Origin of the sequence: Pseudomonas sp. IT-P253 (assembly GCF_949768125.1) — a bacterium.
Lineage (GTDB): Bacteria > Pseudomonadota > Gammaproteobacteria > Pseudomonadales > Pseudomonadaceae > Aquipseudomonas.
In genome coordinates this window covers 1-54,300 of sequence record NZ_CATKPT010000030.1, presented here as the reverse complement: position 1 = coordinate 54,300, position 54,300 = coordinate 1, and the positions used below count along the sequence as shown (strand labels likewise).

The 54,300-nt window shown below is 57.3% G+C and carries 38 protein-coding genes and 1 pseudogene; 14 read left to right on the top strand and 25 right to left on the bottom strand.

Annotation, left to right across the window (positions count from 1 at the left end; genetic code table 11):
• The 3 genes and pseudogenes from ACM6IR_RS16780 to ACM6IR_RS16770 form a co-directional block, all read left to right on the top strand.
• A pseudogene (locus ACM6IR_RS16780) lies at window positions 1-184 on the top strand (hypothetical protein); the annotation flags it as partial.
• An 84-nt stretch (window positions 185-268) separates the two neighbouring features.
• Entirely contained in the window at window positions 269-2,299 is a 2,031-nt protein-coding gene (locus tag ACM6IR_RS16775; RefSeq protein ID WP_414908733.1) for a methyl-accepting chemotaxis protein, read from the top strand.
• Window positions 2,300-2,532: 233 nt separating this feature from the next.
• On the top strand, window positions 2,533-2,922 hold the full coding sequence (locus ACM6IR_RS16770; protein WP_414908732.1) for a hypothetical protein: 390 nt from the start codon (window positions 2,533-2,535) through the stop codon (window positions 2,920-2,922).
• Here the strand turns inward: ACM6IR_RS16770 and ACM6IR_RS16765 are convergent, their stop codons facing one another.
• Together ACM6IR_RS16765 and cra are read right to left on the bottom strand one after the other, a co-directional pair.
• Entirely contained in the window at window positions 2,923-3,699 is a 777-nt protein-coding gene (locus ACM6IR_RS16765) for a TatD family hydrolase (RefSeq protein WP_414908731.1), read from the bottom strand.
• A gap of 3 nt (window positions 3,700-3,702) precedes the next feature.
• Window positions 3,703-4,698 (bottom strand): catabolite repressor/activator, encoded by a 996-nt coding sequence (gene cra, locus ACM6IR_RS16760; protein WP_414908730.1) that lies wholly within the window; start codon window positions 4,696-4,698, stop codon window positions 3,703-3,705.
• Between the two features lie 290 nt (window positions 4,699-4,988).
• Between cra and ptsP the strand changes: the two genes are divergently transcribed.
• The 4 genes from ptsP (at window position 4,989) to ACM6IR_RS16740 (ending at window position 12,245) form a co-directional block, all read left to right on the top strand.
• Entirely contained in the window at window positions 4,989-7,850 is a 2,862-nt protein-coding gene (ptsP, locus tag ACM6IR_RS16755) for a phosphoenolpyruvate--protein phosphotransferase (RefSeq protein ID WP_414908729.1), read from the top strand.
• On the top strand, window positions 7,850-8,791 hold the full coding sequence (pfkB, locus tag ACM6IR_RS16750; RefSeq protein WP_414908728.1) for a 1-phosphofructokinase: 942 nt from the start codon (window positions 7,850-7,852) through the stop codon (window positions 8,789-8,791). Before ptsP ends, pfkB begins: the two co-directional genes overlap by 1 nt.
• Window positions 8,792-8,802: 11 nt before the next feature.
• Window positions 8,803-10,542 carry a PTS fructose-like transporter subunit IIB gene (locus ACM6IR_RS16745; protein ID WP_414908727.1) on the top strand — a complete coding sequence of 580 codons (1,740 nt, stop codon included), beginning with the start codon at window positions 8,803-8,805 and terminating at the stop codon, window positions 10,540-10,542.
• A gap of 161 nt (window positions 10,543-10,703) precedes the next feature.
• Window positions 10,704-12,245 carry an alkaline phosphatase D family protein gene (locus tag ACM6IR_RS16740; protein WP_414908726.1) on the top strand — a complete coding sequence of 514 codons (1,542 nt, stop codon included), beginning with the start codon at window positions 10,704-10,706 and terminating at the stop codon, window positions 12,243-12,245.
• 35 nt (window positions 12,246-12,280) lie between these two features.
• Here ACM6IR_RS16740 and ACM6IR_RS16735 read toward each other — a convergent pair whose 3' ends face one another.
• Complete coding sequence (locus ACM6IR_RS16735) at window positions 12,281-14,809, bottom strand: PepSY domain-containing protein (RefSeq protein ID WP_414908725.1); 2,529 nt, start codon at window positions 14,807-14,809, stop codon at window positions 12,281-12,283.
• Between the two features lie 170 nt (window positions 14,810-14,979).
• On the bottom strand, window positions 14,980-17,238 hold the full coding sequence (locus ACM6IR_RS16730) for a TonB-dependent receptor (protein WP_414908724.1): 2,259 nt from the start codon (window positions 17,236-17,238) through the stop codon (window positions 14,980-14,982).
• 206 nt (window positions 17,239-17,444) lie between these two features.
• Here ACM6IR_RS16730 and ACM6IR_RS16725 point away from each other — a divergent pair, with 206 nt between their 5' ends.
• The 4 genes from ACM6IR_RS16725 to ACM6IR_RS16710 all read left to right on the top strand — a co-directional run bounded on the left by ACM6IR_RS16725 (window position 17,445) and on the right by ACM6IR_RS16710 (window position 22,328).
• On the top strand, window positions 17,445-18,125 hold the full coding sequence (locus tag ACM6IR_RS16725) for a Fe2+-dependent dioxygenase (RefSeq protein WP_414908723.1): 681 nt from the start codon (window positions 17,445-17,447) through the stop codon (window positions 18,123-18,125).
• A gap of 3 nt (window positions 18,126-18,128) precedes the next feature.
• A complete protein-coding gene (locus ACM6IR_RS16720; protein WP_414908722.1) occupies window positions 18,129-18,887 on the top strand; it encodes a tetratricopeptide repeat protein in 759 nt (252 codons plus the stop codon).
• A gap of 203 nt (window positions 18,888-19,090) precedes the next feature.
• A complete protein-coding gene (locus ACM6IR_RS16715) occupies window positions 19,091-21,349 on the top strand; it encodes an alpha-xenorhabdolysin family binary toxin subunit A (RefSeq protein WP_414908721.1) in 2,259 nt (752 codons plus the stop codon).
• A 79-nt stretch (window positions 21,350-21,428) separates the two neighbouring features.
• Window positions 21,429-22,328: a hypothetical protein gene (locus ACM6IR_RS16710; protein ID WP_414908720.1), complete on the top strand. Its 900-nt coding sequence runs from the start codon at window positions 21,429-21,431 to the stop codon at window positions 22,326-22,328.
• Window positions 22,329-22,377: 49 nt separating this feature from the next.
• Here the strand turns inward: ACM6IR_RS16710 and ACM6IR_RS16705 are convergent, their stop codons facing one another.
• The 5 genes from ACM6IR_RS16705 to ACM6IR_RS16685 all read right to left on the bottom strand — a co-directional run bounded on the left by ACM6IR_RS16705 (window position 22,378) and on the right by ACM6IR_RS16685 (window position 27,458).
• Window positions 22,378-23,541 carry a type III PLP-dependent enzyme gene (locus ACM6IR_RS16705; protein ID WP_414908719.1) on the bottom strand — a complete coding sequence of 388 codons (1,164 nt, stop codon included), beginning with the start codon at window positions 23,539-23,541 and terminating at the stop codon, window positions 22,378-22,380.
• A 453-nt stretch (window positions 23,542-23,994) separates the two neighbouring features.
• On the bottom strand, window positions 23,995-25,152 hold the full coding sequence (locus ACM6IR_RS16700) for a betaine/proline/choline family ABC transporter ATP-binding protein (protein WP_414908718.1): 1,158 nt from the start codon (window positions 25,150-25,152) through the stop codon (window positions 23,995-23,997).
• Window positions 25,149-25,802, bottom strand: a complete 654-nt coding sequence (locus ACM6IR_RS16695; protein WP_414908717.1) for an ABC transporter permease — start codon at window positions 25,800-25,802, stop codon at window positions 25,149-25,151. The genes ACM6IR_RS16700 and ACM6IR_RS16695 overlap by 4 nt, the downstream gene beginning before the upstream one ends.
• Before the next feature lie 12 nt (window positions 25,803-25,814).
• Window positions 25,815-26,723, bottom strand: a complete 909-nt coding sequence (locus ACM6IR_RS16690) for a glycine betaine ABC transporter substrate-binding protein (RefSeq protein ID WP_414908716.1) — start codon at window positions 26,721-26,723, stop codon at window positions 25,815-25,817.
• Window positions 26,724-26,741: 18 nt separating this feature from the next.
• A complete protein-coding gene (locus ACM6IR_RS16685) occupies window positions 26,742-27,458 on the bottom strand; it encodes an ABC transporter permease (RefSeq protein ID WP_414908715.1) in 717 nt (238 codons plus the stop codon).
• A gap of 604 nt (window positions 27,459-28,062) precedes the next feature.
• Between ACM6IR_RS16685 and ACM6IR_RS16680 the strand changes: the two genes are divergently transcribed.
• Together ACM6IR_RS16680 and ACM6IR_RS16675 are read left to right on the top strand one after the other, a co-directional pair.
• Window positions 28,063-29,646, top strand: coding sequence for a peptide chain release factor 3 (locus ACM6IR_RS16680; RefSeq protein WP_007900384.1), 1,584 nt, complete (start codon window positions 28,063-28,065; stop codon window positions 29,644-29,646).
• Window positions 29,647-30,228: 582 nt separating this feature from the next.
• Entirely contained in the window at window positions 30,229-30,474 is a 246-nt protein-coding gene (locus tag ACM6IR_RS16675; RefSeq protein WP_414908714.1) for a hypothetical protein, read from the top strand.
• A gap of 158 nt (window positions 30,475-30,632) precedes the next feature.
• Here the strand turns inward: ACM6IR_RS16675 and ACM6IR_RS16670 are convergent, their stop codons facing one another.
• From ACM6IR_RS16670 to ACM6IR_RS16595, 16 genes are all read right to left on the bottom strand, one after another.
• Window positions 30,633-31,613 (bottom strand): peptide ABC transporter ATP-binding protein, encoded by a 981-nt coding sequence (locus tag ACM6IR_RS16670; protein WP_414908713.1) that lies wholly within the window; start codon window positions 31,611-31,613, stop codon window positions 30,633-30,635.
• Window positions 31,613-32,581 carry an ABC transporter ATP-binding protein gene (locus ACM6IR_RS16665; protein WP_414908712.1) on the bottom strand — a complete coding sequence of 323 codons (969 nt, stop codon included), beginning with the start codon at window positions 32,579-32,581 and terminating at the stop codon, window positions 31,613-31,615. Before ACM6IR_RS16665 ends, ACM6IR_RS16670 begins: the two co-directional genes overlap by 1 nt.
• A gap of 10 nt (window positions 32,582-32,591) precedes the next feature.
• The gene (locus ACM6IR_RS16660) at window positions 32,592-33,503 is read right to left on the bottom strand and encodes an ABC transporter permease subunit (protein ID WP_414908711.1); all 912 of its coding nucleotides are present in this window, start codon (window positions 33,501-33,503) and stop codon (window positions 32,592-32,594) included.
• 11 nt (window positions 33,504-33,514) lie between these two features.
• A complete protein-coding gene (locus ACM6IR_RS16655; RefSeq protein ID WP_414908710.1) occupies window positions 33,515-34,525 on the bottom strand; it encodes an ABC transporter permease subunit in 1,011 nt (336 codons plus the stop codon).
• Between the two features lie 74 nt (window positions 34,526-34,599).
• Entirely contained in the window at window positions 34,600-36,195 is a 1,596-nt protein-coding gene (locus ACM6IR_RS16650; protein WP_414908709.1) for an ABC transporter substrate-binding protein, read from the bottom strand.
• Window positions 36,196-36,271: 76 nt separating this feature from the next.
• Window positions 36,272-37,687 carry an OprD family porin gene (locus ACM6IR_RS16645; protein ID WP_414908708.1) on the bottom strand — a complete coding sequence of 472 codons (1,416 nt, stop codon included), beginning with the start codon at window positions 37,685-37,687 and terminating at the stop codon, window positions 36,272-36,274.
• 172 nt (window positions 37,688-37,859) lie between these two features.
• A complete protein-coding gene (locus ACM6IR_RS16640; RefSeq protein WP_414908707.1) occupies window positions 37,860-39,461 on the bottom strand; it encodes an ABC transporter substrate-binding protein in 1,602 nt (533 codons plus the stop codon).
• A gap of 308 nt (window positions 39,462-39,769) precedes the next feature.
• On the bottom strand, window positions 39,770-41,395 hold the full coding sequence (locus tag ACM6IR_RS16635; RefSeq protein WP_414908706.1) for an ABC transporter substrate-binding protein: 1,626 nt from the start codon (window positions 41,393-41,395) through the stop codon (window positions 39,770-39,772).
• 258 nt (window positions 41,396-41,653) lie between these two features.
• Entirely contained in the window at window positions 41,654-43,255 is a 1,602-nt protein-coding gene (locus ACM6IR_RS16630) for an ABC transporter substrate-binding protein (protein WP_414908705.1), read from the bottom strand.
• Between the two features lie 168 nt (window positions 43,256-43,423).
• On the bottom strand, window positions 43,424-44,272 hold the full coding sequence (locus ACM6IR_RS16625; protein ID WP_414908704.1) for an aminotransferase class IV: 849 nt from the start codon (window positions 44,270-44,272) through the stop codon (window positions 43,424-43,426).
• A 51-nt stretch (window positions 44,273-44,323) separates the two neighbouring features.
• The gene (locus ACM6IR_RS16620) at window positions 44,324-45,211 is read right to left on the bottom strand and encodes a phytanoyl-CoA dioxygenase family protein (protein ID WP_414908703.1); all 888 of its coding nucleotides are present in this window, start codon (window positions 45,209-45,211) and stop codon (window positions 44,324-44,326) included.
• A gap of 12 nt (window positions 45,212-45,223) precedes the next feature.
• Window positions 45,224-46,159, bottom strand: a complete 936-nt coding sequence (locus ACM6IR_RS16615) for a hypothetical protein (RefSeq protein ID WP_414908702.1) — start codon at window positions 46,157-46,159, stop codon at window positions 45,224-45,226.
• Between the two features lie 48 nt (window positions 46,160-46,207).
• On the bottom strand, window positions 46,208-49,588 hold the full coding sequence (locus ACM6IR_RS16610) for an ATP-binding cassette domain-containing protein (RefSeq protein ID WP_414908701.1): 3,381 nt from the start codon (window positions 49,586-49,588) through the stop codon (window positions 46,208-46,210).
• Between the two features lie 3 nt (window positions 49,589-49,591).
• Entirely contained in the window at window positions 49,592-50,677 is a 1,086-nt protein-coding gene (locus ACM6IR_RS16605; RefSeq protein WP_414908700.1) for a cupin domain-containing protein, read from the bottom strand.
• Window positions 50,678-50,701: 24 nt separating this feature from the next.
• A complete protein-coding gene (locus ACM6IR_RS16600) occupies window positions 50,702-51,868 on the bottom strand; it encodes an ATP-grasp domain-containing protein (protein WP_414908699.1) in 1,167 nt (388 codons plus the stop codon).
• A 514-nt stretch (window positions 51,869-52,382) separates the two neighbouring features.
• Window positions 52,383-53,099 carry an SIMPL domain-containing protein gene (locus tag ACM6IR_RS16595; protein ID WP_414908698.1) on the bottom strand — a complete coding sequence of 239 codons (717 nt, stop codon included), beginning with the start codon at window positions 53,097-53,099 and terminating at the stop codon, window positions 52,383-52,385.
• A 202-nt stretch (window positions 53,100-53,301) separates the two neighbouring features.
• Between ACM6IR_RS16595 and ACM6IR_RS16590 the strand changes: the two genes are divergently transcribed.
• Window positions 53,302-54,300: IS110 family transposase (locus ACM6IR_RS16590; RefSeq protein ID WP_414908734.1), on the top strand; the 999-nt coding region annotated here is incomplete at its 3' end.

The window sequence follows — 54,300 nt, the reverse complement described above, 5'->3', positions numbered from 1 at the left end:
TAGCCTGCGTTCGGCTGCGTTCGGCTGCGCAGCAGTCGCCAATTCAGTCACCGCGGATTTTCAGGTTCATTGCGTTATCAGGATTTACGACTGCTGCGCAGCCGAACGCAGGCTACGCCAGCTGCTACAAGGCCGCGTTCGCTCTGCCGTTTACCTTAAGTTACAAAACCTCCCGCCGATTTAAGTTATACAGAGATAGCGCCGAATAGTGGCTTTCTGCTGTCGAACTGCGCCTGCCAATAAAAATAAGAATAGAAGGGGACCTCCAGTGAAGAGCTTGCTCTATCCCGCCGTTGCGCTAATGAATCGCCTGAGCTTTGGTATGAAGTTCAGCCTGATCAGCGTGCTGTTCCTTGTGCCGATGCTGGTGACCAATTTCTATCTGGTACGCGATTCCTATCGCGAATTCCAGGGCAGCCAAATCGAATTGCAGAGCCTCGATCTCCTGGGGAGCAGCCTGACGTTACGGCGCGATCTGGAAACCTTGAATAACCTGGTGCAGATCAACGTCACTCTCGGTCAGTCTGGCAAGGCTGGCAATGTCGAGTCGCAAATCAGTACCTTGGGGCAAAGCGTGCTGAACCGTTTGCAAGGGCTGACAGCGATGACCACGGATCCGGAGCAGATCGCTGTTTTCGATGCCAAGCGTGATGAGATGATCGCCGCGTTCAAGGCCGAGCAAGCGGAAAGCTCCCTGCAAAGCAAAAGCGGGATGATTGGCAAGTTGCTCGGTAGCGCGCAGATTCTCAACCAGATCATCGTCAGCCAGGCTGGCCTGAGTCGTGATACTCAGAGCGACATGCGTCAGCTGAGCGAACTCATGACCAATATCACCCCACGGGTTACCCAAATACTGGGCGAAGGCCGGGCGATGGGTTCTTTTTCGTTGGGGCAGGGCTTTCTCAACTCGGCATCGAGTACCCGCTTCGACGAATTGTTGGCACAGATCGAAAAGCTGCAGGGCGAATACGGGCTGAAACTGCAGGATGCACTGGATTCAAGCAAAGCGGCACGGGAAGCCCTTGCCGTTCAAGCCGATAACAGCAAGGCTTCGATGAAGAAGGCCAGCGAACTGTTCGAAGAACAGGTGGTGATGGCTGACACGCTCGATACGCCGTGGCAGGGTTTTTACGATCAGGTCACAGGGCTGATGGACCGGACCTACCAACTCAATGACGCCACGCTGAAGTTTCTCGGCACCCAGTTGCAGCAGAGGCTGGAACAGAATCGCACGCACATGATTTTGCAGGCCGTGGCGCTCTCGGTGGTGTTTGTGTTGATCTTTTACCTTTATGGCGGTTTCTACGCCTCGACCCGCACCACCCTGAAGCGTCTCGGCGCAATGATGAACAAGGTGGCCGCCGGCGACATGACGGTGACCTTCAACGCCAATAGCCGCGATGAACTGGGCGAGCTCGGCGAAGTGTTCAATGGCACCGTGAAAAAAATCCATGACCTGATCGAGCGAGTAGGGCAGACCGTCAGCGAGGTCGAACGCCAGGCCGGTCAGGTGGAAAACGTTTCCGCGCAGAGCAACCAGGCCGTGGCGGGGCAGCGTTCCCAGATCGAGCAGGTGGCGACGGCCATGAACCAGATGTCGGCCACTTCCCTTGAGGTGGCGCGCAGTGCCGCGGCAGCGGTCAACAGTGCCCACAGCGTTAACGACGAGACCATTAACGGTCGCGGGCTGGTGGAGTCGCAGCAGGGCAGCATTGCCAAACTTGCCAGTGAAATCGATCAGTCGGTGTTGGTGATCAATCAGCTGGCCAGCGACAGCCAGTCCATCAGTCGTGTATTGGAGGTGATCAAGAGCATCGCCGAACAGACCAACCTGCTGGCCCTCAACGCGGCCATCGAAGCGGCGCGAGCGGGCGAGCAAGGGCGTGGTTTTGCCGTAGTGGCGGACGAGGTCCGGACCCTGGCCAAGCGGACCCAGCAATCCACCGAAGAAATCGAGCAGATGATCGCCAAGCTCCATGGCGGTGTCGGTGCAGCGGTGAAGGCGATGGGTATCAGCCATCAGGTGGCCAGCGGCACTGTCGGCCAGTCGGAGAAGGTCCAGCAGGCACTGGAAAACATCCTCGGTGCCGTCGGCATGATTGTCGATCAGAATCAGCAGATCGCTGCTGCGGTGGAGCAGCAGACCGCTGTGGCTCATGACATCGATCAGAATATTGTCGAGATCAACCGCGCAGGCGAGCGCACCGCCGAAGGCGCGTATCAGACCGAGCATGCCAGCCGTGCGTTGTCGTCTCAGGTGGTGGAACTCAGGCAGCTGATCAGCGCGTTCCGCGTGTAAATAACCTGTAGGAGCGAGCTTGCTCGCGATGGACGTGAACGATGACGCGTACTGCCCGGAAAAATACGCCGCCTTCGAATCCATCGCGAGCAAGCTCGCTCCTACATGATTTGTAGTATTTATTTCTTTCCCATATAGGCATTATCCTATTTGTGAGTGTTTCTGTTTTTTAGTCTTCTTTGGTCTTCAATGATTGAGAGATCGGTCTCTCTGACCCGCCAGGAGGCTCGGTTATGTCTGCTGCAACGAATGGAATTCAGGGCCGCTGCGCCCACTGCCGCCACACATTGCTGCTCAAACCCTGGCAACTCAACGCCATTGCCATCAATGAAGCGTTCACCTGTTCCCACTGCCAGAAATCCTTGCATCTGAGTGATCCGAAACAGATCAAGCGCTTCAAGTCCAACGACTCGCTGGCATTGCTGCGGACGAGCGCGCAGATCATGGTCTGCACCGCGTTGCTGGTGGCGTTGGTGATGGAGTGGATGAGGTTGCTCAGCGTTCTGGAGCAGGTGAATTTTTCGCTGTTGGCGATCTTCGTCTACTTCATCGTGATTCGATTTGCCCGGCATCGGCAGCACATCACACTGACACTTGAAGCCGCCAAGACCCACATCAATTAATTACCAGTTGAACAGCTCACAGGCATTGGCGGTGCTGGCCGCGGCCAATTGCTCAGCGGTGATCGACATGATCCCCGCCAGCGCCGAGCAGATCGCCGGCAAGTGGGCCGGGCTGTTGCGTTGACCGGGGAACATGACGGGTGCCATGTCCGGAGCGTCGGTTTCCAATACCACCGATTCAAGCGGCAGTTCAGCGAGAACGCGGTGCATGCGCAGGGCCTGAGGCCAGGTCGCGGCGCCGCCGAGGCCGAGTTTGAAACCAAGCTTGATGTACTCGCGGGCCTCTTCTTTACTGCCGGCGAAGGCGTGGATGATCCCTGCGCGTTTCAACCGAAACCGTTTCAGCGTGGCTATCACGGCCGCATGGCTGCGTCGCACATGAATCAGCGCCGGCAGATTGAAGTCCGCCGCCAGTTGTAGCTGCGCCTCGAACAGTGTCTGCTGGCGTTCGCGGTCCAGGGTTTCGATGAAGTAATCCAGGCCGATCTCGCCCACTGCACACACCTGCCGATGGCCGGCGAGCCGAGCCAGCCAATCGCCGAGTTCGGGTAAATCTTCAGGCTGATGTACATCCAGATACATCGGGTGTAAACCGAATGCTGCATGCAGGTCGGGATCGCTTTGCACCAGATCCCAGACCCGCTGCCAATTGGCCTGATAAACCCCCAACACCACCATCCGCTTCACACCGAGGGCGCGGCTCTCGGCGAGCAGCGCCTGACGATCCTCGTCGAAGTCCGGAAAATCCAGATGAGTGTGGCTGTCGATCAGCTCCACGGTTCAGTCCTGGCGAATGCGCTGCTTGAAGGTCCGCGGGATGGCCTGCACGCCGGGTTGGTAATCGGACTGCTCGATGGCGGCGAGCGCCAGGGCCAGCGCTTTGTCGGCGATCAGCTGATGCTGCTGGGCCATGGCGTTGACCGGCAACGGCAGGAAGTCCAGCAATTGCGTGTCACCGAAGGTGCCGAGGCGCAGCGGGCGGGTTTTGAGCGGGAAATCGTGCAAGGCATCGAACACGCCCTGAAGCAGCACGTAGGACGTGGTCACCAGCGCATCCGGCAAATGACCCAGACGCTGCAGCAGTTCTTCCATCAACTGTTTACCGCACTCACGGCTGAACGACTCGCCGTGTTCGATCAGCACCTCGCCTTTGAACGCGGTTAGCGCTTCCTTGAAGCCGGCCGCCCGTTCCTGGCTGATGCTCAGTTCGGGGCGCGCACCGATCAGCGCGATCTGTTTGGGCTGTGGGTCCAGTAGACTGTGGGTCAGTTGCAGACTGGCTTCGCGGTCGTCGCTGATGACGGAGCAAAAATGCTCGGGGTCCATGACCCGGTCGATGGCGATGATCGGAATGCCCTTGGCCTGCAACAGACGATAGCTTTCATCGCCCGCGGGCAAGCAACTGGCAACAATCAATGCGTCGCAGCGCCGAGCGCGGAACAGTTGCAGCAATTGCCGTTCGCTGTCCGGCGCATCATCGGAACTGGCAATCAACAATTGATAACCGCGAGCCCGGGCGCCTTGCTCCAGCAATTTGGCGATCCGTGCGTAACTGGGGTTTTCCAGGTCCGGCAGAATGAAACCCAAGGTGCGGGTGTGCCGACTACGCAGCCCGGCTGCTTGCGGATTGGGCGTAAAGCCATGTTGTTCGACGACGGCACGCACGCGTTCGACGGTGGCGCTGCTGATGCGTTGCTGTTCGGCCTTGCCATTAATGACATAACTGGCGGTGGTAACGGACACACCGGCCAACTGTGCGATATCACTGAGTTTCAACTCGGGATTTCCTTGTTTTTTCGAGCTTGCCCCGACATTTTTGCCAATCGTACCCGATTCAGGCAGGCGACCATTGTTGCAGCTCATCCGACAAGTTGGACTTCAAGGATGAGACATTATCGAGTAACGTGCCAAACAATCTAGATTAAACGTTTCAGCAGGCGTATTTTCTACGTTTTACACGCCTTTGGCCGGTTCTGCCGAGATACCGCCAAAAGTGATGACGATGGGCCTAAGCTTCAATCATTCAAACAATACCTGGCGCCCCACGGCGCCAAAAAGGAGAAAGCATGCTCGAGCTCACTATAGAGCAGATATCCATGGGCCAGTCGGCTGTGGATAAGTCCGCAGCGTTGCACTTGCTCGCCCAGCATCTGGTCGCCGACGGTCTGGTCGCCGATGGCTATCTCGCCGGGTTGCAGGCGCGTGAAGCACAGGGCTCGACCTTTCTCGGTCAAGGTATTGCCATCCCCCACGGAACCCCGGAAACCCGCGATCTGGTGTTTTCCACCGGCGTGCGGCTGATGCAATTCCCTGAGGGCGTGGACTGGGGCGACGGGCAGATCGTTTACCTGGCGATTGGTATCGCGGCCAAATCCGATGAGCACTTGCGTCTGTTGCAACTGCTGACCCGCGCGCTCGGCGAGACCGATCTGGGCCAGGCCCTGCGTCGCGCCAGCTCCGCCGAAGCCTTGTTGAAATTGCTGCAAGGTGCACCGCAGGAGCTGGCGCTGGATGCGCAGATGATTGGCCTCGGCGTTTCTGCCGATGACTTCGAAGAGTTGGTCTGGCGCGGCGCCCGTTTGCTGCGTCAGGCCGATTGTGTGAGCAATGGTTTCTCCGCCGTGCTGCAACAGGTGGAAGCACTACCCCTGGGCGATGGGCTGTGGTGGCTGCACAGCGAGCAAACCGTGAAGCGCCCGGGACTGGCGTTCGTCACCCCGGACAAGCCGATACGTTACCTCGGTCAGCCGTTGAGCGGGCTGTTCTGTCTGGCCAGCCTCGGCGAGGCGCACCAGGCGTTGCTCGAACGCCTTTGCGCGTTGCTGATTGAAGGACGCGGCCATGAACTGGGTCGCGCCACCAGCAGTCGTAAAGTGCTCGAAGTGCTCGGTGGTGAGTTGCCGGTCGATTGGCCGAATGCCCGAATTGCCCTGGCCAACGCCCACGGTTTGCATGCGCGCCCGGCGAACATCCTCGCGCAACTGGCGAAAAGTTTTGAAGGTGAGATTCGCGTCCGCATTGTCGATGGTCAGGACAACGCGGTGTCGGTCAAGAGTTTGAGCAAACTGCTGAGCCTCGGCGCCCGTCGCGGTCAGGTGCTGGAATTCATCGCCGAACCGAGCATCGCCGCCGATGCGTTGCCGGCCTTGTTGGCCGCCGTCGAAGAAGGCCTGGGTGAAGAGGTCGAGCCATTACCGGCCGTGAGTCAACAGCGCGAAGTCTTTGCCGATGTGGCCGAAGTACTGCTCGCGCCTGTGTCCGGCAGTCTGGTTCAGGCCATCGCCGCTGCACCTGGCATCGCCATCGGTCCGGCGCATATTCACGTGCTGCAAACCATCGATTACCCACTGCGCGGTGAGTCCGCCGCCGTCGAGCGCGAACGTCTCAAACAGGCTTTATCCGAGGTGCGTCGCGACATCGAAGGCCTGATCGAGCGCAGCAAAGCCAAGGCCATTCGCGAGATTTTCATCACCCATCTGGAAATGCTCGACGACCCGGAACTGACCGATGAAGTCGACACCCGTCTCAAGCAAGGCGAAAGCGCCGAAGCGGCATGGATGGCAGTGATCGAGGCGGCGGCCAAGCAACAGGAATCGCTGCAGGACGCCTTGCTCGCCGAGCGTGCCGCCGACCTGCGCGACGTCGGTCGACGAGTGTTGGCGCAACTCAGTGGCGTCGAAACGCCGAGCGAGCCCGATCAACCGTACATTCTGGTGATGGAGGAAGTCGGCCCTTCCGACGTGGCGCGTCTGGACCCGACTCGCGTCGCCGGCATTCTCACCGCCCGGGGCGGTGCCACGGCCCACAGCGCCATCGTTGCCCGTGCCCTCGGAATTCCAGCGCTGGTTGGTGCGGGGGCGGCAGTATTGCTGCTGGCGCCAGGCACGCCGTTGCTGCTCGACGGTCAGCGCGGTCGCCTTCACGTGGACGCTGACGCTGCGACCTTGCAGCGCGCCATCGAAGAGCGCGACACCCGCGAGCAACGTCTGAAAGCGGCGGCTGAACAGCGCCATCTACCGGCGCTGACCACTGACGGCCATGCGGTCGAAGTGTTCGCCAACATCGGCGAAAGCGCCGGCGTGACCAGTGCCGTGGAGCAGGGCGCCGAGGGCATTGGCCTGCTGCGCACCGAACTGATTTTCATGGCCCATTCGCAAGCGCCGGACGAGGCCACGCAAGAAGTTGAATATCGCCGCGTGCTCGATGGCCTGGCGGGGCGGCCGCTGGTGGTACGTACACTCGACGTCGGCGGCGACAAACCGCTGCCGTATTGGCCGATCGCCAAAGAGGAAAACCCGTTCCTGGGCGTGCGCGGTATTCGCTTGACCCTGCAGCGGCCGCAGATCATGGAAGCGCAGTTGCGCGCCTTGCTCCGCGCCGCCGACAACCGTCCGCTGCGGATCATGTTCCCCATGGTCGGCAGCGTCGACGAATGGCGGCAGGCGCGGGACATGACCGAACGCCTGCGTCTGGAAATCCCGGTCGCAGACCTGCAATTGGGCATCATGATCGAAGTGCCGTCGGCGGCCTTGCTGGCGCCGGTGCTGGCCAAGGAAGTCGACTTCTTCAGCGTCGGCACCAACGATCTGACGCAATACACCCTGGCCATCGACCGTGGTCATCCCACCTTGTCGGCCCAGGCTGACGGCTTGCACCCGGCGGTTCTGCAATTGATCGACATCACCGTACGCGCGGCCCATGCCAACGGCAAATGGGTCGGCGTGTGCGGCGAACTGGCCGCCGACCCTCTGGCGGTGCCGGTGCTGGTCGGGCTGGGCGTGGATGAGCTCAGTGTGTCGGGCCGCAGCATTGCCGAGGTCAAGGCGCGCATTCGCGAACTCAGCCTGACTCAGGCCCAAACCTTGGCCCAGCAGGCGCTGGCCGTTGGCAGCGCGAATGAAGTACGCGCATTAGTGGAGGCCCTGTAATGGCCAAGATCCTGACCCTGACCCTCAACCCGGCGCTTGACCTGACGGTGCAGCTGCCGCGCCTAGAAGCCGGACAGGTCAACCGCAGCGACGAGATGCACACCCACGCCGCCGGTAAAGGCGTGAACGTGGCGCAGGTGCTGGTGGACCTGGGGCATCAGCTGACCGTCAGCGGATTCCTTGGGGAGGATAATCTTCAAGCATTCGAAACCTTGTTTACCAAGCGTGGTTTTGTCGACGCATTTATCCGCGTCCCCGGCGAAACCCGCAGCAACATCAAACTGGCGGAAAGCGATGGACGCATCACCGATATCAACGGCCCGGGGCCGAGGGTCAGTGAGGCGGCGCAACAGGCATTGCTTGATCGGCTCGACCGGATTGCACCGGGGCATGACGCGGTTGTCGTGGCTGGCAGCCTGCCTCAAGGCATCAGTCCTCAGTGGTTGCAGGCGTTGATTCTGCGTTTGAAAAACCTCGGGTTGAACGTTGCGCTGGACACCAGTGGCGAAGCGTTACGCGTAGCGCTCAAGGCCGGCCCGTGGCTGATAAAGCCCAATACTGAAGAACTGGCCGATGCGCTCGGCTGCGAAGTGATTTCGGTCGCGGCACAGGCTGAGGCCGCGAGCCGCTTGCACGCTCAAGGCATCGAGCATGTGGTGATTTCTCACGGAGCCGAGGGCGTGAACTGGTTCAGTGTCGGCTCGGCGCTGCATGCCATACCGCCCAAGGTCAGCGTTGTCAGCACGGTGGGCGCGGGCGACTCGTTGTTGGCCGGCATGCTCCACGGATTACTCAGTGCCGATACGCCTGAACAGACTTTGCGCACCGCCACGGCGATTGCCGCGATGGCGGTCACCCAGATTGGTTTCGGCATGGGCGACGCCGCTCAGTTGGCTCGGTTAGAACAGGGTGTGCGCGTGCGCCCCCTGACAGAACAATAAGAGGGTACGTCATGAAATTAGCCATTGTTACGGCGTGCCCGAACGGCATGGTCACCAGTGTGCTGTGCGCCCGTTTGCTCGATGCGGCGGCCCAGCGTCAGGGCTGGAGCACCAGCGTCGAAGTCACCGATGCAACGCACCCGGAACGTCAATTGTCGGCGGCCACGATCGAGGCGGCCGAGTGGGTGTTGCTGGTGACCAGCGTGCCTGTGGATATGTCGCGATTTGTCGGTAAACGGGTTTTTCGCAGCACGCCTGCGCAGGCTTTGCAGGATGTTGAGGCGGTGCTGCGTCGGGGGGCTGAAGAGGCTCAGGTTTACAGCGCGCCAGATGCCGTCGCCGAGTCGGTTGCGCCCGTTCAAAACGCGCCACGCCTGGTTGCGATTACGGCGTGTCCGACCGGCGTTGCCCACACCTTTATGGCCGCCGAAGCCTTGCAGCAAGCGGCCAAGCGTTTGGGCTACGACCTGCAAGTGGAAACCCAGGGTTCTGTCGGTGCGCGCAATCCATTGAGCGCGGCAGCGATTGCCGACGCGGACGTGGTGCTGCTGGCCTGCGACATTGAAGTCGCCACTGAGCGTTTTGCCGGCAAGAAAATCTATCGTTGCGGCACCGGCATCGCATTGAAACAAGCCGAAGCGACGCTGAACAAAGCGTTGGCAGAAGGTCGGCAGGAAAGTGCTTCGACGGGCGCCAAAGGCCCAGCCAGGCAAGAGAAGACCGGCGTCTACAAACACTTGCTGACTGGCGTATCGTTCATGCTGCCGATGGTGGTGGCGGGCGGTTTGATGATCGCGTTGTCGTTCGTGTTCGGCATCACCGCGTTCAAGGAACCGGGCACGTTGGCGGCAGCGCTGATGCAGATCGGTGGCGAGACCGCATTCAAATTGATGGTGCCGCTGCTGGCGGGCTACATCGCCTACTCAATCGCCGATCGTCCGGGCCTGGCGCCGGGGATGATCGGTGGATTGCTGGCGAGCACCCTGGGTGCCGGTTTTATCGGCGGGATCATCGCCGGTTTCATCGCCGGTTATGCCGCACAGGCGATCAATCGTTATGCGCGGTTACCGCAAAGCCTCGAGGCGCTGAAACCGATTTTGATCATCCCGTTGCTGGCGAGTCTGTTCACCGGTCTGGTGATGATCTACGTGGTCGGCAAACCCGTGGCCGGGATGCTCGAAGGGCTCACACACTTCCTCGACAGCATGGGCACTACCAACGCGATTCTGCTCGGTGTGTTGTTGGGCGGCATGATGTGTGTCGACCTGGGCGGGCCGATCAACAAAGCGGCGTATGCGTTCTCGGTAGGGCTGTTGGCTTCACAAAGTTATGCACCGATGGCCGCGACGATGGCCGCCGGCATGGTGCCGCCGATTGGCCTGGGCATCGCCACGTTCATTGCCCGGCGCAAGTTCGCCCAGGCCGAACGCGAGGCCGGTAAAGCAGCGTTGGTGCTGGGCTTGTGCTTCATCTCCGAAGGCGCGATTCCGTTCGCCGCCAAGGACCCGTTGCGGGTGATTCCGGCGAGCATTGCCGGTGGCGCGCTGACCGGCGCGTTGTCGATGTATTTCGGTTGCAAGCTGATGGCACCGCACGGCGGATTGTTTGTATTGGCGATCCCGAATGCGATCAACCATGCGCTGCTATACCTGCTGGCTATTGTCGCGGGGAGTCTGCTGACGGCGGTGGCGTATGCCGTGCTCAAGCGATCTGAGGTCGTTGAGTTGGCCATAGAGCCCGTCAACGCCTGACACCTGCCCCTGTGTAGGAGCGAGCTTGCTCGCGAAGGTGGGTCAGACACCCTTGTGTCGACTGATACACCATCGCGAGCAAGCTCGCTCCTACATTAAGGGGGAGTGTCATGCCGGGGTCATGCGGGCATGCTTTAGTTTTCCTTTTCAGGGAGAGCACCATGAGCGAATTCGACCTCGGTCGCCGTCGTGTCTTGCAAGTCGTCGGCGCGGGGCTGTTGTTGCCCGGTCTGGCGCCGGCGGTAATTGCTTCGGTCAAGGATCGGCCGCAACTTACCGATGGCGTGCAGTCCGGCGACTTGCTGGGTGACCGGGCGATGGTCTGGAGCCGCTGCGACCGTCCGGCGCGGATGGTGGTGGAATGGGACACCCGCAGTCTGTTCAGCAACCCTCGTCGTTTTGTCTCGCCATTGGCCGACGCCACTACGGATTTTACCGCCCGGGTTGAACTCACCGGCCTGCCCGTCGATCAGGCGATTTTCTATCGCGTACATTTCGAAGACGCTCAAAGCGGTACCACCAGCGAGCCCTGGTTTGGCCACTTGCGCAGTGTGCCGCAGACTCGTCGCGACATCCGTTTTGTCTGGAGCGGCGACACCGTCGGCCAGGGCTACGGCATCAACCCGGACATCGGTGGCATGCGCATCTATGAAGCGATGCGCTTGCGCCTGCCGGACTTCTTTATCCACAGCGGCGACACCATCTACGCCGATAGCCCGGTGCCCGCGCAACTGACCACCGAAAGCGGTCGGGTGTGGCGCAACATCACCACCGAAGCCAAGAGTAAAGTCGCCGAAAGCGTTGACGAGTTTCGCGGCAATTATCGCTACAATCTGATGGACGAAAACATCCGTCGCTTCAACGCCGAAGTGCCGCAGATCTGGCAGTGGGACGACCACGAAGTGGTGAACAACTGGTCGCCGGGCAAGCAGCTGGATGGGCGCTACCAGAGTAAAGATATCCACAGCCTGGCGGCGCGCGCGCGTCAGGCCTGGCTCGAATATGCACCGATGCGTTTGCAAAGCGGCGACGGGGGCGGGCGGATTTATCGCAAGCTCGGTTATGGGCCGCTGCTCGATGTATTTGTTCTCGATATGCGCAGTTATCGCGGCGCCAATGATGACAATCTAGGCGATGTAAAACCCTTTCTCGGTCGTGAACAACTGGACTGGCTGAAGGCTTCGTTGCAAGCCTCCAACGCTCAGTGGAAAGTCATCGCCGCCGACATGCCCATCGGCCTCGGCGTACCGGATGGCGAGGTCAGCCCTGGTGTGGCGCGGTGGGAAGCCGTGGCCAACGGCGACCCGGGACCGGCGCAAGGGCGTGAGCTGGAAATCGCTGAATTGTTGGGATTCCTGCGGGCGCAGCAGGTGCGCAATTTCGTGTTCCTGACCGCAGATGTGCATTACTGCGCGGCGCATCATTACCATCCGGACCGGGCTGCGTTTCAGGACTTCGAACCGTTCTGGGAGTTTGTTGCCGGGCCGTTGAATGCGGGGAGCTTTGGGCCTAACCCGCTGGATAAAACCTTTGGGCCCGAGGTGGTGTTCGAGAAAGTACCCCCGGCGCAGAACACCTCGCCGTTTGCCGGGTTTCAGTTTTTTGGCGAGGTGAATATCGACGGGCAGACGGGGGAGATGAGTGTGGTGTTGCGGGATCTGGATGGGGTCGGGGTGTTTGAGCAGAAGTTGTCGCCGGTTTGAGAAGATGTAGCAAACCGAAACCCGATCCCTGTGGGTCAGTAGACGTCGCGGCGATAGCGGCCCTGTTCGATCAGCCGGTCAACCTCTTCAATCCCGAGCACTTCGTTGAGCACGTGATCCACGCCTGAGGCCATGCCCTGCAAGCTGCCGCAGATGTAAATCACGGCGCCGTCGGCCAGCCATTTCTTCAACTCGGCGGCGGATTCGCGCAGGCGGTCCTGGACGTAGATCTTCTCGGCCTGATCCCGCGAGAACGCCAGGTCCAGTCGCTCCAGATCCCCCGAAATCAACCATTCCTCAAGTTCATCGCGGCACAGGTAGTCGTGCTCGCGATTTCGCTCGCCGAACAGCAGCCAATGCCGTTGCTGGCCGTCGGCAATCCGCGCCTTGAGCAGGCTGCGCAGACCTGCCAGCCCGGTGCCGTTGCCCAGCAGGATTATCGGTACGGGCTCGGCCGGCAGATGGAAACCGCTGTTGCGCCGCACGCGCAGGCGCAGGGTGCCGCCGACCGGCGCATGTTCGGTCAGCCAACCGGAACCGACGCCCAGGCGGCCATCGGGGTGCAGTTCCTGGCGCACGATCAGTTCGAGAATACCGTCGGCGGCAATCGAGGCGATGGAGTATTCGCGCGCGGCCAAAGGCACCAACGCATCCACCAGCGCTTGCGCGTGCAAGCCGACCAGATGAGCGCGAATTTCGGGCAATTGCCGACTGGCGAGGGCTTGCTCGAGCGGTTGCGACAGGCCCTCGACAACCACAGTGGCCCGACCGTCAATGCCCAGGCCATTGAGGAAATGCTCCATCGTCCAAGCGCCATTGCGCGGCAATACTTCCACCAGATCACCCGCCAGCCAGCTGCTGGTGGTAGGCGCTGTGAGGCCGAGCAAGTACACCGGCGAACCGCAGCTGTCCGGGTTGAGCAGTTCGCGACGGGCCAGCGTCCAGTTGTCGTAGCTGGGGGCTTGCCAGGTGTCCACAGGCGCCTGTCCGGTCAGTAGCCCCAGTTGCTGCTGCCAGTGACGCAAGGCGTAAGGGTCGCCGCTGTCGACCTCCACCGGGGCAAACAAGGTCTTGCCACCGTGTTCGCCCAACCAGGTGTGCAAACGTCGGGCGAAACCACAGAAGTGTTGATACTGGCGATCACCGAGGCCAAGCACCGCATAGTTCAGGCCGTTCAGGCTCAACGGCCGGTCCAGCACCTTGCGTTCGAACTTGCGGGCACTGTCCGGCGCTTCGCCGTCACCGAACGTGCTGACCACGAACAGCGCGTTGCTGGAGGCACGCAGATCCTGCTCGCTGACCATCGCCAGCGGCTGAACCTTCACCGGCCATCCCGCCGCCTGCAATTGCCCGGCCGTCTGCCATGCCAGTTGTTCGGCAAACCCGCTCTGGCTGGCGAAACCGATCAGCCACGCCGGTGCATCGCTGCCCGGTTGCGTGAGACCTTTGCGGGCACCCTTGATGTGTTTTTTCTTGCGACGACGATCGAGGTACAGCAGCCATCCGGTGACGAAAAACAGCGGCATTGTCAGCGCGCTGATCGTCAAGATGATCCGTCCGACGAGGCCGAAGTAGCTGCCCACATGCAGTGCATAGAGGCTGGTCAGCAGTTGTGCCTTGAGGCTTTTGTCGCTGTAACGGTCATGCCGTTTGACGATGCCCGTAACCGGGTCGAGGGTGATCTGGTTCAGCGCACGGTTGTGAGGCGAAGCGTTCAACAGATAGAACACCGTGGCGGGCTGGCCGGCCACGGGCGGCATACGGATGTTGTAGGCGCTGAGTGCCGGACCGGCAGTGCTGTAGATGCTGCTCCACATCGCCGCGTAATCGGCGGTCGGTGCGGGGCCGCTTGGCGCCGGACCGCGACCGCTGCGAACGCGCTCGTTTTGTGGTGCGTCGGAGAGCAAATGGGTCAGGCCCTTGTTGAACCATTCATAGGACCAGGACAACCCGGTCACCGCCGCCAGGAGGTAAAACACCAGGCACCAGGTGCCGGCCACGGCGTGCAAATCCCAGTTAAAGCTGCGGCCCTTTTTCTTCCAGTCCAGGGTCAGCCAGGCGCGCCAGCTGTTCCACTGACGCGGCCAGCGCAGGTACAGGCCGGACAGGCAGAAGAACAGCAGAATCAGCGTGCAGGCACCGGTGATCTGCCGACCGGTATCACCCATGGCGAGGAAGCGGTGCAATCGCAGCATCAGGCCGAAAAAGTCCTGGCCGGTAGCCTCGCCCATGAACTCGGCAGTGTACGGGTTGAAGTAGCGCATCTGCCCACGGCGCTCGCCTGGCGGCGGCGTGAAGAACACCTTGGCCGCAGCGCCGCTGTCGGTCTCGACACTCAGCATCGAGACTTTTTTGCCGGATGCCGCTTCGATGCGTTCGACCAGTTCGGCGGGCGGCAGGACGCCAGCCACCTGCTTCTCGACCTGCAATACCGAAGGGTTCAGAACGTTCAGGATTTCATCCTGAAACGATACCGTCGCCCCGGTGATGCCCATCAAGGCCAGGACTAGCCCGGCGCTGATGCCAAAAAACCAGTGCAACTGGAACAGGGTTTTCTTCAACACGTTGCTCGCCTTGTTCGTTCGAAAATAGTCATCACGGCGCGCATTATGCCGTGGGTTGTCGAGAAACATTCCTTTTTACGCACAAAAGCCCCGTTCACCTGGATGAACGGGGCTTTGGCCCTGATTTCAGTCTTCATCCTCTCCCACAGGGATTGCGGTGTGCCTGGCAATCAGAAGTGGAAGTTGGCGCTCAGCAGGGCGGTACGACCCGGCGCCACATGGGCGTAATGCGTCTGGAACACTTGGTCGAAGTAACGCTTGTCGGTCAGGTTCTGCACGTTGAGTTGCAGGTCGACGTTCTTGGTCAGGGCGTAGCTGGCCATTGCGTCGTAGCGCCAGTAGGACGGGATCTCCACCGAGTTGGCGACGTTGCCGAATTGCGAATCGACGAACGTGGCTCCCGCGCCGACGGTGAACTTGTCCGGCACCAGGTCATAAGTCGACCAGAAGGTGAAGTTATTCCGCGGGGTGCTCGGCATGTGGTTGCCTTCATCAGCGGCGAGGGTCGTTTTGACTACTTCGCTTTCCATATAGGTGTAGCCGCCGAAGACCTTCCAGTTACGGGTCAGCTTGCCCGCGTAGGACAGTTCCAGACCGTTCACCCGCTGCTCGCCATCGAGCACTTGAGTGGTGGCGCCATCCGGATCGTTGATACGAGCGTTGGTTTTCTCGGTGCGAAACAGTGCGGCGGTCAGCGACAGTTCGTCACCGAAGAAGTCCCACTTGGTACCGATCTCGTAGTTGCGGTTCTTTTCCGGGTCCAGATCGCTGTTGTTCGCCGCCAGGTCCAGGCCGCCGTTGCCGCTGGTTTCACCGGACGGGTTGCTGGAGGTGGAGTAGGCCGCGTAGATACTGCCGTTGGGCAACGGGTTGTAGACCACGCCGATCTGGTAGTTGACCAGGTCGCTGGTGTTCTCACGGGAGAAGTCGTTCGCCGGTGCTGTGCTGCTGGCGATGGCGTGACCGCTGGATGTGACCTGGTAGTTGTCGTAACGCAGGCCCAGGTTCAGGGACCATTGCTGGTTGAACTTCAGCGTGTCGAACACGTAGGCCGCAGCGGTGTTGGTGTCGGTGTCGGTGAACGCGGCGCTGTCGGTGATCGTGCCTTTCCAGTTATCCCCAGGCGTCGGGTTTTGCAGGCTGGTGCAGTCGCCGGAGGTGAACAGCGCGCTGTTGCAGCGGGTGCCGCTGGCGGTCGAGGTCAGGATGTACGGGCGGTTGTGGGTGTCTTGATAGGAAAACTCAAGGCCGGTGACCAGGCTGTGCGCGATGGCGCCGGTGTTGAACCTGGCGCTCAGGTCGGTCTGGTTGACCCAGCCGCTGGACGTTGAGTTTCGGCTTTTCGCGCCGCGATACACGCTGCCAAGGGCGACGTTACCCTTGCTGTCGTCCGGGTTGGTGACAATGTAGTCGAGGGTCGAACGGGACATGCGGAAACTGTTGGAAACGGTCAGGTCGTCATTCAGATCGTGTTCGATCTTGAGGGTGCCGCTGTCGTTTGTGGTCTGGCGAAAGTCGCGACCGGTCAAACCGTAGAAGTTGTCCCGGTCGACATCCACAGGTTTATCGACGTTGTACTTGCTGCGGGCGGGGTTCAGGGTCAGCGGGATGCCATAGTCCGGCATGTCATCGGTTTCGACGTGGTAGTAGCCGACGGTCAAGCGGGTGTCGGTGCCCAGGCCGAAAGCGAAGGAGGGCGCCACGCCCCAACGGCTGACGTCCACGGCATCTCGGCCCGCGACGTTAGCTTCGTGCTTCATCAGGTTCAGACGCAAAGCCGAAGTGTCGGTCATCTGCTGGTTCAGATCGAGGGTGGTGCGCTTGGTCTGATCCGAGCCCCATGTGAAGCCGCCGTTGTAGAAATTACCCAGTTTGGCAGTCTTGCTCACCAGGTTCAGGCTGCCACCGGTAGACCCTGCGCCGGTGTAGGCCGACCCCGGGCCTTTACTGACTTCAATCGATTCGACGTCGAAGATCTCGCGGCTTTGCGATGCTGGGTCACGCATGCCGTCGACGAACACATCACTTTCAGCGCTGAAGCCGCGAATGATCGGACGATCGCCCGCCGGGTTGCCGCCTTCGCCAGCCCCGAAGGTGATACCCGGGGTGGTGCGCAATGCATCAACCAGACTCGTGGCGCCGGTGTCGCGGATCACTTGTTGCGGGATCACGGTGACGGTTCTTGGCGTTTCGCGCAGCGGTGCGGTGTACTTGATGGAAGCCGAGGTGTCGATCTTGTAGGAGGTATCGACTTGCTCGCCAACAACGCTGGTAGCGTCCAGAGAAATGGCATTGCCCGGTGCTTTTTCGTCGGTCTTTTCGGCCGCGAAAACCATTTGGCCTGCCGAGCCGGCGGTGATCGCCATGCCAATCGCAGAGGCCAGCAAGCGCGGCGAGCTGACAGGTAATGGTGGTTGTTGGCGTGACATTTGAATTCCCCTCCCCAAGGATTTGAGGCCGCGGAATATAGGGTAAATAAGTATTTGTATCAATTGCGAAATGTTGCTATTTGCACTGAATTTACATTCTTTACAATTTATCCTTACGGTTTCGCGGATTCGTTCGGCAGTGGGGTTTTACATGGGCAATAAGAATCAATACCATTAGCGCCCCTTTGCTTTCAGGTGTCCTTCCCATGCTGTTGCACATTCCCTGCGTGTTCGCGAAAGAAGAAGTGCAGCGCATTCGGGAGGCCCTGGAGCAGGCCGATTGGGCGGATGGCAAAATCACCGCCGGCTTTCAATCGGCCAAAGCCAAGCACAATTTGCAACTGCCTGAAGGTCATCCACTGGCCAAGGAAGTGGGCGCGGCGATGCTTGAGCGGTTGTGGAAAAATCCGCTGTTCATGTCAGCAGCGCTACCGCATAAGGTTTTTCCACCGCTGCTCAACTGTTACACGGCGGGTGGCAGCTTTGATTTCCACATCGATAATGCCGTGCGTCAGCCCAGGGGCAGCATCGAGCGCGTGCGCACTGACCTGTCGGCAACGCTGTTCTTCAGCGAGCCTGAGGACTACGACGGCGGCGAACTGGAAATCCAGGACACCTTTGGCACCCAACGGGTCAAGTTGCCCGCTGGCGACATGGTCCTGTACCCCGGCACCAGCCTGCACAAGGTCAATGCCGTGACCCGCGGCACTCGCTATGCCTCATTCTTCTGGACCCAAAGCCTGGTCCGCGAAGACAGCCAGCGTGCGCTGCTGTTCGAGATGGATGGGGCGATCCAGCAGTTGACGCAGGACCTGCCCGACCATCCTTCGCTGATTCGACTGACTGGCACGTATCACAACCTGTTGCGACGCTGGGTCGAGGTGTAAGGCATGAGTTTTCAATTGCGCCGTGAAGAAGTGCTCGATGGCGATCGTCTCAAAGCCATGCTCGACGAAAGCCCCGCGCGAGCTGCCCAGGCGATTCTGGTGGCTGCCCGCGAAGGTGTTCTCGATGCTCAGGCCTTGCTTGGGCAAATCCTGCTGGACGGGCAAGGCATCGAGCAGGACCAGCCACTGGCCCTGCGCTGGTTCGAGATCGCCGCGCAACGGGGCCATCTGATGGCGCGCAACATGCTTGGCCGTTGCCATGAGCGCGGTTGGGGTTGCACCGCCGACGCTGCCGTTGCCGTTGTTCATTACCGCCAGGCAGCCGAAGCGGGGCTGGATTGGGCGATGTACAACTACGCCAATTTGCTCGCCACCGGGCGTGGCGTGATCGAGGATCAGTCACAAGCGCTGAATCTTTATCGCCGCGCCGCTGAACTCGGCCATGCAAAGTCGATGAACCTGCTGGGGCGTTATCTGGAAGAGGGGCGGTTTTGCCCGGTGGACCCGCCCGCCGCCCGCGATTGGTATCGACGCTCGGCCGAAGCCGGCGATTTTCGTGGCCAGTTCAGCCATGGCGCTGTTCTGGTGGAACAGGGGTGCCTCGCAGAAGGGATGGTGTGGTTACGTCAGGCAATGCTTAACGGAAATCAGCATTTCCTTGAGGTCAGTGCCCAACGCTTGCGGGAAACGTCCGAACCGTTGCTGAAGTTATTGGCTGAGGATTATGCAAATCATGCGCGAGCGCTTTTCGGCCAGGTTTGAACGTGCGCCTTGTGTAAATCAAGTTGATTGTTTTCTGCTGTGTATTCTTTTCTTATATATGGCTGTCAGGGTTTCTTTGACATCGCTTTTATAAGTGATCTAGTCTTTTTGTCAGCGCAACTGAGTGGGTTTTATCTGTTGCGTAATAGCGATCGATCTCATGTCGTTCGAATAAGGTCATGCATATAATTAATGGAATAATTATGAGCAATAATACATTGTGGGAGCGTTCGTTACAGGGCGCGAACTACGAAAAAATTACCGAGTTTGCGACGCAGGTTCCAAAAATTCTGTCCGATGCCTCCAAAGGAGAAGCGGACGAAGTGACGCGCGAAACCGGTTTGTTACTGACAAAAAAACAAATCATCGATCTGAGACGGTACGAGGCGGCGGGTCTGGCGCTTCCTCACACACTTAAGGATGTCACCGACTATTTGCGCTTTGGTGCCGGCCAGGATGGCGGTATCGGTCTCAGGGCCGCCGATTTCCTGAAGACGTTTACCGATACTCGCGACCATGCCAGGCGCTGGTCACCGTTGCGTGAACGCATCATGATCACCGGCACCGAGTTGAAATTGTTTGGCGCCAGCATGCAGCGCTATGGCAAAGACATGGAGGACGTCTACCTTGATCTCAAGTCCGGGCCACTGCTTGAAAAATATAATGTCAAAACACTGGAGCAACTGAAGCAATTACAACTTGAGATGGGCGACAGGTTTCCCGGGATAGAACTGGAGTCGGACACAATTCCGGACATGAAGTTTTATCTGGGTAAAATATTCGAACGGGTGACATCCAATCTGGAAAACGTCCGTGGCATAAAAACTGACCTGGACAAGTTTGGTTATGATCTGCGAGAAAAAGTGCTTCCAGGCATCAAACTGAGAGTGGCACTGATTCAAACCAATGCCTATCCAGTCGAAGTGAAAAAACTTGATGAAGTGATCGCCCGTCGAGCCGCAGAGATTCTGGAAAAGAACACCCAATATCAGGCATTGGTCGACAAGGCTTTAAGTTCGGCGGCCGGGTTGAATATTTTTGGTTTGGGGATGGCCATTTACTACGGCGTAGAGGCTGAGGCAGTACGAAACGCGCGCAAAGCGCTCAACGCGTTGCAGGACAAGGATATTGAAGTCCTGAGTAACATGAATCAGACCCTAGGTTCGTTGAAACGTGTAGAGCAGGACCTGCAAAACCTGACGGTGATTGCCATCGATGCTGATCTGGCAACTCAGAATCTTATGCATGTCTGGAATGTGATGCATCGTTATGTCGATGAGTCTTCGACAGCCATGGCGGGGATCACCGATGCGCTGACGCTGAGACGATTCATGTCGGCATTCCGGGAGGTCGTTGGCCCTTGGGTGCAAATCCACAACGATGCAGACCTGTTGATTGAAGTGTTCAAGGAGGCCGATCGGGATGACGGCCAAAACCAGGGAATGGTGGTGCCAAAAATGAAGTCTTTTTCCAGTAAACGTGATTACCCGGCATTGAACCTTCAGGTAATGAAGGACAGTCATTACGCAATGCGCAACGATGCCGTCGCCGCCGAAGCGCTTTTTATCCGGCTCAATTACCTGCCGGGTGTATTCGATCGCTTCAAAAGGTTGCTCGGCGATGTCAGTGCCGCGGCCCGCGATCTGCGAGAGGCCAGCCTCAACAGCAAGATGGGCCTGGAATCCGTGGTTCGTAAGCTGGTTGCTCATGAAAAGGAGCTGACGGGGGCCGTGGAGGGCACTGAGGAATTTGACGAGATTGAGGAAGATCTCGTAGCGGACTTGAAGGAGATGTTCGCCATTACTCGCAACGAGGCGGGCAAAGTGAGTACTCGCTTGGCCAACATCAGTGACGGGTATGACCAGCGCATCACGCTGGGCTACATCGCAGGTCTGGAAAAGGACCAGCTCGATGCCAGGGAGGCCAGGCAAGCGTTAGGCGAGGTCCGGACCAAGCTTCAGGGCGAACTCAAGGTTCTATCGGATGCAATCAGCGCTATTGAACAAGCCGGCATCGAAAAAATCGGTAAAGACATTGCGTTGACCATTGAAAAGCTCAAAGAGCTGGGCATGGCACCACCGCAAGCTCAGATCGTGATGTTTGCGATCGAAGAGCTGAAAAAAGCCATGACCAATATCGGCAGCGGTATTACGTTCATCGCCATGATCAATGAAAGTAACAAGCTTCAGGAAAAGATTAATGAGCTTGGCCGGAAGATTGCGCAGAAAGACAAGGATATTGATCAGTTGCTCGGCAAGGTCGAGTTTATTCACTTGATCCATGCGCTGGATGAGCAACGCAATCGTTATGTTGGCGAGTACAAGCAGGCTGACGCCGCGTTCAAGCAATTCCTGGCCATTGTGGAGGGAAACAAGGTGGGTGATGTCGCGATGCGCAGCGCCAGTGCGATAAGAGAAGCAGGCCTGTTCATCGGTTTTCTGACGCCTTTATCACGGCCGTAACGATAGCGTTCACTGATGGCAGGGGGCTCGTCCCACGAGGATGATGACGCCCTGCCTGATACCCATCAGGTTATTTCCCATGTATGAATTCCTGCTCGCGGAGCGGCATTTTGGCGCTTTGAGAAAATACTTTAATTTTCTCCGCGCACTTCCCTCCACGTTGGATCAGTTAAAAAGCTATTCAGATTACTTGCAACGTCAGGGGCATGTGCTGACCACTCCCCCCGATGCCGAGCGCCTTAAGGTATTGGCTTCATTCAGTACCGGTTACCTGGAGCGGCTAGAGGCTGATATTGGCGCGCTGGGTAAAGTGTGTAATGAGAGTTTGAGCCATATCGCTGAATTTGCCGACGAATGCCGAAAAGTAGCAAAAGAAATGCCTCGCAACGGTAGGCGTGTCCGTATCCGCGCCTTGGATTTCAAGCGTTTCAGCCTCTCCGGTTCCCAGTGGTGGATCTGGTTTCCTCCTACGGATGTGAAAGGCCTGACTTTCGAACTGTTCCACCGTTTGGGTCGAACCACTTCCGCGCTGTTGGATTTCAAGGCTGTGCCAAAGGAATTGGCTCTTGATATCCACAACGTGTTTGAGCGTTTTTTCAGGTCGTTGACCTTGCAACCGTGTGAGTGCCATTCGCACTATTCCCGGATTGAAGCCTGGTACGTGGGCAGTGGATCAAGTCTCCCGGGCACGAAGGATACCTCCAGTCCAGGCAGTTCTGCGCAGGCGCGTCAGGCCCGGGCGAATGAGCATCTGCGCGAACTGTTCGCGATCAAAACGGATGCCTGTTCTGCCATTCACAATCTGAACGACTTCCTCTTTGCAATGTGCAGCTTTCTGATAACTGCAGAGCGTGAGTTACGGGACGTCAAACCGACCATGAAACTCTCGCAATTGAATTGCGTCCTGGCGCAGGTCGAGCACGTGCTGAAAGAGGTCAAGTCGATGGCTGACCGAATGCAACAATGGTCCCGGCCATAAAAAAAGGTCCATGACATGTCATGGACCTTTTGTTTTCAGCTAGCGGTAGTTACACGTAAAACGACTTCAGCGGCGGGAAGCCATTGAATTCAACCGCGCTGTAACTGGTGGTGTAAGCGCCGGTCGACAACCAGTACAAACGATCACCAATTGCCAGGTTCAGCGGCAGACCGTACTTGTAGTTTTCGTACATGATGTCGGCGCTGTCGCAGGTGGGGCCGGCGATGACGACTTCTTCCATCTCGCCTTTCTTCTCGGTCCAGATCGGGAACTTGATGGCTTCGTCCATGGTTTCGATCAGGCCGGAGAATTTGCCCACATCCGTGTACACCCATCGCTCGACGGCGGTACGGGATTTACGCGCGACCAATACCACTTCGCTGACCAGGATGCCGGCGTTGGCGATCAACGAACGGCCTGGCTCCAGGATGATTTCCGGCAGGTCATCACCGAAGTCTTCCTTGAGGAAACGGATGATTTCTTCGGCGTAGGTTTCCAGGCTGTTGGTGCGGGTGATGTAGTTGGCCGGGAAGCCGCCGCCCATGTTGATCAACTTCAGGTGGATGCCGTCTTCTTCTTTCAGGCGTTCGAAGATCACTTTGACCTTGGCGATCGCCGCGTCCCAAACGCTGATGTCGCGCTGTTGCGAGCCGACGTGGAACGAGATGCCGTAAGGCACCAGGCCCAGGTCGCGGGCGAGGATCAGCAGGTCCATGGCCATGTCGGTCTGGCAGCCGAATTTGCGCGACAAAGGCCAGTCAGCGGTGGTCGAGCCTTCGGTGAGGATGCGCACGTAAACTTTCGAACCCGGTGCGGCCTTGGCGATGTTGCGCAAGTCGGCTTCGGAGTCGGTGGCATACAGACGCACGCCCTTCTCGTAGAAGTAGCGAATGTCCTTGGATTTCTTGATGGTGTTGCCGTAGCTGATGCGATCCGGGCCGACGCCCTGGTTCATGACCTTGTCGAGCTCGTAGATCGACGCGATGTCGAAGTTCGAGCCTTTCTCGTTGAGCAGGTCGATGATTTCGACGGCCGGGTTGGCCTTGACCGCGTAGTAAACCTTGGCGAATTCGAAACCGGCGCGCAGGTCGTCATAGGCCTGGCTGATCATCGCGGTGTCGATCACCACGAACGGGGTCTCTTGTTTGTCGGCGAACGCTTTCATTTTCTGAAAGGTTTCACGTGCGAAATAGTCTTCGACGTTGATCGACATGCTGGGAACTCCTACTGGCAAACTGAAATTAACAATGGGTGCAAATGAACGTCCTCCGTATCCCCACTTTGGTTCGCCTACTTCCCAAGGCATGTCGCCGAAAGCAAAAAGGCCATGGGAGGCGGTGCTTCCCTTGGCCTTGCTGTCTCGTCGTCAGTACTTGAGCCGGATGGATCGTTTCCAGCATGGACGTTCGGCGCGAACTTTAGGGCGTGAGGGGCTTGAGATCAACAAAAAATGTCGCGTTTTTGCACGCATCCGTCGTGCGGTCCCGGACAGCTACTGATGTAACCGACCTGCGTGACAGTGTGATGTTCCCTGTGGAGGGGTATTTGAGGGGATTCAGCGGGTATTTGTGGTGCCCCATTCGCGGGCAAGCCTCGCTCCTACAGGTTTGATGCATGCCGTAACACTGCACCTGTAGGAGCGAGGCTTGCCCGCGAAGGCGTCAGCTCAGGCGACCGCCGTCTCGGCCGGCGAAACAATGCTGGTCTTGCCCCCACGGGACTTGCCGGAACTCAAATATTCTGCAATCGATTCCTGCGTCACTTCACCCAGGAACACCCGCTCGGCATCCATCACCGGCAACCACGAGCGATTGAACTCGTACATGCGCGACAACAGGATGCGCAAATGCTCGTCAAACGCCGCGGTAGCGTTGAACTCGCGCAGGTATTGCGCGCAAGTGCCGGTCTGACGGTGCAGGTCGCGACGACGCACGTATCCCAGGGCTTTGTTTTCAGCGCAAGTGACCACCACGTAGCGGCGGTCCAGTTCGTCCATCAATTCCAGGGCTTCGACCACAGGCGTCTGCGGGTTCACCGACGGCGCGTTGTCCGCCGCGTCCTCGGCTTTGACCAGCAACAGACGCTTGAGCGTGCTGTCCTGACCGACGAAGTTGCTGACAAAGTCATCCACCGGGTGCGCGAGCAGGGTGTCCGGATGGTCGATCTGCAGCAGTTTGCCCGCACGGAAGATCGCGATCTTGTCCCCCAGTTTGATCGCCTCGTCGATATCGTGGCTGACCATGATCACGGTCTTGTTCAGCGCACGCTGCATCTCGAAAAACTCGTTCTGGATCATTTCGCGGTTGATCGGGTCGACCGCGCCGAACGGTTCGTCCATCAACAGCAGAGGCGCATCCGCTGCCAACGCACGAATCACACCGATCCGCTGCTGCTGACCGCCCGATAGCTCATGTGGATAGCGATTCAGGTACTGCTTGGGCTCGAGCTTGATCATGCTCATCAACTCGCGGGCACGATCGTGGCATTTCTGTTTGCCCCAGCCCAGCAGGCGCGGAACGATGGTGATGTTTTCCTCGATGGTCATGTTCGGGAACAGACCGATCTGCTGGATCACATAACCGATGTTACGACGCAGGGTGACAGCGTCGAGGTCAGTGGTGTCCTCGCCGTTGATCAGGATCTTGCCCGAGGTCGGCTTGATCAAACGGTTGATCATCTTCAGCGTGGTGCTTTTGCCGCAACCCGATGGTCCGAGGAACACACAGATCTCGCCTTCATTGACGGTCAGGCTTACCGAGTCCACGGCTTTCACCTCTTTGCCGTTGCTTTGGAAGGTCTTGCTGAGGTGTTGAAGTTCGATCATTTCAGGAGTCCTTTTGGAGTCAGCGAGCGTTGCAGCCATTGCAGAAGCAGGTCGGCGAAGATGGCCAGGAGACTGACCAGCACGGCACCAACGATCAGCATCGACATGTCGCTGCGGCTGATGGAAGCGAGAATGAGTACACCGAGGCCACCGGCGCCGATGGTCGCAGCAATGGTCATGACACCAATGTTCATGACCACGGCGGTGCGCACGCCAGCGAGGATCACGGGCACCGCGATCGGCAGTTCAACCATGCGCAGGCGCTGGCCGAAGGTCATGCCGATGCCGCGTGCGGCTTCGCGAATGCCCGGGTCGACGCCGGTCAGCGCCAGGTAGGTGTTGCGCATGATCGGCAGCAGCGAATACAAAAACACCGCCGTAATTGCAGGCATCGGGCCCAGGCCCTGGCCGAATTTGGAATAGAACGGCAGCAGCAGGCCGAACAGCGCAATCGACGGCACGGTCAGCAGCACCGTGGCGCTGGCCTGCAAAGGGCCGGCGAGCGTCGGGAAACGCGTCATCAGGATGCCCAGTGGCACGCCAACGATGATTGCCAGGGTTACGGCGATGCCGACCAGGGTGATGTGCTGCCCTGTCAGGTGCAGCACCAGCGGCCAGTCGAGATGGGAAAAGGCGCTCAGAAATTCCATGACTTTTCCTCCTTAGTTCAACGGATGCTGGCGCAGAAAGTCTGCGGCAACCGATGAAGGGCTTTCGTGATCGACATCGACCCGTGCGTTGAGCTGGCGCATGTTGGCGTCGTCGAACAGTTCGGCCAGCGGCTTGAGTTCTTCGGCGAGTTTCGGATGGGCGTCGAGGTAAACCTGACGCACCACCGGCGCGGCGGTGTAGTCCGGGAAGTAGTGCTTGTCGTCTTCAAGCAACTTGAGTTTGAAAGCGTTCAATCGGCCATCGGTGGTGTACACCAGGCCGGCAAACACCTGGCCGTTACGCAGGGCGGTGTAGACCAGCCCGGCATCCATCTGGCGGATGTTTTTGCGAGTCAGGTTCATGCCGTACAGGTCGACCATGCCAGCCAAACCATCGGAGCGGTTGGCGAACTCGGTATCCAGCGCCACCAGATGATTGGTTTTCGCCTCAGCCTGCAACACCGTGTTCAGCTCGCTGATGGTGTTGATCTGCGGGTAGGCCTTCGCGGTGTTTTCCGGCAGGGCCAGGGCGTAGGTGTTGCTGAATTTCGACGGGGTGAGCCAGATCAGGCCTTTTTTCGCGTCGAGTTCTTTCACCTTGGCGTAGGACTGAGCGCTATCGAGTTTTTCCGTGATGTGGTTGTAAGCCACCAGCGACACGCCGGTGTATTCCCACATCAGGTCCAGTTGGCCACTTTCGTGGGCGCTGCGGGCCAGGTTGCTACCCAGGCCGCCAGTCACCTGGGTGTCGTAACCCTTGGTGCGCAGGTATTGGGCGGTGATTTCCGCCAGCAGGGTTTGTTCGGTGAACACCCGGGCGCCGATGCGGATCACCGGTTTTTCAGCGGCTTGGGCAAATCCTGCGAACAGCAGGGCGCAGCCTAAAAATAAGCTACCGCCTTTTAGAAAAAGAGCTTTCATGTTGATTCCTTTGCGGGCTTAAGACGGGCGCAGGCCGCGTTCGAGCCAAAGGCGGCTGGCGAGTGTCACCAGGCCGTCGAGCAGCAAGGCCAGCAGGGCGGTGCAGGCCGCGCCGAGCAGCAGTTGCGGCTGATTGTTCAGGGCGATGCCGGGGAAAATCAGGCTGCCCAGGCTGTTGGCACCAATCAGGAACGCCAGCGGTGCGGTGCCGACGTTGATCGCCAGGGCGATGCGTACACCGCCGATGATGATCGGCACCGCGTTCGGTAATTCGACTCGCCACAACACTTGAGTGGGCGTCATGCCGATGCCGACGGCCGCTTCCTTGAGCGAACCTTGAACGTTTTTCAGGCCTTCATAGGTGTTGCGCACGATCGGCAACAGCGAGGCGAGGAACAGGGCGAAGATCGCAGGGCCACTGCCGATGCCGAGGATTCCCAGGGCGATGGCGAGTACGGCAAGAGGCGGCACGGTGTTGCCGATGTTGAAGATCTGCATGAAGCGCTCAGCACGGTCCACCATGGTCGGGCGGCTGAGGAAGATGCCGGCGGGGATGCCCACAACAAGGGCGGCCAGCATGGAAACGAGGACGAGAAGCAGATGAGCTTGCAGGTAAAACAACAAATCGTCGCGGTAATGTTCGATCGTGTTGATGCCAATCCAGTGGACCAGCAGGGCCAGGAGGGCGACGACAACCGCACCTCCTATCAGCCCTTTGCCATAGCGAATAGCCACAGGCGGACTCCTTTTTTCTTTGTCGGCGAACGCAGTCCCGTGTGGCAGGCCATTGCTGGCTGCCGGGTAAAAAAACGTTCGCGAGAAGCAGCTCTTCATGCCGAGCGCGTTCCTTGTAGGAGCGAGCTTGCTCGCGAAAAACATGCAGGCAACGCGTATATCCAGACAACACGCGTTATCGTTGACGTCCATCGCGAGCGAGCTCGCTCCTACAGGGGGAAGGCGTACGGCGTATCGAGCCATAAGCGCAGCCTCGTCAGGCTAACTTGCTGATTTTTCAGCCCCTGATACGAGTGCCATAACAGGGGAGTGGACGTCTGCACCTTTTAAAAGGTTCCATATTTAGCAGCATTTAGCCACCCCGGATCTCGTTTGCCGGTGTAGCAGCTGCCGAGCCTGCGAGGCTGCGTCCGGCGGCGCAGCCGTCGTAGAGTCGACACACTGGGTCTGCCGGATACACCGCAGCGTCTGGTTTTACGACGGCTGCGCCGCCGAACGCAGCCTCGCAGGCTCGGCAGCTGCTACAGGGCGAACGGTGGTCTGTAGATGTCTGTTTGCGCTATACTCGCCGCCCTTTTTTGAATCACCTGCCAGGCGATTTCCCATGACCAAACAGGCCGCCGAAGTCGCGAAACGCCGCACTTTCGCCATTATTTCCCACCCCGATGCCGGTAAAACCACCATCACCGAGAAGCTCTTGCTGATGGGCAAGGCGATTGCGATTGCTGGCACGGTGAAATCTCGCAAGTCTGACCGCCATGCCACCTCCGACTGGATGGAAATGGAAAAACAACGGGGTATTTCCATTACCACGTCGGTCATGCAGTTCCCGTATCGCGATCACATGATCAACCTGCTCGACACCCCTGGCCACGAAGACTTCTCCGAAGATACTTACCGCACCCTGACGGCGGTGGACTCGGCCTTGATGGTCCTCGACGGCGGTAAGGGTGTAGAGCCACGTACCATCGCGCTGATGGACGTCTGCCGTCTGCGCGACACGCCGATCGTCAGCTTCATCAACAAACTCGACCGTGATATCCGCGACCCGATCGAACTGCTCGACGAAATCGAAGCGGTCCTGAAGATCAAGGCTGCGCCGATCACCTGGCCGATCGGTTGCTACCGCGACTTCAAGGGCGTTTATCACCTCGCCGACGACTACATCATCGTGTACACCGCTGGCCATGGCCACGAGCGTACCGATGTGAAAATCATCGAGAAACTCGACTCCGATGAAGCCCGCGCGCACTTGGGCGACGAGTACGATCGCTTTGTCGATCAGCTGGAACTGGTGCAGGGCGCCTGTCACGAATTCAACCAGCAGGAATTCCTCGACGGCCAACTGACCCCGGTATTCTTCGGTACTGCGCTGGGCAACTTTGGTGTCGATCACGTGCTCGACGCCGTGGTCAACTGGGCGCCGAAACCGCTGGCCCGTGTCGCCAACGAGCGCACCGTGGAGCCGGTTGAAGAGAAATTCGCCGGTTTCGTGTTCAAGATCCAGGCGAACATGGACCCGAAACACCGCGACCGCATCGCCTTCATGCGGATCTGCTCCGGCAAGTACGAAAAAGGCATGAAAATGCGCCACGTGCGCACCGGCAAAGACGTGCGGATCGGCGATGCGCTGACCTTCTTCTCCTCCGAGCGTGAGCAACTGGAAGAAGCGTTTGCCGGCGACATCATCGGCCTGCACAACCACGGCACGATCCAGATTGGCGACACCTTCACCGAAGGCGAAGTCCTGGGCTTCACCGGCATCCCGCACTTCGCCCCGGAACTGTTCCGTCGCGTGCGCCTGCGTGACCCGCTGAAATCCAAGCAACTGCGCCAGGGCCTGCAACAACTCGCGGAAGAGGGCGCGACCCAGGTGTTCTTCCCCGAGCGCAGCAACGACATCATCCTGGGCGCCGTCGGTGTGCTGCAGTTCGATGTGGTCGCCAGCCGCTTGAAAGAGGAATACAAGGTCGAGTGCTCGTACGAGCCGATCACCGTGTATTCCGCGCGCTGGATCGATTGCGATGATAAGAAGAAGTTCGAGGAGTTCCGGGTCAAGGCCGTGGAAAACCTCGCGGTCGACGGTGGCGGTCATCTGACCTACCTGGCGCCGACCCGGGTCAACCTGGCGTTGATGGAAGAACGCTGGCCGGACGTGAAATTCCGTGCGACGCGTGAGCATCACTAAGCGCCAGGCCGGAACACCCCAAAGCCCCGTTGCGAAAGCTGCGGGGCTTTTTTTGTGCCCTGTAGGAGCGAGCTCGCTCGCGAAAAACACCAACGATAGTGCTCACTCCCTGACGAACCGCGTTGCCCTGACATCCATCGTCGGAACGCCGCCCGGAGCAAGCTCGCTCCTACAAAGGACAACATTCGCTTAAGTGAACACTACTTGCTCGCGATGGTGAGCTGACAGTCACCAGCTAATGCCGATAGTTTGGTCTGGAAATGATCAATGCAAAAGCGTGTGTCGTCGTAGTCGCTGGATGAGGTCTCTGATACGGCTGCGGGTTCATGCGTACCTTATCGATACAAGCCTTTCCTCTGTTTGGCGAGCTTCTCAATGCCGCTGATTTACCTGGCGTCTCGCTGAGCGCCCCGTTTCAATTAGCTAAACTGGTTATAGGCGTTATTCCAAACCAATCTGCTGTTCCATGGCATTTCCGTCCATACATTAGCGTCCTATCTGGAGAACAATGCTGATCGGAACTAAATTTCATTCAGCGCCAGACAGACACCCACGCTTCACTTTTGAAGGATGGAATCGGTTATGAGCATTTTTCAACGCGTTGTGCTGTTGCTTAAGGTTTTGGTGATGCTGTCCGTTGGCATGTCGGCGGCGTGGGCGCAGTGCCCGGATCAGGGGGAGCACGCTTCGAGCGGGCAAGTGACGCACACGGACCTGATGATCGCCAAATCTGAATCCGAGGGCGGGGACAAAGGGCAGGGCGGTAGCGAAGGCGATGATGACTCGACTACAGACGAGCCGAACAGCGACGAAGATGAAGGGGCTTAAACGATAGACAAAAAACCTCCTGCCGGACTAATGCGCAGTCCTGCAGAAGGGTGGGATAGAAACCGTGTGGGAGTGAGCCTGCTCGCGAAGGCGTCATTTCAGTCAACATCACTGCCGACTGAAAGACCGCCTTCGCGAGCCGGCTCGCTCCCACATTTTTATGCTGCGCCGTCGAGGAATTGCTCGGCGTAGTGGCATGCCACCTGGCGGCTGTCGAGCAGGCGCAGGGCCGGCTCTTCGGTGCTGCAGCGTTCGGTGGCGTACGGGCAACGCTTGTGGAAAGCGCAGCCGGACGGCGGGTTCAGCGGGTTGGGCAGTTCGCCGACGATCTTGATTTTCGGCTTGTTCGGGTCCGGGTGAATGGTCGGGGTCGCCGACAACAACGCTTGGGTGTAGGGGTGCAGCGGGCGTTTGTAGATGTCGTTTTTCGGACCCATTTCCACCGGACGACCGAGGTACATCACCATCACGTCATCGGCAACGTGTTGCACCACCGCCAGGTTGTGGGAGATGAACACGTAAGCCGTGTTGAACTCTTGTTGCAGGTCCATGAACAGGTTCAGCACCTGCGCCTGAATCGATACGTCCAGCGCCGAGGTCGGTTCGTCCGCGACCAACACTTTGGGCTGCAGCATCATTGCGCGAGCGAGAGCGATCCGCTGGCGTTGACCACCGGAGAACATGTGCGGATAACGCTGGTAGTGCTCAGGACGCAAACCCACCTGCTTCATCATCGCCTGAACTTTCTCGCGACGTTCCGAGGCGCTCAGGTTGGTGTTGATCAACAGCGGCTCGGCCAGTTGATCACCGACCTTCTGCCGTGGGTTCAACGAGGCGTAAGGGCTCTGGAACACCATCTGTACGTCTTTGCGCAGTTGCTTGCGCTCGGACTTGTTGGCACCGGCGACTTCCTGCCCGGCGATTTTCAAGGAGCCGGAGGACGGTTCTTCGATCAGTGTCAGGGCACGGGCCAGGGTGGATTTGCCGCAGCCCGATTCGCCGACGACCGCGAGGGTCTTGCCGGCTTCCAGTTCAAACGACACACCGTTCAGGGCACGCACGGTCGCGTGGCCTTTGAACAGGCCGCGGGACACTTCGTAGTGACGGGTCAGGTTGCGGGCGGTAAGTACGACGGCCATTACGCCACCTCCTGATTAAGCGGGTAGAAGCAGCGGGCGAGGCTGTTGCTTTTCGGGTCAAGGGCCGGACGTTGCGCGCGGCAGTTGTCCTGCACATACGGGCAGCGTGGCGACAGCAGGCAGCCTTGCGGACGGTCATAACGACCGGGAACGATGCCAGGCAGCGTAGCCAGGCGCGTGGCACCGAGGCTGTGTTCCGGAATCGCCTTGAGCAGCGCTTCGCTGTACGGGTGCGCCGGAATGTCGAACAGCTGTGGCACTTGACCGACTTCGACCGCTTGGCCGGCGTACATCACGCACACGCGCTGGGCGGTTTCGGCCACCACCGCGAGGTCGTGAGTGATCAGCACCAGGCCCATGTTCTGCTCTTTCTGCAACGCCAACAGCAGGTCCATGATCTGCGCCTGAATCGTCACGTCGAGCGCGGTGGTCGGTTCGTCGGCGATCAGCAGTTTCGGTTCACCGGCAATCGCCATGGCAATCGCCACACGCTGGCTCATACCACCGGACAGTTGGTGCGGGTAGGCGTCCATACGGCTGGCAGCGCCCGGGATTTCTACTTTTTCCAGCAGTTCGATGGCGCGCTTGCGGGCTTGCTTGCCGGACATTTTCAGGTGCAGACGCAGCACTTCTTCGATCTGGAAACCGACGGTGTAGCTCGGGTTCAGCGCGGTCATCGGGTCCTGGAAGACCATGGCCAGGTCTTTACCGACGATTTTCCGGCGCTGACGGTTGCTGAGCTTGAGCATGTTCTTGCCGTCGAAATTCAGCGCGTCGGCGGTAACGATTCCCGGATGATCGATCAGGCCCATCAGCGCCATCATGGTCACGGACTTGCCGGAACCCGATTCGCCGACGATGGCCAGGACTTCGCCCTTGTCCACGGTAATGTCGAGACCGTCGACCACCGGAACAGCATTGGCGTCGCCGAAGCGAACGCTGAGATTCTTGATTTCTAACAGTGACATTTGAATCTCCTCAGGCGGCGTTCTTGAGTTTCGGATCCAGCGCATCGCGCAGACCGTCGCCCATCAGGTTGATTGCCAGCACGCTGAGCAAAATGGTCAAACCAGGCAGGCTGACTACCCACCAGGCGCGTTCGATGTAGTCGCGAGCCGAAGCCAGCATGGTGCCCCACTCAGGGGTTGGCGGTTGCACACCAAGGCCGAGGAAGCCCAGTGCCGCAGCATCGAGAATCGCCGAAGAGAAGCTCAAGGTCGCCTGAACGATCAGTGGCGCCATGCAGTTGGGCAGCACAGTGACGAACATCAGGCGTGGCAAACCGGCACCGGCCAGGCGTGCGGCGGTCACGTAGTCGCGGTTCAGTTCGCCCATCACCGCCGCGCGGGTCAGACGAACATAGGACGGCAACGAAACCACGGCGATGGCGATAATGGTGTTGATCAGGCCAGGGCCGAGGATGGCGACAATCGCCACAGCCAGCAGCAAGGACGGCAGGGCCAGCATGATGTCCATCAGACGCATGATGGTCGGGCCGAGCGCGCGCGGGAAGAACCCGGCGAACAGACCCAGCAGAATGCCGGGAATCAGCGACATGACCACCGACGACATACCGATCAGCAGCGACAGGCGTGAACCGGTGATCAGACGTGACAGCAGGTCACGCCCCAGCTCATCGGTGCCGAACAGGAACTGAATCTGTCCACCTTCCAGCCAGGCCGGCGGCGTCAGCAGGAAGTCGCGAAATTGTTCGCTCGGGTTGTGTGGGGCAACCCATGGCGCGAACAGTGCGCAGAACACCACGAGGATCATGAACAGCAGGCCGGCGACAGCACCTTTGTTCTTCGAGAACGCTTGCCAGAACTCTTTGTACGGCGATGGATAAAGCAGGCTTTGATCGACTGCTACTGAGGGGATTGGAGTGCTCATTAGTCTTGATCTCAGCGCTGGTGACGAATGCGTGGGTTGGCAAAGCCGTAGAGGATATCCACCACGAAGTTGACCAGAATCACAATGCAGGCAATTAGCAGGATGCCGTTCTGCACCACGGGATAATCCCGCGCGCCAATGGCTTCGATCAGCCATTTGCCGATGCCCGGCCAGGAGAAGATGGTTTCGGTCAGGACCGCACCGGCCAACAGGGTGCCGACTTGCAGGCCGACCACGGTCAGCACCGGGATCAGGGCATTGCGCAGGCCGTGGACGAATACCACGCGTGCCGGCGACAGGCCTTTGGCGCGGGCGGTGCGGATGTAATCCTCACGCAGCACTTCGAGCATCGAAGAACGGGTCATCCGTGCGATCACCGCCAGCGGAATGGTGCCCAAAACGATCGCGGGCAGAATCAGGTGGTGCAGGTAGTCGAGCAGGGCACCGGGTTCATCGCTGAGCCAGGTATCGATCAGCATGAAACCTGTCGGGCGCTCGATGTCGATAAGCAGGTCGTTCTGCCCGGATACCGGCGTCCATCCCAGGGTCACCGAGAAGAACATGATCAGAATCAGGCCCCACCAGAAGATCGGCATCGAATATCCCGCAAGGGAGATGCCCATTACCCCATGGTCGAACAGGGACCCTCGCTTGAGTGCCGCGATCACCCCGGCCAGCAGCCCGAGGACGCCAGCGAACAGCAGGGCGGCCATGGACAGTTCGAAGGTGGCGGGGAACAGGGACTTGAATTCGCTCCACACACTTTCACGGGTACGCAAGGATTCTCCGAGATCGCCGTGGGCCAGTTTGCCAACGTAATCCAGGTATTGGGCATACAGCGGTTTGTTAAGACCAAGGCGTTCCATTGCCTGAGCATGCATTTCGGGGTCGACGCGACGTTCGCCCATCATTACTTCCACGGGGTCGCCAGGAATCATGCGAATCAACGCGAAAGTCAGCAAGGTGATGCCGAAGAACGTGGGGATCAATAACCCCAATCGGCGGGCAATAAAACTAAACATCTTGTGGTGTACCTCATCAGCCGGTTAGGCGTGCCTGGTATCCCTGGAGTCAGGGACACCGGGAGTTTTCTTATTTACTTCACCTGGGTGGTGGCGAAGTTATTCGTGGTAAGGGGGCTAATGTGATAGCCCTCTACGTTCTTGCGCATTGCAGTAAACATACGGGTATGCGCCATGCTGATCCATGGCTGGTCCTGGTTGAAAATCTCCTGTGCTTGCTCATAGAGCGCTGCGCGTTCCGTCGGGTCTACTTTAGCCCGTGCTCCATCGAGCAGCGTCTGAAACTTCTCATTGCACCAGCGCGCGTAGTTTTCGCCGTTTTTGGCGGCCTCGCAACTGAGCATAGGCGTCAGAAAGTTATCCGGGTCGCCGTTGTCGCCCGCCCATCCGGCGGCCACCATGTCGTGCTCGCCATTTTTAGCGCGTTTAAGCATTTCGCCCCACTCCATGACGCGGATGTCGAGCTTGATGCCGATCTTGGCCAGGTCAGCTTGCATCATCTGAGCGGCAAGCATCGGATTCGGATTGGTCGCACCACCACCATTGCGGGTGAACAGGGTGAATACGGTCCCTTCCGGCACACCGGCGTCCTTGAGCAGGGCGCGAGCCTTGTCCAGGTCACGGGGTGGGTTGGTCAGTTTATGGTTATAGCCCAGCAAGGTGTCCGGGTACGGGTTGACCGCAACGGTAGCATTGCCTTTGCCAAACAGCGCGTTGACAGCCGCTTCTTTATCGAAGGCGATGTCGATGGCTTTGCGCACCCGCACATCACTCATGTACTTGTGCGAGGTGTTCATGGCGATGTACGAAACGGTCATCGCGTTCATTTCATCAACCTTGAGGTTGGTGTCTTTCTTGATGCTCGGGATGTCATCCGGTTTCGGATACAGCGCGATCTGGCACTCGTTGGCCTTGAGCTTTTGCAGGCGCACGTTGTTGTCGGTGGCGATGGCCAGGATCAGCGCGTCAGCCGGCGGCTTGCCACGGAAGTACTCCGCGTTGGCCTTGAAACGGACCTGTGCGTCCTTGTTGTAGCGCTGGAAAACGAACGGGCCGGTGCCGATCGGCTTGTTGTTCAGGTCGTCCGTTTTGTTGGCCTTGAGCAGCTGATCGGCATACTCGGCAGAGTAGATCGAAGCGAACGCCATGGCGATGTCGGCCAGGAACGGCGCTTCGCGACGGTTCAGCGTGAACTTGACGGTGTTGTCGTCAACTTTTTCGACGCTCTTGAGCAGTTCCTTGAAGCCCATGCTTTCAAAGTACGGGAAGCCCACGCTCGATTGTTTGTGCCACGGGTGATTCGGGTCCAGTTGGCGCTGGAAGCTCCAAAGCACGTCGTCGGCATTCATGTCGCGGGTCGGCTTGAAATATTCGGTGGTGTGAAACTTGACGCCTTTGCGCAGGTGGAACGTGTAGTTCAGGCCGTCTTCGCTGATGTCCCAGGACTCGGCCAGCGCCGGAATCACTTCGGTGGTGCCGGGCTTGAAGTCCGCCAGGCGATTGAAGAGGGTTTCAGCCGCGGCGTCAGATGTGACTGCGGTCGTGTATAGCGCCGTGTCGAAGCCTTCCGGACTGTTTTCGGTGCAAACCACCAGCGGTTTGGCCGAGGCGCCAACAGCGACACTTAGCAATGCGGCCGCGATGGCCGCACGTAGGGGAAGCATTTTCATCAAGAACCCTCTGCAATCGGTTGAGCGAAGAAAACCGAACGGCCGACTCGTGATGAGTCAGCCGCAGGTTGGCGTTTTACAAAATATTGAACGGGATGGTGGTCACGAGACGGAACTCGTTGACGCTGCCGTCAGCCTGGTTTTCGCTGGCACGGTGAGCGGTATAGGTTGCGCGAACAGTCGTGGCCTTGAGCGGACCACTCTGAATGGCGTACGAAGAACCGATGCCGTATTCGTAGTGGGTTTCGCCATCCATAGTCAGCACGCTGTCGTAGGCGCCGCCTTTGTAGTGAGTACCGTCGATACCCCAGCCACGAGCCTGATAGATATTGAATTTCAAGCCTGGCACGCCGTATTCGGCCATGTTCAGACCGTAGGCAATCTGGAAGGACTTCTCGTTCGGGCCGTTGAAGTCCGAGAGCAGGGAGTTGGCCAGGTAGATGCCGTTGGTTTCGTGCAGGTAGTCGAAGTACTCGTTACCGTTCACTTCCTGATACGAGAAGGTCAGACTGTGGGCCTGGTGGGTCAGGCCGAACGACAGGGAGTAGGTGTTGTTGTCGATCTGGCCCAGCTTGGCTTTCCCTTCGTCTACGGTTTTGTAGTAGTTCAGGCCAGTGGTCAGGCTCAATACAGAGCTGTCACCCAGAACGTGGGTGGCGCCGAAGTAGTACTGGTTCCACATATCTTCGGCCTGGGTGCCCCACAGGCTGGTGGTCAGGCTGGCGAACGGCTGGTAGCTGATACCCGCCGTGCTCACGTGGTCGACTTCAATGATTTTGTCAGCGTACTCGGAGCGGAATTTGCTCAGGCTTTCTTCGGTACGTGGCGAAACGCGGTCGAAGGTCGCCAGATCGAAGGCCAGGTTGTTCAGCTCTTCGCTGTGGATCGCGATCCCTTCGAAGCTCGATGGCAGTGCACGGTTGCCGATGACGTCGACCTGCGGGCTGCTGAAGTTCATGCGGCCGGCGGTCAGAGTAGTGTTGGAGACGCGCGCCTTGACGTTGGCCAGGCCCAGCTTGCTCCACTGACCTTGAGCGTCGCCGCCTTCTTTGGTCAGGGTACGGTTGTTGCCCGCGCCAGGACGAGAGCCCGGTGCGCCACCGTTGTTGGAGGCCAGGCTCTCGCGATCACGTTCCAGAGCAACAGCGTTGTAGGCCGCTACTTCGGTGCTGAAACCTACGGCGCCTTCGGTGAAGCCGGAGTTGTACTTGACGATCGTGCCCTGAACCCAGTTGATGCGACGATCAGTCGGGGTCGAAACGCCGTCTTTCTTGTAAAGGAACTTGCCACCCCGTTTCAGTTGTTCGTTGGCGTACCAGTTGCGCGTGGTGCCGCTGATCGATTGACCTTCGACAAAGCCGGTTGCGTCGGCTTGTGCGCTTTTGGTGTTGACCGTCACTGGGGTGAAGTCCTGGCTCTGGGTTTCTGCGTAAGCCGTGGCGGTGATACTGCTGATGGCCAAGGCCAATAACGCAGTGCTGCTCAGTTTCATCGGTAAAGCTCCTTTAACTCTTTTTTTATACCGGTCTTTTTTTGTGATCCGGCTATTAGGTATTGCGCTCATTCAAAGCAATGCAAACGTTTGCTGCATGCCAATTTGGCGAATTAAGGCAATAAGCTTGCGTGAGGGCTGAATCCGCCCCCAGCATTTCTTGGCTAATCGGTTATTTTTCTATGCTGACACCCGAGAACACGTTGCGACCGAACGGACTCACCTTGAATCCTTCGACTTTGGCGCTCAACGGCTGGTTAATCGTCGAGTGGGCGACTGGCGTAATCGGCACCTGCTGCTTGAGGTACTGTTGCGCCTGTTTGTAGAGCGCGGTGCGCTGGTCGCGGTCGGTGACGACTTTGGCCTGCTTGATCAGCTTGTCGTAAGCCGGATCACACCACATGGAGTAGTTGTTACCGCCAATGGCGTCGCAGCTGTAGAGCGTGCCGAGCCAGTTGTCCGGGTCCCCATTGTCACCGGTCCAGCCGATCAGGCTGATGTCGTGTTCGCCATTCTTGGTGCGCTTGATGTATTCGCCCCATTCGTAACTGACGATCTTGACCTTCAGGCCGATCTTCGCCCAGTCAGCCTGGAGCATCTCGGCCATCAACTTGGCGTTGGGGTTATACGGACGCTGGACCGGCATGGCCCAGAGGGTGATTTCAGTGCCTTCCTTGACGCCGGCAGCCTTGAGCATTTCCTTGGCTTTTACCGGGTTGTAGGCGGCGTCTTTAATGGTCTCGTCGTAGGACCACTGGGTCGGTGGCATGGCGTTGACCGCCAGTTGCCCCGCGCCCTGGTAAACGGCGTTGAGAATGCCTTGCTTGTTCACCGCCATGTCCAGTGCCTGGCGCACTTCGAGCTGGTCGAAAGGTTTGTGGCGCACGTTGTAGGCGATGTAACCGAGGTTGAAGCCAGGCTTCTCGATGAGCTTGAGTGTCGGGTCGTTTTTCAACGCCGCCACGTCAGCAGGGCGAGGGTGCAGTGTGATCTGGCACTCGTCGGCCTTAAGCTTTTGCACGCGCACCGACGCGTCGGTGTTGATGGCAAAAATCAGGTTGTCGAGCTTGACCCTGCTCGGGTCCCAGTAATGTTTGTTGCCGGTGTAACGGATGTTGGAATCTTTCTGGTAACTCTTGAACACAAACGGGCCAGTGCCGATCGGCTTCTGGTTGATGTCGCTCGGCTTGCCCTCGGCCATCAGCTTGTCGGCGTACTCGGCGGACAGGATCGAGGCAAAGCTCATGGCGATGTTCTGGATGAACGCGGCGTCTACGCTGTTGAGCGTCATCACCACGGTCAACGGATCGGTCTTTTCGACCTTGACGATGTTCTTGTTCAGGCTCATTCCGTTGAAATACGGGAACTCGGTCGGATAAGCCTTACGGAAAGGTTGCTGTGGATCCAGCATGCGATTAAACGTAAACAACACGTCATCGGCGTTGAAATCACGGGTCGGCGTGAAGTATTTGGTCGTGTGAAATTTCACCCCTTCGCGCAGGTGAAAGGTGTACGTGAGACCGTCCTCGGAAATATCCCAGCGAGTGGCCAGGCCTGGTACGACGTTGGTGGCGCCTTTTTCAAACTCTGCCAAACGGTTGTACAACGGCTCGGCGGCGTCGTTATCGGTCGCGGTCGTGTACTGCGCGGTGTCGAAGCCTGCGGGGCTGCCTTCGGAGCAGAATATCAGGCTGTTATTGGCAGCCTGGCTGATGGAAGTGGCGGCCAGCAAGCCGGTGCCCAGCAATGCGGATAAAACCAAGGTATGGCGCATGACGCTCCCTTTTCTCGTATTCAAGTGTTTTTTCAATGCGCCGCCGTCCCGTCCTTGGGCGAAGAGGCATCATTGATCTCAAACCATCGCGTGCAGCAAAACCGAGAGCCCACGCATGAACTGGTCAGATCCCGACGGTATGAGCCGTGGGTCCGGCAGTAAATGCGTAGAGTCCTAAAGACTCGTAGGAAAAGGCGACGCGTCCTAACCCTCTGCTGTAGTACGCAGTGGATTTGGATGTAGGCGGATTCCTGCTTTCTCGGTAGATAAAGCAACGGCGACGTCAGAAACGTCGCCGTTGCAACACCTTACTTGCTGAGGCTGACGCCGTAGAAGGAGTTCAAGCCAAATGGGCTGATCTTGAAGTCCTGCACGTTGTCGCGCATAGGTTGGAACACCGTCGAGTGAGCGATAGGTGTCATTGGAACGGCGTCTTTGAGGACGTGTTGCGCCTGCTTGTACAGTTCGGTGCGCTTGCCCTGGTCGGTCGTGCGCTTGGCTTCCTTGACGATGCCGTCGAACTTCTTGTCGCACCACTTGGAGAAGTTGTTGCCCTGCAGCGAGTCGCAGCCGAACAGCACGTTCAGCCAGTTGTCCGGATCACCATTGTCACCGCTCCAGCCAATCAGCATTGCCTGGTTCTCGCCGCCTTTGGAACGCTTGATGTACTCGCCCCATTCGTAGCTGACGATCTTGACCTTAAGACCGATCTTGGCCCAGTCGGACTGCAACATTTCGGCCATCAACTTGGCGTTCGGGTTGTACGGACGCTGCACTGGCATCGCCCACAGAACGATTTCGGTGCCTTCCTTGACGCCGGCTTCCTTGAGCAGCTCTTTGGCTTTCTCAGGATCGTACTTGGCGTCCTTGATAGTGGTGTCATAAGACCATTGGGTTGGCGGCATGGCGTTGACGGCCAACTGGCCCGCGCCCTGGTAAACCGAGTCGATGATTTGCTGTTTGTTGACGGCCATGTCCAGTGCCTGACGCACTTTCAGTTGGGCCAGCGGGTTTGGCTCGTTGCTGCCCTTGACCTTGTCCATCACGTTGTAGGCGATATAACCCAGGTTGAAACCAGCCTGGTCAGGTACTTTCAGCGATTTGTCTTCTTTCAGCGCCTTCAGGTCGGCCGGACGTGGGAACAGAGTGATCTGGCACTCGTTCTTCTTCAACTTCTGAATACGTACCGACGGATCGGTGGTGATGGCGAAGATCAGGTTGTCGATCTTGACGTCTTCAGGCTTCCAGTAGTCCTTGTTCCCGGTGTAGCGGATGTTGGAGTCTTTCTGGTAGCTCTTGAACACGAACGGACCAGTGCCGACCGGCTTCTGGTTGATGTCGGCGGCTTTGCCTTCCTTGAGCAGCTGGGCAGCGTACTCGGCGGACTGGACGGAGGCGAAACTCATGGCCATGTTCTGGATGAACGCAGCATCAACTTCTTTCAGGGTGAACTTGACAGTGTGATCGTCGACTTTATCGATTTTGGTGATGTTGGTGTCCATCCCCATGTCGGTGAAGTACGGGAATTCGGTCGGGTACGCTTTGCGGAACGGATCATCCTTGTTAATCATGCGATTAAAGGTGAACAGCACGTCATCGGCGTTAAAATCACGAGTCGGTTTGAAATACGGAGTGGTGTGGAACTTGACGCCATCACGCAGGTGGAAGGTGTAATTCAGGCCGTCCGGGGTAATGTCCCAGCTGGTCGCCAGGCCAGGAACAACGGCGGTGCCGCCGCGCTCGAACTGGGTCAGGCGGTTGAACATGGTTTCTGCAGAGGCGTCGAAGTCGGTTCCGGTGGTGTACTGACCAGGATCAAAACCGGCCGGGCTCCCTTCGGAGCAGAACACCAGGTTAGTCGCGGCTTGGGCGAATGGTGCGCTAGCTAATAAGCTTGCGCCGACTAAAAACGGAATGACCGCGTGTTTAAGCATGGTGGCCTCATGATTTGTTGTCATTTTTGGAATTAGAGGACGACCTCGTGAGTCGACCTGCGGATACTTATGCAGGGGCCGTACCCATTGCAAGATCCAGAGCGACCACAAGTCTTAAACAGTGGCACGAACGTACCTTAATGTCGCATATGTATAAATTAGCGCGCATTTGACCGTTTGCGCAGGTTTTTTTCGGTGCGACCCGCGCACAGTGAAGGGGCAACCGGGGCGATGGGTGCACCCGGTTGGAGCGCGGTGTTACTTATTTATACCCACGCCATAGAAGGGAGTGAGGCCAAAAGGGCTGATCTTGAAGTCGGTGACTTCCTTGCGCAAAGGCTGGAACACCGTCGAGTTTGCAATCGGGGTGATAGGCACCTGTTGTTTAAGGATTTTTTGCGCCTGTTGATAGAGTTTGACCCGTTGCTCACGGTCGGTTGAGACCTTGGCCTGCTGAACCAGTTTGTCGTACGCCGGGTCGCACCACTTGGCGTAGTTGCTCCCTTTCACCGCAGCGCAGCTGTAGAGCACGCCGAGCCAGTTATCCGGATCACCGTTGTCGCCGGTCCAGCCATAGATCATGGCGTCATGTTCGCCGTTCTTGGCGCGTTTGATGTACTCGCCCCATTCATAACTGACAATGTTTGCCTTGATCCCGACCTTCTCCCAATCCTGCTGGATCATCTGCGCCGACATGCGCGCGTTGGGGTTCGAAGCGCGCTGCACGGTCATGGCCCACAAATTAATAGTGGTACCGGGTGCAACCCCTGCTTCTTTCAGTAGCGCCTTCGCTTTGGTTGGGTCATGAGGCGCGTCCTTGATGCTTGGGTCATATGACCATTGCGCGGGTGGCAGGGCGTTTTGTGCCAATTGGCCTGCGCTCTGGTAGACGGCTTTGATGATGGCGGGCTTGTCGATGGCCATGTCCAGAGCCTGGCGGACCTTGAGTTGATCCAGCGGTGGATGGGTCACGTTGTAGGCCAGGAAGCCAAGATTGAATCCGGCTTGCTTGAGCACGCGCAGGTTCGGGTCTTGCTCCATCACCTCGATGTCTGCAGGACGCGGGTAGCCGCTGACCTGGCATTCGCCGGCCTTGAGCTTCTGCAAGCGGACGGCGGCATCCGGGGTGATCGAGAAGATCAGGTTGTCGATCTTCACGTCCTCGGGTTTCCAGTAGGCCTTGTTGGCCACATAGCGGATCTGCGAGTCCTTTGCATAACGCTTGAACACGAACGGACCGGTGCCGACGGGTTTCTGGTTGATGTCCGCGGCTTTGCCTTCTTTAAGTAACTGCGCACCGTACTCGGCAGACTGTACCGAGGCGAAGCTCATGGCGAGGTTTTGCACGAAAGCGGCGTCAATGGTGTTCAGGCTGAAGCGCACGGTGTGCTCGTCGATTTTGTCGACGCTCCTGATCGTTTTGTTCAGGTCCATGTCGGTGAAGTACGGCGACTCGGCGGGGTAAGCCTTACGGAATGCATTCTCGGGGTCGAGCAGGCGCTGGAAGGTGAACAGCACGTCGTCGGCGTTGAAGTCGCGGGTCGGGGTGAAGTAGTCAGTGGTGTGGAATTTCACGCCTTCACGCAGGTGGAAGGTGTAGCTGAGGCCATCCTGGCTTACGTCCCAGCGGGTGGCTAATCCGGGCTCGACTTCGGTGCCTCCGCGTTTGAATTGGGTCAGTCGGTTGAAGACCGTTTCGGCTGAGGCGTCGAAGTCGGTGCCGCTGGTGTATTGGCTGGGGTCGAAACCGGCAGGGCTGGCTTCGGAGCAGTAGACCAGGGTGGTGGCGGCTTGGGCAATGGGGGCGGTTGTGGCGAGGGCGAGTGCGAGCAGGAGTGGTTTGACGGTGGTTCTTTCCATGGAGTCCCCGAGGGTTTGGGCGGTGGTGTTTTCCTCAGAGTAGCGTTCTAGACCGGTTTGACGGAAATATCGTTTTTTGAGGTCAATCCCTCTATGTCGGTATATTCAGCCAGATTAGGGGGCTAGCAGCGACCAGACTCCGCACCCGCCATTTGGCTCCCCGGATAGTCAGGACAAGGTCTGTATAACGCTTTTTTTGTAGTTCGTGGCCAACAACTCGACCCATGGGTTCTTTTCATAAAAAATGCTATCTATGCCGCACAGCTCGGTGATTTCCATCGCAGTACCGCATAAAAAGGCACCGTCGAACTGGCTTAGCTCCGAACTTGATATATCTCGTTGTATGACTCGCAGGTCCAGTGCTGGGGCCAGTTCGTCAATGATGACGCGTCGGGTGATGCCTGCCAGTGCCATTTCGGTTGTCGGGGTAATGAGCTCGTTGCCCTTCACAAAAAAAATGTTGGAGCCACTGGATTCGCAGACCGTGTCACTCGTCGAGAGAAACAGCACGTCGTCAAACGCCTCGCCTTTGTCACGAAAGCTCAAGAAACTAAGCGCATAGGTAGACGAGGTTTTGGCTTGGTAGGGATGACAATCGGCGGGCGCGCGTCTCCAACTGGCGGTCGTTAGTATATAAGGTGTGGTCGCTGCCTTCGGAGCGAATGGCAAGACAAATATCAACACTTTGCTGCGGCAACCTCGGCCCATGAAGCTGACGTCGGCTTCGTCATAAAACACGATTATTTTTATGTACGCGTCTTGTAACTTGTTGCGCTTGAGCAGTTCAATGCACGCTTCAGTCAGCGTTGCGTTGGTGTAATGCATCTCATGTTTGAACAAACGGGCTGACTGTTGTAACCGTTGTAAATGTTCCTCGCACTTGAATACCTTACCGCAATAACTGCGCATGCCTTCGTAGACTGAGGAGGCGTAGGACAGCGAGTGAGTGACGGGCGACAAGCTCATCTGGTCATGCTGGAGATATTCGCCGTCCAGCCAGGCGAGAGCCGTGCTCATAATCTAATCCCTGATTGAAGTTCTTATGATGTTTTAGGGCGAGGTGGGACGTTAATTTTTTATAATTTCGCGCGCGGTCAGCGCGTTGTAGAACTCGCCCTTGATCAAGCCTTCACCTTCATAGCTGTTAGGGCGCCCACCTTGACGTTCGAGTTCCTTGATGATGGATTCGTAGTCGTCCACGGGGACGATCCTGAAGTCCATGCTGACTCGCGTCATGTTTTCCATGTTCTCTGCGGTCCCGTGCAGAATCCGGGGGTCAAACATCAAGCATTGACCGTAACGAAGGTTGATCGGCATGGCGTCAGTGCGCAGGTCGGCCATCAGTTGCGGACGTTGCTTTGCATAGTCAAAAAAAGCGCCCCGACTTTCTTTGTATTCGTCATAGGTATAACCCTGCTCTTGGGCGAAGGCTTTAAGGGTGTTGATGCTGGCAGTTTTGGAGCAAACGCTGAGCGCGCCGGTATTTTTCACGTCACAAAATGGCAGCCACATGTTGATCTGTTGAAAATAATCGCCGAGCAGCGTGTCCGAGTGATGGGTGAAAAGTTCGCCATCCGGCAACCTGTATCGATTATCCAGTTTGGCGGGGATGTGATAGCGGACCAACGGGTTGTGTTCGAATACGAAATCAAACCCCAAAGAGTCGCTGAGCCAATGAACAAACTTGTAATACGCCTCGATCATCGGCGCCCCGAGTGTTTGCAGAGGGTCATGCCAATGCCCGGAGTCTTCCAGATGATTACTGATTTCTTCCCGGCTCAAGCATTCATGTATTTTGTTGAGTGCAAAGTCTGTTTTGAGCTTGTAGCGACTGGCCAAGGTTTGCTGAAGTGTCCCTGCCAAGTCAAAAGTCGAGGTTGGATAGTCCATGATAGAGACACCGTTATCTATCCTATGAACGCTGTAAAGTTGCTTGTCGATATCGAAAAAAGACATAAAAACTCCTTGTTAACTTTCTCTCGTACTTGAAAATTCATGCATCTGATGCGAGTTGATCGTTCGGATCGGAATCAGCCAATTCTCCAGGTCCACCACCCGGTTGGCGCCCATCCGTCTCTTAATATCGATTGCTCCGCGTCCCAGGCAGTTGTTCTTGAAACCCAGTGATTCCGCCAGTTTGTACTGCTGGTAGTAATCGCTGACGTACAGGTTCAGCCCCGCCGGAACCTGGCTGCGGTCTTGACCCTGAACCAGCTGCGAGAAAACCCCGCGTTGTTCATCGGCGTAACTGAGTGAGCCATAGACCGGTGTATGGGTCGTTTTGTCGTAGTTCATTTTAATGTAGTACTTTGAACCTTCCGTCGACTGTGCCAGTGCCTGCATTGCCTCCAGCGAATAGAGGTTTTTGACGTGCTGGTATTTATCCACATTGAAGGATTGAAGAAGTGAAAACGCCGCCAGCACCTCGCTGTTCTCGGACAACTCGCCAAGACGGTATACCTGCATATGGCAGAGGTCCTCGGTCCGGCGTGTCAGACGCATCATTTCTTTGTAGCGTTTCCTGCCCATGGACGTAAGCAAACATTCATCCAAGGTTCCCTCAACGTGCAGGTAGGCAACTTGCATAAAGGGAACCGGGATAATTTCTTGTTCATATTGCTGCCGTATCGAATCTGTCGACTTTTCCATGGACGGTACTAGCAGCCAGTCGGCCGAGTTTGCCTCTTGTGCAAGCGAGTTCAGGTAGTGCGGATCGGGGCTTTCGGAAACTGGTAAGTAAAAAAATCCTGGGGCTACATAAGCCTGTTCCTCATGCAAAGCGCTGTGCTGAACCGCCGTGCCTTTGAGTGTTGCTTCCCAATGGGCTATTCCACACAGGGGTAGTTGTGGGCGAGAGACACCATAGCTGATACAAAACGCATCTCGTTGCGCGTGCAACTCCATGTTTATGATCCTTGTATAACCACTAGTGAGGAATTATTCGGGTGCTTTTTATCCCGTTTTTTCAACCAGTCGTTTTTCGTGATTGAAATTAAAGTTTCTGTTGCCGAGTGCGGAAAGATCGGGGTTGTGAGTAATGATAAAGAACAGCGTATTTGGCAGCGCAGAAATGAGCTTGTGGATCAACTGAACCTCATCCGCGCTGTTCAGCTCTGAGGTCGCTTCATCAAGGATGACGATTGCCGGCGCATTGAGGGTCAGATCAAGCAATGCCAGTCGTTGCAGTTCTGACTTGCTCAGGTTTATTTCCCCACTCCAGGGGACATGTTGATTAAAGCCATCCTGCAGTTGCGCGACAATATCCGAGAGCCCGAGATAGGCCGCGCGTTGATTGAGTTCTTCCAGTGACGGGTTGTTAAAGTGCTGTGCCAACGAACCTGGTTTAAACACGGGGTTGGAGGTCAGTAGCTGGACGTCTTCCGCATGCTGGCGCGTCAGATACCCATCGGTACCACCCAGTGTGGATATTTGCCCCTGGCTCGGGAGCAAACTGCCCACTACAAGGTTGGCAAACGTGGATTTGCCGACGCCACTGGCCCCCATGATCACAACGACTTCATTCTCATGGAACGATTGGTTGAACTGTTCGAGCACCGTTGAGCCGCTGTTCGGGTTAACGAACGTGACATCGGAAAAGGACACCAACGGGGTATTCGCCCCGATCTTTGTTTGCACCGGCGAAGTTCGCGGCTGAGAGTTGGCAACCACCAGACGATCAGCACTGTCCAGGACTTGCCGGAGTTCAATGAGGCATCTGCCGAGTCGTGAAAAAATCGCAATCAGGCTGTAGGAGAGACTGATCGCCAAAACGTTCGCCATGCTGACCGTGCCCGTTGCATGGAAGTAAATCGTTGACGCAACGATGCATGACAGGAAAAAAACGCCCATTAAATCCAGCTTGTAGCTATACCAGCGACGCGTTGCAGCATTGTCCAGCGAGGCGAATGCCCGAGTGGCCAGGCTGGGTGACAGCCAATCCAGAATCATCGAATTGTTGAGTGCGTTATCAAATCGACCACCCGCCCAATTCAGTGCCTGAACACGTGAAAGTAAGGTGGATGTAGCGTCGATTTCCCCGGTATTGAATCGCTGTAGTAACTCGCCGGATTGTCTCGCGCCATGCCAGTAGCAAAAACCGATGATAATGAACGGTAGCAGGACATAGAGGTTGTTCAGCATGACGTAGCCGGTTGTTATAAACAGCAGCGTTGTAGCGCCAACGGTTTCCAGCAACAGCACGGGCAGAACCTCGTCCACGCGACGCTGATCCCAGGTCAGCTTGTTCTGGCTGTCACGATTAACCTCTTGAGCCAGGGGGTGGTCCAGGCCTGGATTCATCAAATTCGAGAAGTAATGAATGCATTGCCTCGAGGCCGCATCAATACTTTTGCGAACGGTGATCAGCGCTCCGTAAATAGACAGGGCCGCACCCACCAGTAACACACTGGCCAGCCCAATCAAGGATAGCTGCATGTGTGTGGTCAGGTAACCGCTGGCAATAATGTAATCACCCGCAATGGTAAACACTTCTTTAAGGGCGAATAGCACGAAGGCTATCAACGTGATTTTCCATAAGCCGAAATCCAGCAGGCTTCTTGTGATTGACCTTGAGCGTGTCGCAGCAAGTTCTGACTGCTCGGGTACAGAGAGAGGCTCTACTTCGTCTGCCGGAATAACCTGGGTGAGGTTCTCGATGCGGGTGCCAGCAAGTCTGGAGCGCGCTGCAAGTAGATTGGTTTGCACGTGCGCAATGCTGCCGTTCGCCACTGTCCAGATTTCTTGCGCCGCCGCTTTCTCTTCCTGTTTGTCCGTGACGAAAATGACGTTGGTATCGCGCCATGGACCTTGCAGAAGTGAAGCAAGCAGGCCCGCCGCGAGGTTTTTGTCCAGACCTGAAGTGGGTTGGTCAATGAAGATCCACTGCGGTCGCGCGACCAAGGCTCTGGCCAACTCAAGGCGCTTTCCCTGGCCTCTGGAAACATCCCAGTTACCCTCTGAGCCATAGATGAGCGTATTCAGGTAATCAACGTAAAAGTGCTCGGGCAAGCGAGACTGAGCGAAAGCGCGGCAGGCCTCGTCGTCTGAAAAATCTCTACGGTAAAGACTCAGGTTTTCGCGAAGCCCACCGGCAAATATCCACGGTTCGTCCGGAATGAAGATCGCCCGGCCATTGGCGTCATTAAAAAAAATCGTGCTGTTTCGCAGTACGGAGGTCTTGCCGCTGCCAGCGGCTCCGACAATCGCAATATGTCTGGCATGAGTGGTGGGCAGCGGTACCGGCTTGAGGGGCGATGAGTCGGTGTGACTGGCACGAAGGAAATGCTCGATGTTTTTGTGCCCGATAAATCCTTGAGACAAGCTTTGCACAATATCCGGAATGTTATTGGCGACGGATTTCAAACTGCCAATCAATGCGATGGCCGCCAACACCCCTGGCCCATCAATGTGACCCAGATAGAAAAGCTGCAACAATGCCGCACTCAGCAGCGCCACAATGGGTGTCATCGTCGAGATCAAGCTGATCGCTGCCACCAGGCGGGCTGCTTTTTTCAGCGACGCTGCTTCGAGGTTTCGTTTGTCGGCGTAGTCGCTTATCAGTTCGACCTTCCAGTTCTTAAGCCAGGCCTGACGTCGGTTTTTTGTAGCGAACACGCCTATCTCGATGCGTTGCGTGGCGTTCAGCGACAGTTGTGTATAGGTCATGCTCAATCGTTGAGCCATCCAGAACACGCCCAGTGAACTGACGGTAATTACCGCCAGCGCGGCCAAGGCACTGACGCCCAAGGCAAAGAAGAAGAATGTTGAGGTAAAGATGACCGTGGCAAATGCCAGGGAGATTGTTATAAGTCCCGACCATGAAGATTCGACACGTGCCGCTTCGCGATCAAACAGCGTGGTTAGGCTGAGTTGAGACGAGCCACCCAGTACATTGTTCTTTTTGAGCAAAAGGCGTTGTTCCACATACGAGCGACCGCCGACACCCACCAGTTCCGCCAGAAAAAACGTGTGGTTGAGCGCCAGCCAGGCGCAGTAGGTCAGCGCTATACAGGTTGCACCGAGTACGATATTCGGCATGACCGCCAAGTCGCTCTGTATGAGCTGAGCGAGTAACGACTTGAGGGTGAGGGCGGCGCCAAATGCCGCCGCGGTATGCACCCCGATAGCCACTAATGCCAACACAGTATCTTGTCTGATGGCTGCAAAAATCCGGAGGTGAAGCCTGTCCTTCCCCGTTTCTTTCCCTGCATCCTTTATCGCGGCGCCCCGCCAGCGTTGCCAACGGGATGCGTGGATGGAACTCGCCCCTCGATGGCGTCCATGTTCAGGGATCTGAAACCATAAAATTGCGTTCAGGATTTCTGCAATTTTCATGGGTCAGTTGTATGCCGGCTTGGTTGGAGGTGTTGTATCCGTTGCACGATACGGGTGATCAGCGCGGGCGATGTCGGCGAACCGGTCACAGAGCAGGGTGATCATGTTCCAGCCTTCACTCAGGGGCTCACGCAGCTCTTCGATTTCTTTGGGTGATGCCTGATTCAACAGCTCTATGCCCATGTTGACGTGGTTGCCATCATCTTCACCGTGCTCTTGAAAATGCGCCATGCTGGTAAATACGCGAGCCGCCTCGCTATGGAAAATCTCGCCGCTACCCTCAAGCACGATGTGCATCAGCAATGTCTTGACCATGTCGCTCTTGTAGAGCATTTGATGCCTGAACCATTCCATAGTGGACAGGAAGGCCGCGTCCCATATGGGCGAGTGAGTGGCATCGCGCTGATTGCGCAGGTTGTTGTTGTGCCCCAGCTCCCCCACAAGGTGTTCAAGCGCGATTTTTTTGTGTGCGGGATCAAGCGTCATCGCCACACGTATGTGCAGCAGGTTCTGAAACATGTCTGACCAGATCTGTAGGCAATCGAGAAGCCTTTCGCGTACTTCGGGTTGATCGATCGACGGCGAATTGATCAGCGAAAGCAGCCGACTGTTCCTGAAGCTCTCCAGATAACCCTCGTTATCTTTTAACAGCACATCGGCAGGTTTGGCATTGACTGTTTCTTGAGCCTTGAAGACGACGTTCGGTTGAAGGTTGTCCTCGTACAGGGCCTTACCGTTGAACTGGATGGAGAGTGCCCAGAAACCATCGTTGGTGCCTTTAAAACCGTGCAGCGAGTGGGGCGACACCAGCACCATATCGCCTGCTTCGATATTTTGTTCTGTATCGCCAAGAGTTTTTCCTGAGCCGTCACAAATCAGGATCAGGCTCGCCTCGGGATGTTGGTGCACCGACAATTCCTGGTCCTTTTCGAGTCTGACCCAACTGAGGGCTAGCTCGCTTTTGGACGGAATGAATTGGGCCAGCGCGGGATGATGGGAGAATATTTTTACAACACCCAATTCGTGTAAGGCGCCATCCACCACCACGCTGTTGAGGGGGGCGATGTCGCTTCTAGAGATAACTTCCATATTGTCTATTCCTTTTGTTGGCAATTAACTTGCGGAACTTAGTCTGTTCAGATGGTCAATGGCGGTATAGAACTTCTTGCGATCATTGCTGGCAATGACCACCAGACCGACTTTGTCATCATTGGTGTGCGGTCTGTCCAGTAGGGGATTGGCTTCACCCATTACTAGCCTGATGATGTCCACTTCCTGCATGTAATTCCTGATCAGGTCCGGGTTCAGTGGTTCATAAAAAAGATGGGAGCCAGCGAATTCGTAGCGTGTCAGTTGAGTGTCGGTAGTGTCTGATTCGACTTCGTGGCTATGGAAGCGCAGTGTTTCTCTAAAAAGATCAACGCCTGTTGTGAGCTCAACCAACAAACCTATGTAATCGCCACCGACGCGGTTGTTGACCTCTATCAGGTGGAATTTTCCATCCGCTATTGTTACTTCAATATGGCAAGGGCCATGTGTTTGATTGATTGCGGTCAGCAAACGCTCGCAATAACGGCTTAGTTCGTTAAATGTGACGCTGTCGAGATTGTCCGGGGAGATGATGTGCTGCTCTTCTGCGAGCGATGTTTTGTATAGTTGTTTATTAGTGACGGCGAGGACTCGGTGTTGTGAGTCGATGGTCAGTGTTTCCACACTAACTTCACGTCCGTTTAAAAACTCTTCCGCCAACATGACAAAACTTTCCTGATTGAGTCTCTCCAGTGTATCGAGCAGGGACGTAGAATCTTTGATGATGAAGACATTTTCGCTACCGGAGCCCGTTGGGTCTTTTAAGACCATTCCGTTTGGATAGCAGTTGAAAAACATTTCGACGTCCGTTCTGGTTTTACAGATCTTGCTGGCAACGGCGAACTCAGTATGTTTCAGTCTGGATCGCATCAAAGGTTTGCAGATGCATATTTCACAGGTTTCGTAATCGATGCCTGGGATGGCGTAATATTGACTGGCACGTGCGGCGGGTAGCAGTCCGTCCTCCGTGAATGAAAAAATGAAATCGATAGGTTGCGTTTTTAGTATTTCTTCCATTTTTTCGATGATGGTGATGTATGAAAAATCATTAACGATATGAATATTGTTGGTGAGCGAAGCGAGGTTTTTACCAAGTGACTCAGGAAGTTGCAGAGCAATGAAATTAAAGCCTAAATTTTCATAGTGCATAAAGGTTTCGTCATGTCCACCTATCAGTACAATGTTTTTCATAGGGCTCCATCGTTGGCGAGTGGTTATGTTGTTAGTGTGCGATAGGTGTTATCAGTAACTGGATCTTAGCTAGGTTAAAGTTGGTGGCAAGTAGCGGGCAGAAAAAAAGACTTGTCTTACAATGGTTGCAAGGCATGCCTTAATTTGTTGAGAGATTTTTCCTAAACGCGTGTAAGTTAATTCCTTCAGAAGGGTTGGTGTACGTATAGAGTTGTTTTTCTAAAACTCAGCGTTCGGACGTGATAGCCCGGTGACGAGTATGAGTCTAGCGTCAGTACCTCCATGGAATAGTTGGGCAGTGAATCGGGCGCTGGACAACGTCGATCCGCAGGACTAATTGTAGGAACTGCTGAAGACTGTGATCTTTTGATCTTCCTTCGCGCAATGACTTCGCTGCCTGTGAGAAAGCCAAGATCGCAGCCTTTGGCAGGTCCTACAGTAAGGCGATTTCGCGGGGGCAATAGAAAACGGCGATCACGTTGGTGGTCGCCGTTTTTTTGTCCGGGTTATTGAATCAAGGCATCAATACTTCAATCGCCCCATCCGCCGTCATGCTGACCTGACTGGTGCCGGCCTCGACTTCCGGTGTGACCGGCGCTGCATCCATGCTCGCCGCTTTCATCATCATTGGCCCGCGCATGTACGGTTGTGGATAACCATTGCTGTTGAGGTTCAGGTTAACGATTTTGTAACCCTTGCCACCCAGCGCGTCGGTAGCCAGTTGCGCGCGAGCCTTGAAGGCGGCCACCGCGTCTTTGAGCAAGGCGTCTTCACTGGCTTTGCGGGTTGGCGTGGCGATGGCGAAGTCCATGCCGCCCATTTTCAGGTCGGTCAGCAGTTCGCCGGTCAGTTTCGACAGGGCCGCGAAGTCGGAGCTTTCCAGGCGCAGTTCGGCACGTTCGCGCCAGCCGGTGATTTTCTGGCCCTTGGTGTCGTAGATCGGGTAGCTGTTACGGCTGCCCTGACGCAAGGAGATGTCTTTGACTTGTTTGGCCTGGGCCAGCGCTTTGTTCAGGGTGGTGCTGACGTCGGCGGCGAGTTTGGCCGGGTCGGTGTTTTGTTCTTCGGTATAGAGGGTCACGATCATCAGGTCGCGGGCCACTTCCTGACTGACTTCGGCGCGCAAGGAAATCTGGTTGTAATGAAGCTCGTCGGCGGCCAGGGCCGGAAGGCTGGCGACGGTGCCAACGCTGAGGGCAAGAAGGGCGGCGCTGCGGCGGAACGTGTGCATGAAAACTCCTTGGATGATGCGCAGGGGTTAGGTCCTAGCCTGCTTGAAACCATCAGACTCTAGCTTCAATGATCCGGTTCGCACAGTTACAACTTCTATACAGATCGACACGCCTTATGTAATTGAATGGACTCGCCCAAGCCGAGGCGTCTATGCGCCACGGTGGCATTCTATGAAAGCCAACGACAGCGAGGGCGAGGCCATGAGTAAGCATACGACGATAAACAAATCCGTGTCGCCAGCCGATCTTGCGGCGTGCACGACAGTAGCGGTGGATCTTGCGAAGAATGTGTTTCAGGTCGCGGGGGAAAATTCCCTTGGCCAGGTGGTCCACGAGCAACGGATCAAGTCCCGTGAAGCTTTTCACTTGTTCCTGCGCCAGTTGTCGGCGGAGGTGACGGTACTGATGGAGACCGGGCCGGGCGCGCAAGCCTGGGCACGGCTGTTACAGGCGCAAGGCAATCGCGTGCGGATACTGCCTGCACAACGTGTGGCCGAACACCGTAGCGGAGCGAAGAATGACCGCAACGATGTGCTGGCGATATTACGTGCAGGCCGAGACCAAAAAATTGCAGCAGTACCGGTCAAGAGTGAGTCGGCGTTAGCGATGCAAGCGCTGCACCGCGTCCGGCAGGGGGGCGTGCGACGGCACACGGCCTTGGGTAACCAGATGCGTGGCTTGCTGCTGGAGCACGGCATTGCCCTGGCGCAGGGCGAGATGGCCCTCCGCCGAGAGGTGCCACGGGTACTGGAAGACCCCAGCCAGCCGCTGCCGGATATGTTGCGCGAGCTGATCGACGAAATACTGGCTGAGTGGAGCCAACTGGGCGAACACATCAACGTGCTGACGGGACGCCTGGAAGCCAGTGCTCGCACGGACGAGACGGCGAAACGCTTGATGACGATACGGGGTGTCGGCCCGATCTTCTCCACGGCGATGCTAGCCAAACAGACTGAGCCTGAACGCTTTGCCAACGCGCGCCTGTTCGCCGCCTATTTCGGCACGGTGCCCGATCAGCACAGCAGCGGGCAAAAGATTCGACTGGGCAAAATGTGCAAGCGCGGTGATGCCTACCTGCGCAGCCTGGCGATTCAAGGTGCGCACTCTGTATTGAGGCAGGTGCGGCCAGATTCGGAACATCCAGATGACCAGCGTCTGCGACGCTGGTTGAGCCGTCACGGTCAAAAAGGCGCGGCGGTG

Bases quoted from the DNA above. Each gene is read 5' to 3' on its own strand.
- ACM6IR_RS16690 (WP_414908716.1), bottom strand. From the start codon at position 26,723: ATGAAAGCTCTTTTTCTAAAAGGCGGTAGCTTATTTTTAGGCTGCGCC.
- ACM6IR_RS16645 (WP_414908708.1), bottom strand. From the start codon at position 37,687: ATGAAACTGAGCAGCACTGCGTTATTGGCCTTGGCCATCAGCAGTATC.
- ACM6IR_RS16665 (WP_414908712.1), bottom strand. From the start codon at position 32,581: ATGTCACTGTTAGAAATCAAGAATCTCAGCGTTCGCTTCGGCGACGCC.
- ACM6IR_RS16600 (WP_414908699.1), bottom strand. From the start codon at position 51,868: ATGAAAAACATTGTACTGATAGGTGGACATGACGAAACCTTTATGCAC.
- ACM6IR_RS16630 (WP_414908705.1), bottom strand. From the start codon at position 43,255: ATGGAAAGAACCACCGTCAAACCACTCCTGCTCGCACTCGCCCTCGCC.
- ACM6IR_RS16625 (WP_414908704.1), bottom strand. From the start codon at position 44,272: ATGAGCACGGCTCTCGCCTGGCTGGACGGCGAATATCTCCAGCATGAC.
- ACM6IR_RS16720 (WP_414908722.1), top strand. From the start codon at position 18,129: ATGAGTTTTCAATTGCGCCGTGAAGAAGTGCTCGATGGCGATCGTCTC.
- ACM6IR_RS16595 (WP_414908698.1), bottom strand. From the start codon at position 53,099: ATGCACACGTTCCGCCGCAGCGCCGCCCTTCTTGCCCTCAGCGTTGGC.
- ACM6IR_RS16680 (WP_007900384.1), top strand. From the start codon at position 28,063: ATGACCAAACAGGCCGCCGAAGTCGCGAAACGCCGCACTTTCGCCATT.
- ACM6IR_RS16655 (WP_414908710.1), bottom strand. From the start codon at position 34,525: ATGTTTAGTTTTATTGCCCGCCGATTGGGGTTATTGATCCCCACGTTC.
- ACM6IR_RS16695 (WP_414908717.1), bottom strand. From the start codon at position 25,802: ATGGAATTTCTGAGCGCCTTTTCCCATCTCGACTGGCCGCTGGTGCTG.
- ACM6IR_RS16610 (WP_414908701.1), bottom strand. From the start codon at position 49,588: ATGAAAATTGCAGAAATCCTGAACGCAATTTTATGGTTTCAGATCCCT.
- ACM6IR_RS16715 (WP_414908721.1), top strand. From the start codon at position 19,091: ATGAGCAATAATACATTGTGGGAGCGTTCGTTACAGGGCGCGAACTAC.
- ACM6IR_RS16700 (WP_414908718.1), bottom strand. From the start codon at position 25,152: ATGATCGAACTTCAACACCTCAGCAAGACCTTCCAAAGCAACGGCAAA.
- ACM6IR_RS16620 (WP_414908703.1), bottom strand. From the start codon at position 45,211: ATGTCTTTTTTCGATATCGACAAGCAACTTTACAGCGTTCATAGGATA.
- ACM6IR_RS16640 (WP_414908707.1), bottom strand. From the start codon at position 39,461: ATGCGCCATACCTTGGTTTTATCCGCATTGCTGGGCACCGGCTTGCTG.
- ACM6IR_RS16660 (WP_414908711.1), bottom strand. From the start codon at position 33,503: ATGAGCACTCCAATCCCCTCAGTAGCAGTCGATCAAAGCCTGCTTTAT.
- ACM6IR_RS16770 (WP_414908732.1), top strand. From the start codon at position 2,533: ATGTCTGCTGCAACGAATGGAATTCAGGGCCGCTGCGCCCACTGCCGC.
- ACM6IR_RS16615 (WP_414908702.1), bottom strand. From the start codon at position 46,159: ATGGAGTTGCACGCGCAACGAGATGCGTTTTGTATCAGCTATGGTGTC.
- ptsP (WP_414908729.1), top strand. From the start codon at position 4,989: ATGCTCGAGCTCACTATAGAGCAGATATCCATGGGCCAGTCGGCTGTG.
- ACM6IR_RS16635 (WP_414908706.1), bottom strand. From the start codon at position 41,395: ATGCTTAAACACGCGGTCATTCCGTTTTTAGTCGGCGCAAGCTTATTA.
- ACM6IR_RS16745 (WP_414908727.1), top strand. From the start codon at position 8,803: ATGAAATTAGCCATTGTTACGGCGTGCCCGAACGGCATGGTCACCAGT.
- ACM6IR_RS16730 (WP_414908724.1), bottom strand. From the start codon at position 17,238: ATGTCACGCCAACAACCACCATTACCTGTCAGCTCGCCGCGCTTGCTG.
- ACM6IR_RS16670 (WP_414908713.1), bottom strand. From the start codon at position 31,613: ATGGCCGTCGTACTTACCGCCCGCAACCTGACCCGTCACTACGAAGTG.
- ACM6IR_RS16705 (WP_414908719.1), bottom strand. From the start codon at position 23,541: ATGTCGATCAACGTCGAAGACTATTTCGCACGTGAAACCTTTCAGAAA.
- pfkB (WP_414908728.1), top strand. From the start codon at position 7,850: ATGGCCAAGATCCTGACCCTGACCCTCAACCCGGCGCTTGACCTGACG.
- ACM6IR_RS16605 (WP_414908700.1), bottom strand. From the start codon at position 50,677: ATGGAAGTTATCTCTAGAAGCGACATCGCCCCCCTCAACAGCGTGGTG.
- ACM6IR_RS16725 (WP_414908723.1), top strand. From the start codon at position 17,445: ATGCTGTTGCACATTCCCTGCGTGTTCGCGAAAGAAGAAGTGCAGCGC.
- ACM6IR_RS16650 (WP_414908709.1), bottom strand. From the start codon at position 36,195: ATGAAAATGCTTCCCCTACGTGCGGCCATCGCGGCCGCATTGCTAAGT.
- ACM6IR_RS16710 (WP_414908720.1), top strand. From the start codon at position 21,429: ATGTATGAATTCCTGCTCGCGGAGCGGCATTTTGGCGCTTTGAGAAAA.
- ACM6IR_RS16740 (WP_414908726.1), top strand. From the start codon at position 10,704: ATGAGCGAATTCGACCTCGGTCGCCGTCGTGTCTTGCAAGTCGTCGGC.
- ACM6IR_RS16675 (WP_414908714.1), top strand. From the start codon at position 30,229: ATGAGCATTTTTCAACGCGTTGTGCTGTTGCTTAAGGTTTTGGTGATG.